This window comes from Mesorhizobium sp. M0217 (genome assembly GCF_040321955.1).
GTDB lineage: Bacteria > Pseudomonadota > Alphaproteobacteria > Rhizobiales > Rhizobiaceae > Mesorhizobium.
Window position 1 is genome coordinate 54901 of sequence record NZ_JAMYSN010000002.1, and the last position, 55899, is coordinate 110799.

Genomic DNA, 55899 nt, shown 5'->3' on the forward strand with positions numbered 1-55899 from the left:
GCCCTCCGACGGGGTGGACCTTATGTTGCCTCGCAACCCAAACATCCCCGAGGAAATCCCATGCGCTACCTCCACACAATGGTCCGTGTCGCCGACGTCGATGTCTCGCTCGATTTCTACTGCAACAAGCTCGGCCTGAAGGAAGTGCGCCGCTACGAAAACGAGCAGGGCCGCTTCACGCTGATCTTCCTCGCCGCCTCCGAGGATGTAGAAAGCGGCATCACTGAGAAGGCGCCGCTGATCGAACTGACCTACAATTGGGATCCGGAGGAGTACAAGGGCGGCCGCAATTTCGGCCATCTCGCCTATGAGGTCGACGACATCTACGCCACCTGCCAGCATCTGATGGACAATGGCGTCGTCATCAACCGGCCGCCGCGCGACGGCAACATGGCCTTCGTCAAGTCGCCGGACGGCATCTCCTTCGAACTGCTGCAGAAGGGCCCGGCCAAACCCAAGGCCGAGCCGTGGGCATCGATGCCGAACACCGGCACCTGGTAGCGATCACGCCATCTTGAGCGAGGCGGCCGCGCCGACAAGCCGGCCGCCTTTGCCATTTCGACCAACGGCACCTATTTACCTGCCTGTCGCGCCAGCCAAGCAAAGCCAGTGCCTCATCCAGGAGAATTCATTTATGCCGACCAGCCGTGCCGATGTCACCACCGCATATGCCAGCCGCTATTTGCAGCAGCTGTGCAAGCACTGGGCGCACAAATTTCCCGTCGTGTTCGATCCAAACCACGGCACCATCGATCTGTCGCTCGGCCGCACGGTTCTCGATGCCGATGCGGCAGCGCTGCATATCACGGTGTCGACGGAGGAAAGCGGATCGCTGGAGCGCATGGAGAGCGTTGTTGCCGATCACATCAAGCGCTTTGCCTTCCGCGAGGAACTGACTTTCGAGTGGAAGCAGGCTCCGGCGACCTGATCTGCTGTCAGCCGCAACGCCGAACGCCGGAAGCTGCCAGCCCCGGGCGACGTTATGGCGTCACTTGGTTGCGACGCCATCTGAACCGTCGGAACGACGGATCGATCAGAACTTGTAGTTCAGGCCGATCTTGATCGTATGGGCGTCGATCTTCACCTTTGCGTCGTTGCCCTCGATATCTGTCAAACGGACCTTACCGAAGTCGAAGTACTGGTATTCCAGCTTCGTGGTCCATTTGTCGGCGAAGGCCCATTCGACACCGCCACCGATCGTATAGCCGAAGCGGCCTCCGCTCTTCGATGCGCTGCTGTCCGGGTCGGGCACCCCGTCAAAATCGAAAGTATCGCCATAACTCAATTTGTAGTGAGTCGCCGCCGCGCCGCCCTTGGCGTAGATCACCAGCCTGTCGGTGGCGTAGCCCAGACGTGCCGTCAGATCGCCATAGACGCCCAGTTTCGCCGATCCGAAATTGTCGGGCTCTTCGACGATAGTCCTGTCGCCATCGAGGCCGAGATAGCCCAGATCGGCTTCGACGCCATAGACGAATGCTCCAGACTGCCAGTTGTAACCGGCCTGAACGCCGCCGAGGAAGCCGTCGGTATCGACGTCATGGGTCTGACCAAGCTCCTCGTCGAAGAAGGAATCCGTCTGGTCGACCGCGTCACCGCGTCCCCAGCCATAGCCGGCGTTGATGCCGACATAGCCACCCGACCAGACAAACCCTGCCGGTACGGTCTCAATCACGTCGGCGGCGAACGCCGCGCCGCAAGCCGAAATCAGGAAAGTAGATGCGAGAAGCAGACGTTTCATGAAACTCCCCAATGCGTCGGAAAGAGCATAGCACAGACATGCAGTATTCATTAAGCTGCCCAGGCCGGAAAATCGAAAATTGTTGCAGAAAAACAACTGTTTAGCCGAGGCTTAATTAGCATCGCGACCGCAACGTAGAAGCGGTTCAAAGCGAACGCGCTATCTGCAGCAGCGCCAGCACCGAGCGCCAGTTGCGCGCGGTGCCGGGCACTTTCAGCACGCGCGGGATGAGATTGGCGAACACCGATTTGCCGAGCCCGTCCGGCGCCTTGAGGTAGAGCACGTCGTCCCTGACCTCGAAGCTTTCCGGGCCGGTGCATTTTTCGGCAAGCCTGGCGATCTCGTCCGCCGTCGGCTGGCGCTCCAGCGTGTAGGCGTGAAGCTTGGTCGGATCGCCGGCGACTTCCGGATAAGGATTCTCCTTCACCAACCGTTCGAACCAGGAGAGATCGCGCACCATGATGCGCGAGTGAAAGCCCCATTTTTTCTCGAACGCCATTTCGATCTGTTTCGCCAGCGTGGCGGCGTCGCCCTTCTTGGTCCGGAACACGACATTGCCGCTCTGCACATAACTGGCGACATCGGTGAAGCCTAGCGCCTCGAATAACGCCCGCAACTCCGCCATCTGGACGATGCGGTTGCCGCCGACATTGATGCCGGAAAACAGCGCGACGAAGACCACCCTTCGCTCTTCGAGCTTCGGGTGGCAGGCTGTACCGCTCATATGATGAACCCGGCCAGGGTCTCGTTGTCGCTGATGTCCTGATAGTGGACGCCCTCGGCCTCGAAATTCGCCTTCAGCAGGTCGAAATTGCGCCGGTCCCTGGTTTCGATGCCGATTAGCACAGAGCCGAAATTGCGTGCCGATTTCTTCATATATTCGAAGCGGGCGATATCATCGTCGGGACCGAGCAGTTCGAGGAAGTCGCGTAGCGCGCCCGGCCGCTGCGGAAAGCGGATGATGAAGTATTTCTTCAGCCCCTCGAAGCGCAGCGCCCGCTCCTTCACGTCGGGCAGCCGCTCGAAATCGAAATTGCCGCCCGACACCACCGCGACGATGGTCTTGCCGCGGATTTCCTTGCGCGAAAAATCCTTCAACGCGTCGATCGCCAAGGCACCGGCCGGCTCCAGCACCACACCTTCGATGTTGAGCATCTCGATCATGGTGGCGCAGAGCCGGTTCTCAGGGATCAGCCGCACCGCCTGAGCGGCGAACTCCTTGAGGTGGCGCAACGGCTCGCGGCCGATCTCGGCCACCGCCGCGCCGTCGACGAAATTGTCGACATTGGCGAGCCGGACGCGCTTGCCGCTGGCGAGGCTCTGATGCAGGCTCGGCGCACCGGCCGGTTCGCAAAAGACGTAGCGCGCGTCACGTTGCTGATCGGCGAAATAGTGCGTCACCCCCGCGGCCAGGCCACCGCCGCCGACCGGCAGCATGATGATGTCGGGCATGCGCGCGCCCGGCATCTGGCCGGCGATCTCATAGGCGACCGTCGCCTGCCCCTCGATAATGTCCTTGTGGTCGAAGGGCGGCACCATATGCGCGCCGGAACTTTCGGTGAATTCGAAGGCGGCGCGGTAGCAGTCGTCGAAGAAGTCGCCGACCAGCCTGATCTCGACGAAATCGCCGCCGAACAGCCGCGTCTTGTCGATCTTTTGCTGCGGCGTCGTCACCGGCATGAAGACCACGCCCTTCTTGCCGAAATGGCGGCAGACGAAGGCAAAGCCCTGCGCATGGTTGCCGGCCGAGGCGCAGACGAACAGCTCGGCCTCGTTGCCGGCGGCAAGCGCCTTGCGGAAAAAGTTGAAGGCGCCGCGGATCTTGTAGGAGCGCACCGGTGAAAGGTCCTCGCGCTTCAACAGCACCCGAGCCCCCGTCTTCTTCGACAGATAGTCGTTTTCCTGCAGCGGCGTTTCGGGAAAGATCTCGCGGATCGCGGTTGCGGCGGTGGCGACACGGGAGGAGAAACTGTTCATGGCGCCGTCACCTCTGGATCGAATGGTTCGAAGGCGAAGCCTATTGCACAATTCGCCGTTTGCAGCCACCGATGCGGCCGGCCGCTTTGACGCGCCAGCAGGAAATCCATTGGAGCCATCTTCATGCCTGTTTCGGCTGTCGCCCTGAAGACCGTAGACCTTCCTGAATTCGGCGAACCAACAGTGATGCCGCTAGTTCAGCGGCGGACCTACGAAGCGCGCATCGAGGCTCTGCTGGCGCGCGGCGCCGAGGCCGGGCTCGACGCCTTTGCCGTCTATGGCGACCGCGAGCACGCGGCCAATGTCGCCTATCTCAGTGGTTACGATCCGCGTTTCGAGGAGACGTTGCTGGTCATCGTCCCCGGCAGCCAGCCAAAGCTTCTCGTCGGCAATGAGGGCTGGGGCTATGCCGAAATCTGCGACGGGCCTTACGAGCGCGTCCTCTACCAGACCTTCTCGCTGCCGGCGCAGCCACGCGACCGCTCGGCCTCTCTATCCGACACGCTTGCCGCCTGCGGCCTGAAGGCCGGCCAGAAAATCGGCGCCATCGGCTGGAAGCCGTTCGGCGCCGGCGATGGCGGCTTTGGCGAGACGACGCTCGACCTGCCGTCCTTCATCGCCGATACGCTGCGCACACTGGCCGGCGACAGAGGCGCGGTGGTCAACGCCGCCAACCTGTTGATGAACCCATCCGACGGCCTACGCGCCATCAACGAGGCAGACCAATTGGCGTCCTTCGAATTCGCCGCGACCTTTTCCTCGCAGGGCCTGCGCAACGTGCTTGGGAATATTGAGCCCGGCATGAGCGAATTGCAGGCCGCGCGGCTGATGGGGATCAACGGCCTGCCCCTGTGCTGCCACCCGATGCTGTCCGCCGGCAGGCGTGCGCCCTACGGCTTGCCTAGCCCGCGCCTCGACATCATCAAGCGCGGCGATCCCGTCACCATGGCCTATGGCATCCAGGGCTCGCTCAACGCCCGCGCCGGCTTCCTGGTCGAGAGCGCCGCGGAACTGCCGCGCGAGATCGACGACTATATCGACAAGCTGGTAGCGCCCTATTTCGCCGCCGTCGTCGACTGGTACGAGACCATCGGCATAGGCGTTGCCGGCGGAGCGCTTTGGAAAGCCGTGCATGACCGCATAGGCGACCCGTTCTTCGGCGTCTCGCTCAATCCCGGCCATCTCGTCCATATGGACGAATGGATGCATTCGCCGGTGTTTTCCGGCTCGGACATCAAGCTGCAATCGGGCATGGCGCTGCAGGTCGACATCATTCCGGCGACCGGAACCAGCTATTTCACCACCAACATCGAAGACGGTATCGCGCTTGCCGATGAGTCCCTGCGCGAGGAGATCGCGGCCCGCTATCCCGAGGCATGGCGCCGCATCGAGGCGCGCCGCGCCTTCATGCGCGACGTGCTGGGCATCAGGCTCAAACCCGAGGTATTGCCCTTCTCCAACATTCCGGCGTTCCTGCCGCCATTCTGGCTTTCGCGCAACAGTGCGATGGCTGTGACCCGACGCTGACCACATTTCGGCTGGACACGACTTACTTCTGCCGCACTCTCACTGTCCGGGAGGTGTCGCGGAGGGTAGACGGGCCGAGGGTAGACAGGCCTTTGGGCCTCAAAGTGAATTCTATGTGAATTCATCTTTCGATTGGAATTTTTGACGTGCGTTTGAAGACGATTTGCATTCTTGCACTTGCCCTGTTGATCGCCGGCTGCGGCGGCCGCAAAACCGAGGAACTGCTCGGCAGCGCCGTCATGTCCACGCCGGTGACCGAAATCTCGGGCAATCACTCGATCTTCATTGCCACCACACGCAAGAAATCCGACGATCCCAACAAAGTTTTCGACGGCGAACGCTCGGCGACGCTGAACTACGCCCGCGTCACCGTCACCGTTCCCGGCACCCACCAGACCGGCCAGATCGAGCGCCGCTCGCGCGGCAAGTCGAACGACCCGGCGAAATACTTCATGGCTTCCGAGGTCGTCGGCTACGATGCGCAGCCTCAATTCTCAAGCGCGCTCAATGCCGACATTGCCGCGCGCGGCGGCCGCGTCATGGTCTTCGTGCATGGCTACAACACCGGCTTCGACGACGCGGTCTACCGCCTGACCCAGATCGTCCACGATTCCGGCTATCCCGGCACGCCGGTGCTGTTTTCCTGGGCATCCGGCGCCAGAACCACCGACTATGTCTATGACAAGGAAAGCGCCAGCGCCGCCCGCGATCAGCTGGAGGTGACATTGCGCATGCTGCAGCAGTCCGGCGCGCGGCGCATCGACATCGTCGCCCACTCGCTCGGAACCTGGGTGACCATGGAAACGCTGCGCCAGATGGCCATCACCGGCGACCGCGATCTCGGCGGCAAGCTCGGCGATGTCGTGCTGGCCTCTCCCGACATCGACGTCGACGTCTTCAAGAGCCAGATGCGCCGCTACGGCAAGCCGGACAAGCCGTTCATCCTGCTGCTCTCCGACGACGACCGGGCGCTGCGGCTCTCAGGCCTGATCGCCGGCTCGCGGCCACGCGTCGGCGACTACAAGGATGCCGCCGACCTCGCCGCTTATGGCGTCACCGTGGTCGACCTCTCCAAGGTCAAGGGAGGCGACAGCTTCAACCACACCAAATTCGCCGACAATCCCGAACTGGTGAAGATGATCGGCCAGCGGCTGCGCGAGGATGACGGCTTTGCCAGCGACCAGACGGTGACCGACCGTATCAGCGCGCTCGGACAATAAGGCTGTCGCCTTGCGGCGACCGTCGCCGCGTGAGGTCGCGAATGCCGCTCGGCCCGATCACTTTCAACTGGACCGGGCCGGTCTCTGCCTCTACGACATTGAAATCGGCGCCAATGCGCCAGCGGGAGCCCGCGTGAACGAGCGTTGGAAGACTGTCCTGGTCCTTGCGTTCGCGCTCGCTGCCGCCGGCTGCGCCGGCCCGAACACCCATGACCTGTTGAACGAGACGACGGTTTCGGTGCCTGCCTCCGACATCGCGGCCACCCACGAAATCTTCGTCGCCACCACCCGCAAGCAGGCGACCAAGGACCCACGCCAGGTGTTCGATGGCGATCGCTCGCTGACCACCAGCTACGCCCGCGTCGACGTCACCGTGCCGAAGGTCCACCAGGTCGGCGCCATCGAGCGCGCCAAGGGCTCGGCAAATTCGAACCCGGCCAAGCAATTCACCGCCACCGACGTCGTCCACTATGGCGACGCCTCGCAATTCGCCAAGGCCGTCGGCGCCAACATCACCATGAATGGCGACCGCGCGCTGGTCTTCGTCCACGGCTTCAACAACGGCTTCGACGACGGGGTCTACCGGCTGGCGCAGATCGCCCACGACACCGAATATCCCGGCACGCCGATCCTGTTTTCGTGGGCTTCGAGCGGCAAGACCACGGGCTATATCTACGACAAGGACAGCGCCAACGCCGCGCGCGACGACCTCGAGGCGACGCTCAGGATGCTCGCCAAGACAAAGGTCAAGAGCATCGACATCATCGCGCATTCGATGGGAACCTGGGTGACGATGGAAGCGCTGCGCCAGCTCGCCATCACCGGCGACCGCGATCTCGACGGCAAGCTCGGCCGTGTCGTCCTGGCATCGCCCGATATCGATGTCGACGTCTTCAAGAAGCAGATGATCCGCTACGGCAAGCCCGACAGGCCGTTCGTCATCCTGCTTTCCGCCGACGACCGTGCTCTGAGACTGTCCAGCCTGCTATCCGGCGACAAGCCGCGCGTCGGCGACTACGGCAACGCCGCCGACATTGCCAGTTACGGCGTCGTTGTGGCCGACCTCAGCCAGATCAAGGGCGGCGACCGCCTGAACCACGCCAAATTCGCCGACAACCCGTTCCTGGTGCAATTGCTCGGCGACCGTCTGCGCGCTCCAGCCGGCCTGGCATCGGACGAACCCACGCAGGGCCAGATCGACAATCTCGGCCGAGGCCTCGGCAAGGCAGTCGGATCCGTCGCCGAGATCATCATCACCACGCCATTCAAGGTGCTGACCATCGCCACCGGCGGATGAGAGCCAAGCAGCGGGCTGATCTCAGATAAAAAGATCGACCTTCTGGAACGTCGTCACGTCGATCAGGCCGACATCGGAAATCCTGAGCTCCGGAATGACGACCAGCGCCAGCAGCGAGTGCTGCATGTAGGCGTTGTTGAGCGAGCAGCCCATCTTGCGCATTGCTTCGGTGAGTTTCTCGGCCTTGGCCGCCACGATTTCGGCGCGCTCGTCCGACATCAGCCCGGCGATCGGCATTTCGACAAGCGCCAGTTCCTTGCCCTTTGAAAACAGCACCACGCCGCCACCGACCTCGCCCAGGCGGTTGACGGCCAGCGCCATGTCTTCCTTGTTGGTGCCGACGCAGATGATGTGGTGGGCATCATGTGCGACGCTCGACGCAATGGCGCAGTCGCCCATATAGCCGAAGCCTGAGACGAAGGCATTGGTGACGCCGCCGGTGCCGCGGTGGCGCTCGACCAGCGCGATCTGGCAGATGTCGTTGCGGCGGTCCATGGCGACCAGCCCGTCCTCGACCGGCAGGTCGGCCTCCAGCGCCCGCGTCGGCGCCTGGTTTTCGATCACGCCGATGACCCGCACCCGCACCTCGTTGGCGCCCTTGGGCGCCGCAATGTCGAAGTCGCCTGGCTTCAGCTTCTTGCCGAGCTTGACGGTGTTCTTCGCCGATTTGGGGTAATCATAGGCCGGGATGTCGATCTCGAGCTTGCCGCCCTTGGCCAGCCTGATACCGCGGCCATAGACCTCGTCGATGGTCATGGCGGCGAGATCGGCGACGATCAGCAGATCGGCCAGCCGTCCCGGCGCGATCGAGCCGATCTCGCGCTCCAGCTTGAAATGCTGGGCGGTATTCAGCGTCGCCATCTGGATCGCCGTCACCGGCTTCAATCCCTGTTGGATGGCGTGGCGCACCACCCGGTCCATATGGCCTTCATGCACCAGCGTGCCGGAATGGCTGTCGTCGGTGCACAGGATGAAGTTGCGCGGGTCGAGCCCGCTCTCGGTCACCGCCTTGATCTGCGAGGCAACATCGTACCAGGCCGAGCCCAGCCGCAGCATTGCCTTCATGCCCTGGCGCACGCGGGCGATCGCGTCCTCGGCGCGCGTGCCTTCATGGTCGTCCTCCGGCCCGCCGGCGACATAGCCATGGAACGGCAGGCCGAGATCGCGCGACGCATAGTGGCCGCCGACCGTCTTGCCCGCTCGCACCGTGGCGGCTATCTCGCCCGACATCACCGGATCGTTGGCCACGACACCGGGAAAATTCATCACTTCGCCGAGCCCGATGATGTTTTCCCAGGTCATCGCTTCCGCGACATCGGCGACCGTCAGTTCGGCCCCGGCATGCTCCAGCCCCGGCGCGGACGGCACGCAGGACGGCATCTGGACATGGACGTTGATCGGCATGGCGACGGCCTCGTCATGCATCAGCCGCACGCCGGGCAGACCCAGCACATTGGCGATCTCGTGCGGATCGATGAACATCGAGGTGGTGCCGTGCGGGATGACGGCGCGGCAGAACTCGGTCACCGTCACCATGCCGCTCTCGACATGCATGTGCGCGTCGCACAGGCCGGGCACGAGATAGCGACCGCCGGCGTCGACCACCTTGGTGCCCTGGCCGATGGCATGGCTGGCATTCGGCCCGCAATAGGCGAAGCGGCCGCCTGATATGGCGATGTCGGTGCCGGCTATGATTTCGCCGGAGTGCACGTTCACCCAGCGGCCGTTGCGAATGACGAGATCGGCAGGCTTGCGCCCCGTCGCGACGTCGACCAGATGCGTCGCCATCTCGGTCCAGGGCTTGGGTTTCGTCGCCGACGGCTGCTTGGCCATGAAAGACTCCTGTTTGCCAGACTGTGCCAAGCCGGCAAGGTTTTGGCCAGCGATCACGGACGAAATCCGCTCGATGATCGGCGGATGCGCTGCACCCGTTCACACCGGCGAGCGTCACGGCGGTCATTCAGTTTGGCTTGTGCCGGCACTTATGCTACTATTCTGCCGACGGTGCTGATTTGCGCCGACGACCCGCCGCGAGGCGGGTTTTTGTTGTGATGAGGCCGAAACCTCCTGAGGTGAAGTCATGACCCGGTTCCTGAAAGCACTCGCCTTCGTCACCCTGTTCCTGATCTCGGCCGGCTTTGCATCCGCCGAGGAACGTTGGCAGACCTTGCCCGAACCGGCGGCCATGCCCAAGCCTGAACAGAGCGGATATGCGCCGGTCAACGGCATTCAGATGTACTACGCCGTTTTCGGCGCCGGTGATCCGATTCTCCTGATCCATGGCGGCCTTGGCCATGGCGACATCTGGGCAAGCCAGGTGGCGACCATGTCCAAGACGCATAAGGTTATTATCGCCGACAGCCGCGGCCATGGCCGCTCTACCCGCACCGAGCAGCCTTACGGCTATGACCTCATGGCGTCGGACTATCTTGCGCTGCTCGACTATCTCAAGATCGACAAGACCGCTCTTGTCGGCTGGAGCGACGGCGGCATTATCGGCATCGACATCGCGCTGCATCATCCGGAGCGGCTGACAAGGCTCTTTGCGCAGGCCGCCAACGTCACCACCGATGGCGTCGATCCGGGTGTGCTGACCAACAAGACCTTTGCCGCCTATATCGACCGCTCGGGACGCGACTACAAGAAACTGTCGAAGACTCCCGACCAGTACGATGCCTTCGTGGCGCAGATCAGCCACATGTGGGAGTCGGAGCCGGCCTGGACCAAGGAACAGCTCGGCAAGATAACCACGCCGACTGCGATCGTTGCCGGCGACCATGACGAGGCGATCAAGCGCGAACACACCGAATACATGGCCTCCGTCATTCCGGGCGCCAAGCTCATCATCCTGCCCAACGCCAGCCATTTCGCCATGCTGCAGGCGCCGGACGAATATAGCCAGGCGGCGCTGGACTTCATCGACGCCAAATAGCGCCCCCAGCTGAGCACCCAGCGCAGCAACGGGTACATTCCGATTGTTGAACAATGGGTTCCGTTTTGCGGCGAATAGGATTACCTTCCGGCAAGGCGCCTTCTGAACCGCCTTTTCGGAGAACTCGATGCGCTGTCTGACCATTGCCAGTGCCGGATTTCTGATTGCTCTGGCCGGGCCGGCATTCGCCGCCGACCCGATGGCGGTGCCGATGACCGAACCAGGCTTCGACTGGACCGGCTACTATGCCGGCCTGCAGGCCGGCTACGGCTGGGGCCAGTCCGACATATCAGTGACGGAAGGCGCGCCGTTTTCCATCGCGCCCGACATTGACGGCGGTTTCGTCGGGGGCCATGTCGCCGGCCTGTGGCAGTTCGACCAGGCAGTGCTCGGCGCCGAGGCGGAGCTCAATTATTCCGCCGTCGACGGTACGGCCGTATCAGGCCTTGGAAGCACATTCCGCACGGACGTCAAGTGGTTCGGATCTGTCGACGCCAAAGCGGGCTTCGCCATGGACCGCGTGCTGGTCTACGGCGTCGGCGGCGTCGCCTTTGCCGGCATCGAAACTTCGCAAGTCGCGGGCGCGTCGTTCGCCGGCACACGCACGAATGTCGGCTGGACCTTGGGCGCCGGCGTCGACTATGCGCTGACCGACAAATTCATCGTCGGCGCGCAATATCGCTATTATGATTTCGGCTCCGAGCACTATGACGTAGCGGAACCCTTCAACGATCGCGATCAGGATGTGAAGCTGAACGCGGTTAGTATTAATCTCAGCTACAAATTCTGAGCCTTCTCGGCGACTGAGATTTTCGCCACAAACAATTGTTTTGAAATCGCGAACCACCTTTCATGAGTCCGACACTCGGCAAAAGATGGCTTGACGGGTTTTCGCTGGCGTCTGAAAAGGGCAGGCCTGCGGACGGAATTGGTAGACGCAAGGGACTTAAAATTTGCCGTCAACTGGAGCAAGGGATGGCGTGGGTTAGGGTTGTTGAACGTATCGGTTACGGAGTTTGCCCAAAGTGCGGAAATCCCGGCTTCGACCTTGAAGCGGGCGAAGATATCCATGACGAGAGAGCCAAGATAAGGTGCGGCAAATGCGAATACATTTGCTCTGCCAACGAGTGGCCGACGGTGTCCGAAATCAAACCGGAAACACCATAATTTAGATTTCCTACGGCTGGTCAGTACTGCTGCTTTTCGGCCATTTCATTTTCGATGGCCACGCGCTGAACCACCTCGGGGGACACATGCATGATGGTGATATCGAAAGCCCGATAAGCCTCATCTGGCGTAATGCCGCGTTCGATTTCCGCCTCCGTCATACCATCCTTCAGTTGCTCGTTGCGCAGTTTGGTCAGGATTGATCCAAGCCCATGGTGATGGCCGAAACTCGGCGCGATATATTCGCCTGAGGGCGTCCAGCCGCCGAAGTGCATCGCAAGATGCACATCGTGGAGTTCCTCCGGATCGGACGCGCTAATCCTGACTAGCTCTTTGATGAGGTCCTCAATTGCAGCTTTGGTCATGTATGCGGTTACGCCCATGGCATCCAATCGCAGCGCCAAGCTGAGCGGTCCGGCTGACATCTTTTTCGCTGGTTTTTTAGATGGTCGCCTAACCATGTTTAAAATTGCCTCCGTACCGTGATGCGATCCTATGGGAAGCATGGTGCCGGCGGCGGGACTTGAACCCGCATGGCCGAGGCCTCCGGATTTTAAGTCCGGTGTATACCAATTTCACCACGCCCGTAGTGCCTGCACATGTACCCGTGGTGTGGGATTTTGCAAAGAGCGAGGGAGCATGCTCGAAGCATGGTGCGGGCGGCGGGACTTGAACCCGCATGGCCGAAGCCTCCGGATTTTAAGTCCGGTGTGTATACCAATTTCACCACGCCCGCAGTGCCCGCACATGTACCCGTGGTGTGGGATTTTGCAAAGAGCGAGGGAGCATGCTCGCACACTTGATTGCGTGGGAAATATCGTGGGATTTCCCTCAAATGTGGGAGAAAACCAGACTCACCATCAGCTCGACGTCCTGGTTTTCAGGCTATTGAGCGAGAAACACGCAGAAAAAGAGACTTTAAATCCCTCGATCTCTGATCGTACGGGTTCGATTCCCGTCGTCCGCACCAGTTGAAATGCTTAGGATCGTTCCGTACGAACTCACTGGCTACCATAGAACAGGCTGACGCGGGTAGCCGCAGGGGCAGCCGGGATACAAAGCCGGGAACTGCCTTGCTGGATTTTCAAGACTTGGTCGCTCATAGGGAAGCTCTGCTAAATGAGCAGTTGAGGCCGAGATGCAGGAAAAGCCTAGCTAGACTTCAAGACACCTGCGGTCGGGGAAACAGGGGCCCGCTTTCACACCTCACGAACAACCAACTAAGGATGGTCGGGCGGCGTTGGCAAAAGCACTGTCAGCCTTCATCAATTCGGCCGGTCGTGTTTTGGTGTTCGGTATTGGCTGCCGTAAGAACAGTGACGGGGCTGACTGCGCAACTGCGCTGAGCCAATCCCGAACTGGAAAGTAGCCCCTTCGGTCGTAAGCTCGGCAGTTGGGGATCTACTGCATCCGAAAAACGACGGTATCCGTGTCGCTGGATTTGCATCGAATGCCGACCAAAACGCCGAGTTCATAGTCATCGACGTGCCACGGTCGGAACGTCGACCACATCGCAGCGATCAAAAGCAATATTACAAGCGTGCTGGTAGCTCTTCATACGCTATGGAGCATGTCGACATCGAGGATGCCTTCCGAAGTACCGGAACTTACAATGAAGGCCGACATGAGAAATACCCGTCGTCCGGCCTTGACGGTCATTATGAGATCAGGATGTGGCCGCAGAACGGGAGCCGGCTGGGGCCGCAGCGGCCTCAACCCGGTGGGCATGCTCCGTCGCGATTTTAAGAAGAGTTGCAGCCGTTTCCTGTGGCGTCCGACCTTGCGCTTCTGACGCAGTCACCAAGCCGCAAACGCGGCTTCTAATGCGACTTCACAGTTCACCTCACGGTCTGGGCTATCCTCTGGCAATCGGGGGTTCGACCGATTGGGACATGGTGACTTCTTTCAAAGGGGAAAAACCGCCGCCCCAGCCTTTTGCCACTCAAACATTTCAGCAAAGGATCACTCCAGCTATCAGCAGCGTGATTAGAACTGACAACGGCACGGCCAGAAGACCGACCAACTCAACATTTCTTGTGTTTTGTCGCTTGTCCATCTTCGTCGCCCGCATGTCGTTGGCTTTGGCATCTTGCCGTCAACGTGCAGCTGTTGGAACCAACCACAAGTGCCGCTGATCGGAGATTCAGTCGGTGCTGCATATTAGCAACACATTGTGGAACGATCGGGCGGCATCAGCCAATTGCTTTTGAATGCCCTTGCACTTGCTTCGTACGATTCCGTACAGTTTCCCCCATTGGGGGAGGCGGCCGATGGACCATGACGAGGAAGGCTACAGCATTAACGCCTTCGATTTCGATGTGGTGTGCGAGACCTTCAGGAGATCCGTTCGGGAGCTGGACCTGGCTGAAGAGCATTGGGTAGACCACGCGAAGGCGCTCCTACGGGAATTCACCGACAGCGCACCTGACGACGACATGATTAGCCGGATCGTCGGGCGCTAGTGGCCTATACAGCTGTAGTTTGTTAGAATCGTACCCCGGTCCTGCCACGGAAACCTTTTCCAAGGTTTGCCGCGTCATAGAGGCATCACAGAAGCTCTTGGAACAGATTGCCCAGCGCGGAGGCCCATTAACGAAAAAGCTCGCCACCTTGAGGCAACGGGCATCGCCAATGCCCTCAGAGAGCCCTGCCTGGACGTGTGGCGTCCTGTCCGGCCCTCGCCATTGATTTCGTCGGCAAGCTTGTCTTTGGCCTCGTGATAGGAGTTGGCATCGGGATGGCAATCGCCGGCTGCCAAGGATGCCGGGCCGCTGGCCGACCTATCAGTCAGGCGTCCGTAGCCAGAGCGTTATAAAGCAGCAAACACGCCAGGATAGAAACGGCGCTGCCTAGCAGCTGGTCTGCCGTCAGGCCGGAAAAATAGACAAGATGAAACGTCACCATCGCTCTACCAATCACGGTTCGGAACACTGCCGAATTAACCGTTAGCCCACGCTAATGTTCCGCTCTGGACTCACTACCGCTTTGGAAGAATCCTGCCGCAGCGATCAGCGCCCCGCCGACCTTGATCTCAACGTCGGTGCCACAAGGCTTTCCTTCGTTCGCATGGTTCGTAGAGATTAGCACGATCGCATACTCTCATCTCATCCGGCGTCGTCTCCCTCACAAAGCAGCGCCGGTAAGGCTCGGCGACCTTCTTGTTGTCCCGTGTGCCAAAGGAGGTCGCCGGGCCTGCCGTTGCTCATCTTTGCTGGTGGCTGCTCCTGATGGCTGCGCTTGACGCCGTCGCCCTACTGCTACCTGCGGGGTAAGGCTGGCGAGCCCTCTTGTCAGGCAGTCCGGCATGCAGGATTATAGTCCTCGTTGCGGCGACCCTCAATGGAGAGCGCCAATGGCCAGAACCAAACCTTCGGAACAACTTTCCCGGGCTGAAATCGAGCGCTTCCTGGCGGCAGCCGAAGCGCTGCACAAGAGCATCGTCGGGCCGCTCCTGGCGTACCACGGCGAGCACTACCAAGCTCTACGCAAGGTCCATGGACCCCTGTTGAAGTCGATCGAGACCATCACCGGCCAGAGGGCGAAGTTCATCCAGTGGAACGGGACAGGACCGGCACAGCCCCGGGACAAGCCTCCGGGCTAAGTCTCCTCCCGGAAATCCAGCAGCTTGGCATGGCGAAGCTTCTCCTCGCCCTTCAGGAACCGCACGCGGCCGACCAGGCCCGGCTTTAGCCATTCGGCCTTGTCACTCTTGAGCCCTTTCGGCGCCGGCCCGCCAATCTTGCCTTGCACGCGGTCCCATAGGCGCTGGCGCTTGTCCGCCTTGAAGGTGACGAAGGCGCCGCCGGCATAGTGGCCTTTGTCGGCCATCAGCACCATGGCAGGCTTGCCGGCCTCGCGCTGCACGCCGATGATGTCCATCTCCTTTTCGGCATAGCACTTGATCTTGCGCCAGTTCGTCGTCGGACCCGACCGATACTTGCTGCCCTTCCGCTTTGAAACGATACCTTCAAGCCCAGCCTGGTCAACCAGATGAAAGACGGCGTCGCCAGTGCCCGGCATCGCTTCGCTGAACTGGATTCGGCCACCGTCCGGGATCAACGCCCGGAGGATCTCGCGACGGTCTTCCACCGGCGTGTTCCGCAAGTCATGCCCGTTCAGATGCAAGAGGTCGAATGCTGGCAGATACAGATCGCGCGACGGCTTGCGGCTGGTCGCGGCTGATTGATGCGCATGGAAGTCGGATAGGCCAGCCTCATTGATCGTAATGGTCTCGCCGTCGATGATGAAGTCTTTCGCCTCCATCGCTTCCGCCTCACCGGCAAGTTGGATGTAGCGGCCCGTCCAATCATAACCGTTCTTGGTGATCAGCCGAATCCCGTCATCATCCTTGATGACCTGGGTGCGGTACCCATCGAATTTGATCTCATGAATCCAATCATCGCCCATCGGCGGCGTGTCGACCAGTTCGGGTTCCATGGGCTTGATGAATTTCAGACGCATGCACTGACTCGCAGAACTGCGACTTCAATTAGCTAGCGCTAAATTAGTTCCGGAACATTTTAGACGAATTGGATGTTTGAAGGGCTATGAAGATCGAAGCCGACCAATGCCGGGCAGCGCTGACGCTCATCCGGCGCACAATGGAAGAGCACTGTCCTCCTGGCGTGCTGCCGAGCGAAGAGATGGTCAATGGGCTCTATGGTCCGGAACTGATCCATGAGGCGGAAGCCATTGCCGCCGGCATCGTCGCAACCATTGACCAGCTGCAATTGCCCGTGATGAAACCGCCGTCCCCTAGTATCAAATAGAGACCGATACAGGGAAGGTCGCTTGGCCGCGCGATCGTGGGCTCGCAACGACCGGCGAGGCGATGCCGGCCTCACCAAGGGTTACAGCCCCTCGACCAGCAGCGAAGGCGGCTCGCGGCAGTGCAACGCCCGAAGTGTTTCGAGACGACGATGTCCACCGAGCGTAGCCAGCGCGCGTCGTGCTGCACAAGGACCGAGGCAGCGGCACGGCCGCCCGGGTTACTCCAAAGGCGGCTCTTCGCTCTGTGGAGCCAAAACGGTGATATCCATCCTGGCGATTGTCGATGCGGCGCGCCCCTGGGCGCCAGAATCCGTGTCGCCACTTTCTGCCGCCATTGCCTTGGCGCGATGTCCTACGCTGTCTGCGCTTTTGCCTGGCGCAAATCCTTCGCCCGGTTCTGTCTTTGCGGGTTTCGGTCGAGTTTCAGCTGCCTGCCGATGTTGGTTTCCAATCGCCGAGACCATTGATACCTCCCCTTGATGAGGCCGCGACTGTACCTGTCAAGGCTGTAGCGAGGCTGATCACTTAAGTGGTCGGGTTGCGCCCGCTCGTAGTGGCCCTCCGATCACTGGGCTCTCGATGCCTTGGCGCTCGCGGACGTCTGGTCGGGTCGGAAGTTCAAACTCAGCCGCCCTTTGCGGCACCGGCTTCGCCCGACAACTAGGAACGATTTCGGCCGCCATGTGTTACGCAATCATGAATCTCGCGGATCCCGGATCAACAATGGCAACCGATCTTTTCACGATGCAACTCGCTGATGCTCAGCAGCGCATCAAACAGACCGAGTTCGCGCTGGTACTCAGCGAGAAAATGGTGGCTGAGAACCTCGCTTTATCCAGCAGGATACGATCGGCGAGGCGGCGTGTCCTGAAGGCCGGAAGGCCTCTGGCGACAGTCGACTCAACAAGCTGAAAGAGTTCTTCAAATGATCTCGACCCAGTCCGGACGTGGGAGAGCTTGCCGGTAACCTTAGCGGTAATCGGCCGAGTCGCAGCAGGAAGGGCGCTGAAAACTTGCTCGATGAAGACTGCGGCGTCGCTATGAATCTCGCCTTGTGTTGCCGAATCCGATCTGCGCAAAGGCGCGTGGTCGAGACCAGGCAGCGGCTCACGAAGATTGATCCCAGCAGGGCAAATTGACCGCTACGGCTCAGTTGAGGCAGCACTTCGAAATCACGGCTATTGACCTGCTGAGCTATCAGTTTCCCTCGATCTCTAATCGTATGGGTTCTCCGCACCACCCTTCGCTCTTCGAGCTTCGGGTGGCACGCCACCCAAGGCAGCCATCTCAAACGTCGAGATAGCCGGCGGCGACGAGCATCGCCTTGTATCGTTGGGCAAATCGGCTGGGCAAACGACTGAGGTAACCTGACGCGCCAATATCCCAATGCGCGCCCAGTTCGCGGTCGAACGCAGCCGGGTCGAATTGCAGCAAGCCGCTGCGTGGGTAGACCGTGAATTCTCCGAAGATCGGCTCCCCCTCCTCCTCGTAGAAATCGACACGCACCATGTCGAACTCGCTGCCGAGCGCCTCGGCTGCCTCGATCATCCGCGCCAGGCTCTTGGGAGGGGGAATTTCCAGGCTCGAGTCGATCGCGCCCTGGACGATGTTCAGCGGGCGCCAATCGCGATCCAGGTGGGCGGTATTCTTGACCGTGGAACGGAAGGCGACGACGACAATGTAGGCGACGTGGCCAGCCAGCACACAGAATTTGTAGTCGACCGGGTCATAATCCTGGTCCTTGCCGACAAGCGCTTCGACGAAAACCCGCCGCTCTATGTGCGCATAGCTGCGCTCCAGCTTGCGGGCGCCATAGGTTTGGCCAAGGTATTCCGTCATCTCGGCAATGATCGCCTCCCGGTCGGCGTTGGCCGGATCACGAACGATGACATTCATGGCGCAACCGTGGTTGCATTTGACGGCGTAGGGGATTTTCAGGTCATCGAAAGGGATCTGGCGCGGATCGTCGCCCTGCCACAGCACCTCCGGGATGGCGAGCCCGGGAAGCCGCTCCCTGACGATTTCCTTGGACTTGAGCTTGTCGAGAAGGCCGGTAAAGCGAGGATCGTCATCGAAAATCTTGCGCCAGTGGATCTTTTCCGTGAACGTCACCGGGGCTGCAAAATTCGGCAGATGCCGCATCCGCTCAAGGAAACGCTGGGTCAACCGGCGGTAGCGGACAAGCAGCGCGGCGTTCAGCAACAGGAGAGATGCCCGCGCGCTGTTTCGCTTCAGCCATGCCTTTGCGCCACGCGCCATTCCGGTGTCCTTGCAACCTGCGCAACTTCATCCGCGAAGTGGACGTGCCACCCTGCCCGCAGCAGTGAGGCACGTCGAGCTTCGCCGAGCTAGCCCTTCATCGGGTACAGTTTCAAATGCTGGATCAGGATGATCGTCTTGGCGTCGATGATGCGGCCGTCTGAAATGCCGGCCAGCGCTTCATCAAGAGGCATTTCCAGAACCTCGATGTCCTCGCCCTCGTCGGCCGCGCCGCCGCCGGCCGAGATGCGGTCGGCGGGTGAATAGCGCGCCACAAAGAACCACAGCCGTTCGGTGACGCTGCCTGGGCTCATATAGGGGGAAAACAGCCGCTCGATGTTCTGTAAGCGATAGCCGAGCTCTTCCTCGGCCTCCTTGAGGATGGCGGTTTCGGGATCGTTTTTGTCGAGCAGGCCGGCGCAGGCCTCGATCAGCGGTTCGCGGTGGCCGGTGACGTAGGCGGGGTAGCGGAACTGCCGCACCAGAAGCACCGTCTGACGCTCGGGATCGAAAGGCAGGATCACCGCGCCGTCGCCACGGTCGTAGGTCTGGCGAATCTGCGTCTCCCACTGCCCGTCGCGCCGGCGGTAATCGAGGACGGTCTTCTTCAGAACCGCCCAGTCGTCGGACAGGACTTCCTCCGAGCGGATGCGGATACGATCTTCCATGATGAGCTCCAAGCTGTCGGCGCCATGGCGTAACCGCGAACGGTTTTGCGCGCAACCAAAACGGCGAAGCTTTCACCGCCTCGTGTCTGGTGCCGGCAACTGCCATCGCCTAAATAGCTGCAGTCCCTCTCCGGAGTTTTTTTGATGACCGCAGCGCTTTTCCAGCCGATCGCCCTCGATGGCCTGACCTTTCCGAATCGTATCGCGGTGGCGCCGATGTGCCAGTATTCCGCCGAAGACGGCTCGGCCAGCGACTGGCATCTCTATCACTGGATGAACCTGGCGATGTCGGGCGCCGGCATGGTCACCGTCGAGATGACCGACGTCGAACGGCGCGGCCGCATCACCCATGGCTGCCTCGGCCTCTATTCCGACGACAACGAGGCGGCCGCCCGGCGCACGCTAGATGCAGCAAAGCGCGTCGCCGCGCCGGAAACGAAATTCGGCATTCAGCTTGCTCATGCGGGCCGCAAGGCCTCCAACCGAAAGCCCTGGGAAGGTGGCGGCCCATTGCAGCCGGGCGAGGATCCCTGGCAGACCGTCTCGGCCTCGGCCATCGCCTATGACACCGGCTGGAATGTGCCGCATGCGGTGGAGGAGGATGAAATCCTGCAGCTTATCGAGCGCTTCACTCAAGCCGCGAGGCGGGCCGAGCGCGCCGGCTTCGACTTCCTCGAACTGCACGCCGCGCACGGCTATCTGATCTTTCAGTTCCTGTCGCCGCTTTCCAACCAGCGCACCGACCGCTGGGGCGGCTCGCTGGAAAACCGCATGCGTTTCCTCATCGAGATCGCCAAATCGGTGAGGAAGGCGGTTCCAAACCTGATGCTTGGCGCCCGCCTGTCGGTAAAGGACTGGGTCGATGGCGGTTTCGAGGTCGCGGACGCGATCGAGGTGGCCAAAGCCTTGAAGGCGCTTGATGTTGCCTATCTCTGCTGTTCGAGCGGCGGCAATTCGCCGTTGCAGAAGCTGCCGACCGGCCCCGGCTATCAGGTGCATCTGGCCGAAGCGGTGCGCAAGGGCGCCGGCATCCCGACACGGGCTGTCGGCCTGATCGACGATCCCGCGCAGGCAGAGGCGATCGTCGCCGACGGCCGCGCCGACATGGTCGCGCTGGCCCGCGCCTTCCTCGCCGATCCGCGCTGGGGCTGGCGCGCCGCCGCCACCTTCAGCGAAAAAATCCATCCCGCGCCACAGCTCGCCCGCTCGGTGACCACGATGCAGCACTGGACGAAGGGCTGAACAGGCAGTGCCGACGGATGCGCCAAAAGCATCTGCTGGACAGATTGCCGCAGCTTCGCTTTAATCCGCCCGCTATAGTCCCTGGGGGCAGGCCGCCTTGGCGGCCGGATTGGGAGCAAAGTCCATGGCATCAAGGGCAATCTATCCGGCGGCAGCCGCTCTGGTGGTTGCGCTGTCGTTCGCCGCGTCGTCTCCGGTCGGCGCGCAATATTGCGAAGGCACGGTGCACGGCCTGTCCAGGCACTACGATCTGGATACCGGCAGCGGGTTTCTCGCCGTGCGCGCACGGCCGAACTCGTCGTCGCGCATGATCGGGCAATTGTTCAACGGCGACCACACGGAGATTTTCGACCGCCGCGGCAACTGGTACCAGGTCGAAATCGGCGGACGGACCGGCTGGGCCAACGCCCACTGGCTGCGCAACGACTGCGGTTACTGAGACCAACGATTGCGGTTGGTGAGACGTTTGGGCGCAGGCTGACGGCCACTTTTGCAACCATATTGGCTGCTTTGCGTTGCGGCCATCATGGATAACAAACCTTTTGAAACCCCGGTCGTGGTCGAACTCGGCCATGTCGGCAAATATCGCCAGATCCGCAGCACCCAGGAAGCGGCGGAGTGTCTGATGACGGTGTGGCCGCTCAATCGCGGCCCGCGCCATCGTGATGCTCTCGACACTTGCCTCAAAGTGCTGGAAGGTTATCGTTCGACGGCCGATGCACGCAGGGCTTTGATCGAAGCGGCCAAGGAATCGGAAGTGCTGGTTCCCGAAGACCGGCTGCCAGACGCCAAGTTGCATTGAAGCCCAGATAGCATTGAATAACGGGCCGCATTGAGCGGACGGACGAACCGGAGGATTTCATGGCGAAGCTGACTTACAAGATCGTCGAGCATGACGGGGGCTGGGCCTACAAGGTCGGTTCGACATTCTCGGAGACATTCCCGACCCACCAGGATGCGCTGCGCGCCGCCGAGATCGCCTCGGCCGAACAGCAGATCGCCGGCGCCACGGACGGCATTCAGTATGAGGATGCCGAAGGCAAGTGGCACGACGAACTGGCCGACGGCCGCGACCGGCCGCAGACCGAAGTTTCCGACTGATCCTTGCCCCTCAGCTTTCGCTGCCGGCCATGGATGCTCGCCTAAGCAATTCCCTTGGGAATTGCGTGTCAAAACAAACAGGCGGGACATCCTGCCGGTCAGTCGAAGCCGCGGCTTGATCACTTGCCGCAATATTGATCGTTCACGTTGGGCCTCACATTTCCATAGGGTCCTGACGGGTCGGAGGCGCACGGCCCCGTAGCGCCGCCATAGCCTTGGCTGCCGTCGGCATTGATGCTGCCGGTGGTGCTCTGGTCGACGGTCGATGACTGCTCGTTCCCGAACGGCCACCAGCTGTGATGGTTGGAATACGTGCTGTCCGATGACTGCGCCATCGCCGATGTGGCAAGACCGATCGTCAGCACGGATGCTGCAAAAACTTTCCTGTACATTGAATTACTCCGTATCCGCCGCCTTGGGTGCGACACGGGGTAAAACCGGATATCAGCCGAATGGTTCAGTGAAATTGTTGTGAGGCTGTGGTGAGGTCTTGGCCGGCGAATGTCCGCTCGGCAATGCGCTTGATGAAGGCGATGACGCGGTCCGGCTCGACGAATTGCGGCATGTGGCCGAGGCCTTCGACCGTCTCGAAATCGAGCCCTTCGATCCTGTCCTTCATCGGCTCCCCATGTATGCGCATGGCGATGACGCGATCGGCTGTCCCGAAGAAAATGCCGGCCGGCATGGCGATCTCTTCATAGCGCTCTTCGATGCGGCCAAGATCCTGTTCGACCGCTACGAAATCGGTGGAGGTTGCATGGAAATGGCTTGGCCTCAGCCCGAGCCATCCGCCGCCATCGATCATGTAGTCGGCGGGAACGGCCTGCGGCGCGAAGATGAACTCCAGTGTCTGCCGCGCATATCTGAGGCTTGTCGGTATCGCGACGGTGTAGGCCATGATCCAGCGCCAAAGCCGCGAACGGATATAGAGCAGGCCCGCTTTCTCGCGGGCGCCGGCTTCCAGATGCGTCAGCGGCGCCAGCAAAGCGATGCCGGAAATCGCGCCGGGATGCTCCAAGGCCAGGGTCAGCGCGACGGCGCCCGCCAGCGAGTGCCCGACCACGAGCGGCCTTTCCAGCCCGAGTGTTTCGATGAAGCGCCTGATGATCTCGACCTGTTCAGGCAGACGGCCGGTGGCTCCTCGCGCGCGAACAGAATAGCCCGATCCCGGCCGGTCGAGTGCAATGAGGCGGTAGCCAGGGCCAAAGCGCTCAAACAGCGTGTGGCGAAACTGGTGGAGCTGCGCGCCAAGTCCGTGCACGAACAGGATCGGCCGTCCCTCGCCCGTTTCGACATAATGGATGCGGCTGCCGTCGATCTCGACGAAGTTTCCGCTGGCCGGCACCAGCCTTTCGGCCTTGGCGGCAATCCAGAGCGTAGCGGCCACCAGACAGGCCACGATGACGAGAGCCAGCACGGACAGGCCGGCGACAAGCCAAAGCAGAATCGATACCAGCATGTTTTCACCCGGGAAGCGGACCGGCGCGCACCATCACCCACTGACGAACGCTCGGCAAGGCAGATGGCGGCTTGTGTCGGCATTGCCGCCAGTTCGATGGCGCGCTATCTCAGGCGACCTTCTTTCTGCCTCAGGCGACCTTGTCTGCCAACGGGCCTGTTTGCCGGAGCCTTCCATGCCTGAAATCGTCACTGCCGCCATGCTTGTCATCGGCGACGAGATTCTGTCCGGCCGCACCAAGGATAAAAATATCGGCCACCTCGCCGACATCATGACGGCCATCGGCATCGACCTGAAGGAAGTGCGCATCGTTCCCGACGAGGAGGACGAGATTGTCGCTGCGGTGAATGCCGTACGCGCCCGCTACACCTATGTCTTTACCACCGGTGGCATCGGCCCGACGCATGACGACATCACCGCCGATTCCGTTTCCAAGGCTTTTGGGGTGCCGTGCGAATACGACGCCAAGGCCTATGCCATGCTGGGCGAGAGCTATGCCGCGCGCGGCATCGAATACACCGAGGCCCGCAAGCGCATGGCGCGCATGCCGCGCGGCGCCGACCATATCGACAATCCGGTCTCCGTCGCGCCCGGCTTTCGCATCGGCAACGTCCATGTCATGGCCGGCGTGCCGGCGATTTTCCAGGCCATGCTCGACAATGTCGTGCCGACGCTGAAGGCCGGCACCAAGATGCTGTCGGCCACCGTCCATTGCCCGTTCGGCGAAGGCCTGATCGGCGGTCCCCTGGGCGACATCCAGAAGGCGCATCCCGACACCATCATCGGCTCCTATCCGAAATATGGCGACGGCAAATTCTGGACGGAGCTGGTGGTCCGCGCCCGCAGCCAGGAGGCGCTGGATTCGGCACGCAAGGACGTCGAGGCGATGGTGGCCGGCTTCACCGCCGCCAATTGACCCTGGGTTCGCGGACCATCGCCGGGCCGGAACCAAGCACCGCACTCCCACGTTTTCCCTCGGGCGCAGCACGCGCTGGCAGATTTGAGGGATTTCGCATGCGCTTCAAGACCATCGTCGCCATATTGCAGAACGAACAGGACGCCGAACGCGTGCTCGACTGCGCCATCCCGCTTGCCGACCGGTTCGAGAGCCATCTCATCGGCATCCATGCCGAAGCGCTGCCCGTTCCCTACACCTCGGCAACCGGCTTCCCCGACACCGAGTTCCTGCAGGTCTCCGCCGACATGAACCGCGAGCGCGCCGAGAAATTGCAGGCGCTTTTCGTTCGGCAGATCGAGAATTCCGGCCTGTCCTTCGAATGGCGCAGCCTCGAGAGCTTTTCCGGCGACAGCGCGCTGACGGGTATTTCCAGCGTGCGCGCCGCCGATCTGATCATTGCCGCGCAGCGCGAGACCGGGGGCGACACGAGCGCCGATGTCGACACGCTGGTTTACGATGCCGGCCGGCCAGTGCTGGTCGTGCCGCATGAGGGGCCATTGGTCACCACATTCAAACATGTGCTGCTGGCCTGGAACGGCAGCAAGGAGGCGGCGCGTGCCGCCTTCGACGCGCTGCCCTTCATCATCGAGGCCGAAAAGACCGACATTCTGGTCATCGATCCGCCGGATACGCTGGATGACAACCCGGAAGCCGCCGGCGCCGAGATCGCCGCAGCACTCTCCAGGCATGGCGCAACGGTCAGCGTGTCGGTGCAGAAATCGGGCAACGCCTCGGTCGATGACGTCATCCAGACCCGGATCGCCGAGACCGGAGCCGACCTTCTGGTGCTCGGCGCCTACAGCCATTCCTGGCTGCGTCAGCTTTTGTTCGGCGGCGTCACGCGCACCGTGTTGCGCAGCGTGCCGGTGGCGGCCTTTTTGTCGCGTTAACTCCACAGACTGGCCCCGCCCTTGCCAATGCCCTGACTTTCCAGTTAATTCCGCGCGCATTCCACAATGTTGCGCGCGGAGTGCAGAATGTCCCTTCCCGAAAAAGCCTTTCCGGTCTCCTGGGACCAGTTCCACCGCGATGCCCGGGCGCTCGCCTGGCGGCTTGCCGGCGCCAACAAGGGTCAGTGGAAGGCCATCGTCTGCATCACCCGTGGCGGCCTGGTTCCCGCTGCCATCATCTCGCGCGAACTCGGCATACGCGTCATCGAGACGGTCTGCGTCGCCTCCTATCACGACTACACCAGCCAGGGGCAGTTGCAGGTGCTGAAGGAGATCACGCCGGCGCTGCTCGCCGATGATGGCGCGGGCGTGCTGATCATCGACGACCTCACCGACACCGGCAAGACCGCAGGCATCGTGCGCGCCATGATGCCCAAGGCGCATTTCGCCACTGTCTACGCCAAGCCGAAAGGCAGGCCGCTGGTCGACACCTTTATCACCGAAGTCAGCCAGGACACCTGGATCTACTTTCCCTGGGACATGGGTTTCACCTACCAGAAGCCGATCGCCGACGATCACGCCGGCTGATTCGCGCCAGCCCCATTTCTGCCCAGACGGCCAAACCCGCCCCGTTTGCTATGAAAACAGGCAATGGAAGGCACATTATTCTGTCGAATCGACGCCTGTTGGCGGATTGGACGGTTGGTGTGATGTTTTTTACTTTTAAGACTTACACTTGTCGGTAAGATTCATACGGCGGCTAACGATTCTGAGGGCTGGGGTAGCTTTCACTGATGCTGACGACACCGGCGACACACGACCATCTGGCTGAAAGGGTCCGCAAGCTCTTCGGCACTTCGCCTTGTCGCCTGCAGGTTGCCGCTTTGCCATGGCGCAATAACGAAGACGGCGTCGAGATCATGCTGATCACCAGCCGAGACACCGGGCGTTGGGTGCTGCCGAAGGGCTGGCCCGAGGCCAGGGAGCCGCTCTGCGAGGCAGCGGCGCGCGAGGCGGGCGAGGAAGCCGGATTGCGTGGCAAGATTTCGCTTTTCGAGGCCGGTCGTTACTTCTACGCCAAGGCCCTCGCGTCCGGCGAGGAAGTCCCTTGCGAAGTGCTGGTGTTTCCGCTGCAGGTCGAGCACGTTGCCGACCGCTGGAAGGAAAAGCGCGCGCGCACCCGCAAATGGGTCAATGGGGCCGAGGCCGTACGCATGGTCAACGAGCCGGACCTCTGCCAGATCATCGCCCATTTCTGCGCCGATCCCGACAAGTTCGTCGTTAGAGCCTAGCTCACAGCCACCGCTGCATAGTCCTGCGCGCCCGCACCGGTTCTTGCCCCGATTCCGGGCTCGGTGCTTCGCTCCGCGCGCCAGCAATCCGACACTATAAATCCCTCCCCTTCAGGCCAAGCTTAGCCACAGCTTGACATGCAGGCATTTACCTGCATATTGTGTCTTCAAGATGAGTGAGACCGATGGACGCCGACAAGGTTTTCAAAGCGCTGGGCGACCCGACCCGCAGAATGCTGCTCGATCTTCTGTGTGAGAAGAACGGCCAGACGCTCGGCGAGCTTTGCGAAAATCTCGACATGGCGAGGCAATCCGCCACGCAGCACATCGATCTGCTGGAAGCGGCCAATCTGATCAGCACGGTCAAGCGTGGCCGCGAGAAGCTGCATTTCATCAACCCCGTGCCGCTGCACGAAGTCTACGAGCGGTGGGTGCGAAAATTCGAACGGCAGCGGCTGAGCCTGCTGCACGACCTGAAACAAGAACTCGAAGGAGACGACCAATGACCCGGGAAACCACCAGTTTTGTCTACGTGACCTACATCAGATCGACGCCACAAAAGGTGTTCGAAGCCATCACCAGGCCCGATATCGCCAAGCGCTACTGGGGCCACGAAAACGTCTCCGACTGGAAGCCCGGCTCGAAATGGGAACACATCCGCGCCAATGACGAACGGACCGTCGAACTCGTTGGCAAGGTCGTCGAAATCTCGCCGCCGACCCGCCTGGTCATGAGCTGGGCCAACGCCTCGCAGGCCGACGATCCCACCAAGCACAGCCGGGTGACGTTCGCCATCGAGGAATACGACACCATGGTCAAGCTGACCGTCAGCCATGACGAGCTCGAAGCCGGCAGCGGCATGGCCAAGGGCATCAGCCAGGGCTGGCCGGCCGTGCTGTCCAGCATGAAATCCTTCCTCGAAACCGGCACAGGCATCGACCTGTTCGCCAAGCCGAAATCGGCCTGAAGCAATCTGACAGCGGGAGAACGACAATGACCAGGCACTATACCGGCGGCTGCGCCTGCGGCGCGATCCGCTATGAGGCCAGCGGCGAGCCGATCTTTCAGAACCACTGCCAATGCCTCGATTGCCAGAAGCGCAGCGGTACTGGCCATTGTTCCTATGTGACCTTCGGCCGGCGCGCTGACGTAAAGATCACCGGCGAGCCGAGCACATGGCGGATGATCGCCGACAGCGGCAATGAAAAAGCCCAGGCCTTTTGCCCGACCTGCGGCACGCCGGTCTACGTAACGTTCGTCGCCATGCCGGAGGTGACGGCGATCCAGGCCACGAGCCTCGATGATCCCGGCCAGTTCGACCCGCAGGCGGTCACCTACACCGTGCGCGGCCACGTCTGGGACACGATCGACCCAGCGCTTCAGCCATTCGAGCGAATGCCTGGATGAACCAAGCAGAGCCCTATCCCTCGGATAGGGCTCTGCGTTCAGCTCAGATCACCAGGCCCTTGGTCAGTTCCAGCGCCTGCCGCTCGAACAGGCGGCGGTAGATGCCGCCCTTCAGCCGGATCAGCTCGTCATGCGAGCCTTCCTCGACGATCTTGCCACGGTCGAACACGAGCAGCCTGTCCAGCGCCCGCACCGTCGACAGACGGTGCGCGATGACCAGCGTCGTGCGGCCAACCATCAGCCGCTCCATCGCCTGCTGGATCAGCACTTCCGATTCCGAATCGAGGCTCGATGTCGCCTCGTCCAGGATCAGGATGCGCGCATCCGCCAGGAAGGCGCGCGCGATCGCCACCCGCTGGCGCTCGCCGCCCGACAGTTTCACGCCCCGTTCACCGACCAGCGTGCCGTAGCCCTTCGGCAGGCCGGTGATGAAGTCGTGCGCGCTGGCGAGCTTGGCGGCATGCTCGATCTCGGCCTGCGTGGCGTCCGGTCGGGCATAGGCGATGTTTTCCGCCAGCGAGCGGTGGAACAGGATGGGCTCCTGCTGGACGATGGCAATCTGCGCGCGCAGCGACGCCTGTGCAACCTGCGAGATGTCTTGGCCATCGATAAGGATCCTGCCGCCGCTGACATCATAGAGACGCTGGATCAGCTTCACGAAGGTCGTCTTGCCCGAGCCGGAATGACCGACCAGTCCGACCCGCTCGCCCGCCGCTATCTCCACCGAAAAGTCGCGGTAGAGCGGCAGGCGATGGCTGCCATAGTGGAAGGTGACGTTATCGAAGGCGATGTGGCCATGCGTGATCCGGATCGGCTTGGCGCCGGGCCGGTCCTCGATGCCGAGCGGTTGCGACTGGAAATCGACCAGTTCCTCCATGTCGTTGACCGAACGCTGCAAATTGCGGATATGCGTGCCGATGTCCCTGAGGTAGCCCTGCAGCACGAAGAACGAGGTCAGCACGAAGGCGACATCGCCCGCACTTGCCTGGCCCCAGGCCCACAGCATCAGCGACAGGCCGATTACTGCCGTCCGCAGCACCAGCAACATGGCGCCTTGCGTCGTGCCGTTGATGGTGCCGCGCACCCAGGTGCGGCTGGTCCGCGCGCGCCATTTGGCGACGACCTTGGCAAGACGCGTCTCCTCGCGCGTCTCGGCACCGAAACCCTTGACCACGGCATTGCAGCTCACCGCATCGGCAAGCGAGCCGCCAAGCCGCGTATCCCAGCTGTTGGCGAGCCGTGCCGCGGGCGCGACATAGCCGAGCGACAGCAGCGCCGTCACCGTGATGAACAGCAGCGAGCCGACTGCCACGACCAGCCCCATCAGTGGCCAGAACCAGCCGAGCAGCAACGTCGAGCCGACCAGCATGGCGACCGACGGCAACAACGCAATCAGGATGGTGTCATTGAGCAGGTCGAGAGCCCACATGCCGCGCGTGACCTTGCGCACCGTCGATCCGGCAAAGCTATTGGCGTGCCAGTCGGTTGAGAAGCGTTGCACGCGATGGAACGCGTCGGCGGCGATGTCGGCCATCATCTTCAGCGTCAGCTCGACAATGCCCATGAAAGCCAGGTTGCGCAGCACCACGCCGGTCATCGCCAAAGCGATGAGCGCGAAGAACGCCGCCATTGCCGCATTCCACGCGACATCGTCAGCCAACGCACTGCTGGCGACGGCGTCGACCAGCCGGCCGGAATAGAGCGGCGTCAACACGTCCGCTATGGTCGACAGCAGGAAGCTGCCCATGATCAGCGAAAGCCGCCACGGCTGGCGCCGCCAGTGGCTGAGCGTGAAGCCAAGAACGCTGCGAAAGGCGCTTGCACGCAGATCGATTCGAAAACGAGCCATGATGTCATCCGGGCGCAAATCTGCCCGGTCCCGGGGCTGCGGAGGTTCGGCATGGGTGGCGGCGCGCCCCGGGTTGTCGGGTGGCGACCGGCATCGGCAGAAGCCTGTACTCGACCCGGCATCGGTGCGAAGGGCAAACCTTCGCCGGACGCCAGGTGAGACCTAGGCTTCGCGGCCTCGCATTACCATGTGAAATACTGCCATTCAGACCTCCCGCAAGACACTTGCGGAGCGGTCCTTATAGAGACGCCATGAAGGATCGCCAAGGCCGGGCACGTGGCAAAGCGTAACTGGTCCAACCAGTGAGGTTATTTTGCAACAACAGCGGGTCAACCCCTCGCTATGCCTCATTCCGGGTTGCGATCGAGGCGCATGTAGCGGCCGTCGGTCGATGCCTTGAAGCCCAGCTTCTCATAAAGGCCATGCGCGTCACTGGTCGACAGGCTCCAGTGCGAGACCGTGCTGAGTTCAGGGTGGTTGATGAGCGCCCGCACCAGTTGCGTGCCAATGCCTTGGCCGCGATGCTGCGGCCAGATGATGATGTCGGCGAGATAGGCAAACACCGTACGGTCGGTGATGGCCCGGCCAAAACCGACTTGGTTCCTATCGATATAGGCCGCGGTGCAGAACGAGTTGCCAAAGGCGCGGCGATGAAACTCATCGCTGCGGCCGGCGCCCCAATAACTCGCCATCAACAGGTCGGAGGTCGCCCGGAAATCGATCCGTGACATGTCGAAGCTGATTTCACAGTCGGGCATGGTGCCTCGCAAAGAATGGAGGGCGGCCGAATTCAGTCCGGCCGGTGATTTGGCTGCCCACGTGGCGCGCTTATGGCACCACGAGATAGGCCTTCTGGTCGGCGATCGCGATGGTCACGTCGGTGCCGGAATTGAACTCGACGAAATCGAGCTCCATCCCGTCGCTGAAGATGACGCCGCCCCTGCTCTGCCGCGAAGAAACCACCAGCGGCCGGTCGCGGGTGATGACGCCATGCACAAGCGACACGCCGGTCGTGTTGCTCGGAAACGGTTCGCGCACCGAAAAGAACAGCTGTTCGCCTTCGCGGTCATAGCCTTGCGGCGGCACGGTCGGCACGGAGTTGTCACCATAGGCCGCGGCCAGTCCCGCGGCGCCCGCCATAACCGAGCGCAGCCAGCCGGTAGAGCCGGCGCCCGTGGAGATGATAATGCCGCTCGACGACTGGCGCTCGGTCCTGCCGCCATAGGTCAACTCGTAACGCGCCGAGACATGCGTCGAGGCGCCAACGAACAGATCGTTGAAGGCGATCAGCCGGCGTCCGTCATTGGAGCGCGCTTCGGCCATCACCACCGCCTGGCGCTTCGCCTTGCCGGCGATCGTCAGGCCGAGGACCTTTTCGGTATCGTCGGCATTCCACGGCAGCAACACGCCGTCGAAAAGCGCCGGGTTCGGGTTGATGCCGATCAGCGGCTGGTACGGGAGGTACTTCGCGGTGTTGGACACCAGCCCGTCCTGACCGAGCGCGATCACCGCGTCGGAGCCGAATTCGAACTGCGGGACCAGTTCGCGGTCGAGCCGCAACTGTTTGAGGCCTTGGGGAAGCGAACCCATCACCCGGTCGAGCGCCTGGTGATAGACGTCATGCGCCGCCTTGACCGGGTCGAAATTCATGCCGGCCTGCCGGAGATAAAAGCGCGCCTGTCCCTGCGTGTTGAAGCGCGTCGTCAGCTCCTCCAGCTCGGTCTTGCGGGTGACGACGATCACCCGGTCGATCGGCCTGCCGCTCTGGTCGCTTGCCACCCGAGCTTGCCTTTCAGGACCCGGCTTTCGGAGTGGAAAGCTGGCTGAGCGCGCTGGTGAGCATATCAGGCGTGATCGACAGATTGCCGACCGAACCGCCCTTTTCCGCCCAGGCCTTGAAGGCCATCGCCGTGAGCACGTGCGCCGGCGCCGACGAATAGACGGTGAGTTCGAGCTGTTGGGCCTTGGCTTCCGCCTCGGCAAGCGTCAGCTTGTTGCGCGCCTCGGTATCGACCAGCAGCTTGTTGCGTTCGGCAAGCTCGATTTCGGTCGCCAGCTCGCTCTGCTTGATCTCGCGCTCCTTCTCCACGCCCCAGGCACGGCGCCCATAGATCGCGGCATCGGCCTGGCGCTGCAGCGCCTCGCGATATTCGGTCTGGAGCGCCTTGCGGATCTCCGGCGTCGGCTGGACCGAGGTGATGTGAACCTCCTCGATCGACAGGCCGGCGGTCGCGGCAATCGGATCGTTGCGCAGGAGTTCGGCGAGATTGCCACCGAGCTTGGTCACCTCGGCCAGCGCCTGTTCCAGCGTCATGCTCGAAACCACCGCGCGGGCGCGGCTCTGTATCGCAAGCACCAGGCGCTCGGCGATCTTCTCCCGGCCGTCGCCGACGACGTCGGCACGGCTGAGCTTGGCGCTGAAATCAAAACCTTCGGCTGCCTTGAGTGGATCGATGATGCGGTAGCTGACCGACCCCTGGATTGCCAGATCCTGGAAATTCGCCGTCGTCTCGGTGAAGATGAAGGGGTTATCGAGCGACGTCACCGGCACCATCGCTATCGTGGTGCCGAACGTGCCGTACCAGAAGGAGATGCCGCGCCCCTGCTCCCTGATCTTGCCGTTCTTGAAGCGCAGGATGTGATACTCAGGTGTTCCCTTGAAATAGCTGATAAACATGCGTCCCCCAAGGTTCATCAATTTAATCAGATGTTTAGCCGCGATCCCTGAAACGGTTGGTGATGGGATAGCGGCGGTCGCGGCCAAAATTCTTCCGGGTGATCTTCACACCCGGCGCCGCTTGCCGGCGTTTGTACTCGGCAATGTAGAGCAAATGTTCGACGCGCGTCACCGTCGCCCGGTCGTGGCCGCGCGCGACGATGTCGTCGACGCCCATTTCGTTCTCGACCAGGCATTCCAGAATGTCGTCCAGCACCGGATAGGGCGGCAGCGAATCCTGGTCGGTCTGGTTCTCGCGCAATTCCGCCGACGGCGCCTTGTCGATGATATTCCTGGGGATCACCTCGCCTGAGGGACCGAGCGCGCCCGGCGGCACATGGCTGTTGCGCCAGCGCGACAGCGCATAGACCTGCATCTTGTAGAGGTCTTTTATCGGGTTGAAGCCGCCATTCATGTCGCCATAAAGCGTGGCGTAGCCCACCGACATCTCGCTCTTGTTGCCCGTGGTGACGACCATCGAGCCGAACTTGTTGGAAATCGCCATCAGGATCGTGCCGCGCGCGCGGCTCTGCAAATTTTCCTCGGTAATGCCTTCCTTGGTGCCCTCGAAAAGCTGCGTCAGCGTATGCAGAAAACCCTCGACCGGTTCGAAGATCGGCACGATGTCATAGCGGCAGCCAAGCGCACGGGCGCAATCCTCGGCATCCTTCAGCGAATCCTCCGAGGTATAGCGGTAGGGCATCATCACCGCCCGCAGCCGCTCCTCGCCAAGTGCGTCGACGGCAAGGGCCGCGCAGATCGCCGAATCGATGCCGCCGGAGAGACCCAGCACCACGTTCTTGAAGCCGTTCTTGTTGACGTAGTCGCGCAGGCCGAGCATGCAGGCGCGGTAGTCCGCCTCTTCGCGCTCGGGGATTTTCGACATCGGCCCTTCCGAGCAGACCCAGCCGTCGAACTCTTCTGCGTTTTGCGCGCCTGCGGCGACGCGGTTGCGCTTCCAGGTGGTGACGTCGACAGTTTCCTCGAACTGGCTCATCTGGAAGGCAAGCGTCTTGTCGGCGCCTATGGCAAAAGAGGCGCCGTCGAAGATCAGCTCATCCTGGCCGCCGATCTGATTGGCATAGATCATCGGCAAACCGGTCTCGATGACCTGGCGGATAACGACCTGATGGCGCACGTCCATCTTGGCGCGGTAGTAGGGCGAGCCGTTCGGCACCAGCAGGATTTCCGCGCCGCTTTCGGCCAGGGTTTCACAGATGCCGACGTCGCCCCAGATGTCCTCGCAGATCGGAATTCCGATGCGCACACCGCGGAAATTGACGGGTCCCTGAGCCTCGGGGCCGGCCTGAAAGACGCGCTTCTCGTCGAACTCGCCATAGTTTGGCAAATCGAGCTTGTAGCGCTCGGCGAGGATCTTGCCGCCATCGGCGATGATGATCGAATTGTGGGTGCCGCTCTTGCGCTTCAGCGGCGTGCCGATGATGACGCCCGGCCCGCCATCGGCGGTATCTCCGGCGAAGTCTTGCGCGGCCTTCTCGCAAACCTTGAGGAAGGCCGGCTTCAGCACCAGGTCCTCCGGCGGGTAACCGGCAAGGAAAAGCTCGGTGTAGAGCACGATGTCGGCGCCCTGGCGGGCGGCATCGGCCCTCGCCTCGCGCGCCTTGGCAAGGTTGCCGGCGACATCGCCGACCGTCGGGTTGAGCTGGGCAACGGCGATGCGCAGAATATCGGGTGCGGTCTTCTGGGTCATGCCTGCGGTTTAGCGCGGCAAATTTGCCCGGGCAATGGCGTTCGTTTGGACCAATTCGGTGATCAGTCATCGCCCATATATTCCCGCAGCGATTGCGGCGAATGGTTCTCTCCGATCGACATCGCCAGAATGCGCGAGATGTGCCGGCGCGGCAGGCCGGTTTCCTGCGCCCATTTGTTGATCTGCGCCTGAATCCTGTCGAGATCCCTCTTCGACGTCGGACTTTCGGCGATGTCGAGGCCGGCGTCACGCAAAGCCGCGACCATATCGGCCGAGATGACGAAGGCGTCCCATTGCAGCCAACGCAGGAAATACTGGCCGGTGTTGCCGCCAAGCCGGCTGCCATGCTTGCCGAGATACGCCATCAGCCCGACCTGGTCGTCGTCAGGCCACTCCGCGAGGAATTTGCCGAAACCGCCATGTTCCTTCGACACACGCTCAACGAAGGCGGCGTTGTCGCGGACGGATTTGATCTTCTGCGGGTTGCGCACAATGCGTTGATCAGCCGTCAGGTCATGCCAGAAGTCATCAGGTTGAAACAACAGCCGTTTCGGCTCGAAATGGAGAAAGGCTTCCTCGAAGCCCGGCCATTTCTGTTCGATGACGCGCCAGACGAAGCCGGCGGCAAACACCCGCTCGGCCATCGTCGACAGGATGCGATCGTCCGTAATGTCGGCAACAGCAGCATTGTCAGGCGCCGGCCCGAGCAGCGAGGTCAGCACGGCGTCGCCGCCTTTGCGTTTTGCAGCACGGGCGCGAATCTTCGCGAAATCGGGCATCCTGCATCCTCGCGCCGCGCTTTTGACGAAACGCCATCTTCCTATATGCAAACGAGGCTGCCAAGCCGATGCTTTTCCTATGGAGACATCCATGCACAAGACCGTGCCAGAACTGGCCAACCGCTGGCTGAGGCGAACGCCGGAGGGCCTCAGCGAGCTCGAGCGGCGGGTGTTGCAGAGCACTGTCGACCGCAAGCCCATCTCGCAGGATATCAACGACAGCCTCACCGGCCTTCAGGGCGCCGGCGACCGGATCGCCGATGCCATTGCCCGCATCGGCGGCTCGTGGACGTTCATCCTGTCCTTCATTGCTTTCCTGGTGCTGTGGATCGGCGCCAATTGGTGGCTGCTCGGGCGAGACTCATTCGACCCCTACCCCTTCATCTTCCTCAATCTCGTGCTGTCGATGATCGCCGCCCTGCAGGCGCCGGTGATCATGATGTCGCAGAACCGCCAGGCCGCACGCGACCGCATCGACGCCGCGCATGACTATGAGGTCAACCTCAAGGCCGAGATCGAGATCATGGCTCTGCATGAAAAGCTGGACGAACTGCGCCACAGCCAGATCATCGGCGTGCGCGAGGACATCGCGCGCCTGGCCGAACAGGTGAACCGCATAGACGAAAAAGTGTCGGGCCGGCAAACCTCTCAATGACCGGGATCGTCCATCACCTCATCGAGCAATATGGGTTGATCGCGGTTTTCCTGGGCTGTGTCGCCGAAGGCGAAAGTGCGGCCATCCTCGGCGGCTTCTTCGCCCATCAGCATGTCTTCATCCTCTGGAAGGCTTTCCTCGCGGCCGCCATTGGCGCCTTCGTCGGCGACACGTTTTTCTTCATTCTCGGCCGCAGCTTTGCCGACCATCCCAGGGTGCTGAAACTGAAGGCGAGGCCCGGCTTCAACCACGCCTACCGTCTCGTCTCGTCCCATCCCAACATATTCGTCCTGTCCAACCGCTACATCTATGGCCTGCGCCTGGTCGGCGGCATCGCGGCCGGTTTCGCCAGCATTTCGGTAGCGCGCTTCGTTATCCTCAACGCGGTGTCGTCGCTGGTCTGGGCGGCTTTGTTCTGCGGCATCGGCTACGTCTTCGGCCTCGGCGCCGAGCAGATGATAGGCAAGGCACTGCTCCATCACGAACGGCTGCTGATCGCGCTTGCCATAGGTCTGGGTGTCGCCATCCTTGCCTGGCTCATCGCCCGCACCATCGCCGGTAAGGAGCGCGCCAAGGACGCCCGCGACAGCGAAACCACATCGTAAGGTTCAGTCGTCGTCCTCGACCAGAGCCCGGTCGCCGCGATCGAGGATCAGCGGGATGATGAGATCTTCCTCGTCGGCCAGATGCCGCTTCAGCATGGCGATCAGCCGGCTGTTCTCGTCCGCATAGGCGTCGGCGGCGAAGCGCTGCCTGTCCTCGCTCTCCTCGAGCGTGCGGATGAAGGCGTTCGCCGTCTCGGCGTTGCGCTCCAGCCCCTCATGAATGGTGTGATGGTCGGCATCGAGGATTTCGAAGCCGCGCTTCAGGCGCGGCTCCGCCTTGGCGAAAGCCGGGAAATATTGGTAGTCCTCGACATTGTGGTGGCCGTCGAGATTGCCGAGAAAGTGGTTCAGCCGCGGCGCGAACCAGCGCGCGAAATCCGGCGCCGTCAGCCTGCCTTCGCGATAGTCGCCAATGCCGTTGGTGAGCATGCCGCCCAGCTCTCGGAACATGTCGTGCCGCTGCAGCCACATGTTTGCCATGCCGTGGATGTTGGCGTGGCCCTGCCATGTCTCGCGCGGATATTTTTCCGCCAGCCAGCGCAGGTCTTCCGGCAGGCCGGCTCTTTCAAGCAGCAGAAAATTGGCTTCCACGACGTCAGTCTCCTTTGGTGACTAACATATGGGAGCGTTCAGATCAGATCGGTAGTCCCGTGATGCGCTCGATGAGGGCGATTCCCCAGACGCCGGCGACGATAACAACCGAAATCAGCACCGCCAGCGAGCCGCAGTCCTTGGCGAGCTGGATGTCGACGTTGAACTCGCGACTGAAGGCATCGCAGGCTGCCTCGATGCCGGTGTTCAGCACTTCGACCATGATGAGCAGCAGCACCGCGCCGATCAACAGCGCGTAGCCGCGCCACGAGACCGAGACGAACCAGCCGAGCGGCAGCGCCAGCACCAGCAGCATCAGTTCCTGCTGAAATGCCCTTTCGCTGGCGGCGAGCTTGCGAAAGGCTCGCACAGAATTGAAGTAAGCACCGATCAGCCGCTGCATGCCGCATCCCCTTCGAATCACCGGCAGGGGATATCGCAATGGCTGGATCAAGGGAATAAGGCAGCCGCCGCAAAATCACTCCTCCGCAACCTTGATCGTCGGCGTCGACTTCTCGAACTGCGGCAGTCCATCGTCGATCGTATAGTAATCGCCCTTGTCGCCGACAAAGATGTGGCATTGGCCTTCGAGCCCGGTCGGGTTGTCGAACGATCCGGCCAGAACTGAGACATAGGCATCCTGACCCGGCTTCCAGAACAGCACCGAGCCGCAGATCTTGCAAAAGCCGCGCTTGGCAAAGGAAGACGATTCGTACCAGCTGATGTTGTCGGCGCCGGTTATCGTGATGTCGCCGTCGGCGACGTTGGTCGCGGCGTAAAAATGCCCGCTCTGCTTGCGGCACTGCGAACAGTGGCAATAAATGACGCCGCGCAACGGCCCTCGCGTCTGGAAACGCACGGCTCCACACAGGCAAGATCCGCTGTGGTTGTTGCTCATCCCTACCTCCACCAGCCATCGTCCAGGGCTTCGCCGCTGGCCGAGAGGATTTCAGTTTTGCCGCAGCCGGGCACCGGCAAATGCGACATGGGGTGGCCGCGTTCGGACCTGACCTCAGGATCTTTGCAAACCATTTCTGCAGCCTGCGGTAGAACGGACGCGTTACCTGGCGGCACATTAAGGAAACTTTAGCGCCGGCGCATCTATGGTCGTTGCCAAGCGAATGTCGCGATTGGGGACGTGTCTTTCGCAGGATGATCCGAAATACGGCTGGCACTCTCCGGTCGGCGGCATCTCGCACGGTCTGCGATGGTTCCCAGAGGCAGAGTGAACAGAACATGCAGCCGGCAGCCGTCCAGACCGACCGAAACAGCGACATTGCAACAGCCGTTGTGGCGACCATGCGTCAGCTCGGCGTGCTTTCTCTGCCGCGCAATTACGAAATCTTCTACGAAGCACTGAAAGGCGCCAATCGCGAACTCGGCCTGGCCGTCGTCGCGCTGGGCAACCAGCCGACGCAGGACGATCTCGACCGCATCGGCCGCGCTTTCTTTGCCCAGCATCACGGTCCCGGCATTGTCGAGCAGGCGCGCGACGTGCTGGCCAGGGAACTCGAGGACATCGCCTTGCTGCTGCGCAGCGAACGTAGCCATATCGAGAAATACGGCAAGATCCTCGATGAGACGTCGAGTGGCCTCGCCAACCGCAGCCTGCTTTCGCAGGATCTGCTGCAGAAGGTCGCCAGCGCCATGGCGGCAGCCACCAACTCGACCCTCGACCACGGCAAGCAGGTTGCAACCACGCTGAGCGACAAGACGGCGGAACTGGAGAGCGTCAAGTCGAAGCTTGAGGAGTACAAGCGGCTCGCCGACACCGACCCCTTGACCCATATCTGGAACCGCCGCGCCTTCGACAAGCAAATCACGGCGATTTACACCTCCAACAAGGGGATCCTGTTCAACGCCCTGATCCTTGCCGACATCGACCATTTCAAGGGTGTCAACGATCGCTACGGCCACCCGGTCGGCGACAAGATCATCCAGATCGTCGCTGAAATCTTCCAGACCAGCATCCGTGAAGACATGTTCGTTGCCCGCACCGGCGGCGAGGAATTCGCGCTGATCGTCGAGGGCGCCAGCGAGGATACCACTTACGAGATCGCCGAACGCATCCGCGTGCTGATCGAACAGACGCCGTTCACCAGCAGCCAGACCGGCGCCAATTACGGCACGGTGACCGTTTCCATGGGCATCTGCATGGCTTCCGAAGCGGAAAGCCCGGAGGATCTTTACACCAAGGCGGACCGGGCGCTCTACCGCTCCAAGGTTGGCGGGCGCAACCGCGTCACCCGGCACTCGACAATGGCCGGCCGCACCGGCAAGAACTGGCTGCTATACAAGAAAGACTGACGCTTCGGCGTGCAGCTAATTCCCGGGCACAGGCAAATTTATCGGATCCCGCCTCTTTCCATATGAATTTCAGTGGACTATATTTTCCATGGAAAGAGAGAGGCCATGTCTGTTACACAACCCAATGCCGCCCCTGATCTCACCGCGACGGCGGCCGAAAACGCGGTTCTGACCAAGGCCACGCTGCGTGCCGCCGAACTCCTGGATATAACCGCCAGGGTGCTTGCGTCGATCATCGGCGTCTCGGAAGCCACGGTTTCACGCATGCGCAGGCAGGAATTCCTGCTGGAGCGCGGCACCAAGCCGTTCGAACTCGCGGTGCTGTTCGTGCGGCTGTTCCGTTCGCTCGATGCCATTGTCGGCGGTGACGAGACGATAGCCCGGGCATGGCTGAAGAACGCCAACACGGCTTTCGATGGCAGCCCGCTTGAAAAGATCCTCACCATTACCGGGCTTGTCGATGTCATTGCCTATCTGGACTCCCGACGCGCTCTCGTCTGAAGCCGTCCGGCTCGACGGCAAATACTGGCGCATGGTCGAGGCGCAGCACCGCGTCTCGACGCTGAAGATCGTCGACACGCTGGACGAACAGGCGCTGCTCGAGGATCTGATCGAGGAGACCAAGCCGCAGATCCCCATGGAATGCCGGCATCTCCACTATCTCTTGGCGACGCCCTTCCGCTACGGCTCGATCTATCCCTACGGCTCGCGCTTCCGCCGCGCCGGCCGCACCCTGGGCGTCTACTATGCGGCGGAGACGATCATGACGGCGGTCGCCGAAATGGCCTTCTACCGCCTGCTGTTCTTCGCCGATTCGCCCGACACGCCATGGCCGCGCGACGCCGCCGAATACACCGCCTTCGCCGCCGCGATCCGTACCGACAATGCCATCGACCTGACGCGGCCGCCCCTCGACCGCGATCGGGCCCATTGGACGCATCCGACCGACTATGCCGCCAGCCAGGCGATTGCCGATGTCGCGCGTGAGGCTGGGCTGGAGGCGATCCGTTACCGTTCGGCGCGCGACCCGAAGGGCGTCAATGTGGCGCTGCTGACATGCCGCGGCTTTACCAAGGCCAAGCCGCTGGAGCCGCACACATGGCGCATCCGGCTAGGCTCCCTCGGCGTCCAGGGGATCTGCGAATTTCCGGAAAGGCGCATCGAGTTTTCCAGAACCGCCTTCGCCAATGATCCCCGGCTCAACGGATTGCGCTGGGAACGCGGGCGTTGATCAAACGAAAAAGCGCCGGATTTCTCTGGCGCTTATCATTTCAATTCTGAAAACGGGTTCAGCCGTTAGCCACCTGCTTGTGCTGCACCGGATGGCTCTTCTTCAAGAGATCCGACACCAGGAACGCCAGCTCGATCGCCTGGTCGGCGTTGAGGCGCGGGTCGCAATGGGTGTGATAGCGGTCCTGCAGCTCCTCGGCGGTGATGGCGCGGGCGCCGCCGGTGCATTCGGTGACGTTCTTGCCGGTCATCTCGACATGGATGCCGCCGGGGTGCGTGCCTTCGGCGCGATGCACCTCGAAGAAGGTCTGCACTTCCTTGAGGATGCGGTCGAACGGCCGCGTCTTGTAGCCGGCAGCCTCGATCGTATTGCCGTGCATCGGGTCGGACGACCACACGACGCTGCGACCTTCCTTCTGCACCGCGCGCACCAACTTCGGCAGATGGTCGGCGACCTTGTCGGAGCCGAAGCGGGCGATCAGCGTCAGCCGGCCCGGCTCGTTCTCCGGATTGAGCAGGTCGATGAGCTCCAGCAGGCCGTCAGTCGTCAGCGACGGGCCGCATTTGAGGCCGAGCGGGTTCTTGATGCCGCGGCAATATTCGACATGCGCATGGTCGGGCTGTCGGGTGCGGTCGCCGATCCAGATCATGTGGCCCGACGTTGCGTACCAGTCGCCGGAGGTCGAATCGACGCGGGTCAGCGCCTCTTCATAGCCGAGCAGCAGCGCCTCGTGACTGGTGTAAAAGTCGGTCTCGCGCAGCGCGTAGTTGGTCTCCGAGGTGATGCCGACGGCCTTCATGAAGTCCATCGTCTCGGTGATGCGGTTGGCGAGCATGCCATACTTCTCGCCTTGCGGGCTGTCGGAGACGAAGCCCAGCATCCAGCGATGCACATTCTCCAGGCTGGCGTAGCCGCCTTGGGCGAAGGCACGCAGCAGGTTAAGCGTCGCCGCCGACTGGCGGTAGGCCATTTCCTGGCGGGCCGGGTCGGGAATACGCGACTTGGGGTCGAACTCGATGCCGTTGATGATGTCGCCACGGTAGCTTGGCAGCGTCACCTCGCCCTTGGTCTCATTGTCGGACGAGCGCGGCTTGGCGAACTGGCCGGCGACACGGCCGACCTTCACCACCGGCTGCGCGCCGGCAAAGGTCAGCACCACCGACATCTGCAGGAAGACGCGGAAGAAGTCGCGGATGTTGTCGGCGCCATGTTCGGCGAAACTCTCGGCGCAATCGCCGCCCTGCAGAAGGAATGCGTCGCCGGCAGCGACAGCCGCAAGCTGCTTCTTCAGCTTGCGCGCCTCACCGGCAAAAACCAGCGGCGGAAAGGTGGCGAGCTGGGCTTCCGTGTTCTTCAGCGCGGCGAGGTCCGGATAGGCAGGAACCTGCTTGATCGGCTTTGCTCTCCAAGAATTCGGCGACCATTTCGTCATCGCTGCACCCAAACGCTCTTTCCAGCAGGCTTTTGCCCGCCATTCCCGCCCCATATGGGGATGGCGGCTCCATACACGAAGCCGATTTTCTATTCTAGACCGGAATTCAAGCGCTGGCGAATGATGGGGAGCTCCATGCCGCGACCCACTTTGGCTTCTTATCTTCGCGACGGCTGTGCAATATCCCTTGGTGCCAGAATCGATCCTCACAGATGTAGTCGCGCCGGTCATCGTCCGCTGCGCAACAATTCTCCATGGAGTCCCTATGTCCGTGTCCGCCTACCTTGACCGCGTGCGCCGCGAGCAAGGCCTGTTTACGATCGAAGAGGTTGTTGGCCTGTCCGAGCGCGGCAACGTGATCTACGACCCCTACTCCACGCTGATTTCCGCAGGCGCCGTCATCGGGCGAGGCAACGTCTTCTTCCCCGGCGTCTACCTGTTCTGCACCGACGGTGGCGCGCTGGAGATCGGCGACGCCAACATTTTCCACGCCAACACACTGTTCGAAGCATCCGCCGGCGCAATCCGCGTCGGCTCACGCAACCAGTTTGGCGAAGGCGGTTTTACTGCAAAGGCCAACAGGCCGGGAGCCTCGATCGTGATCGGCGATCAAGGCCGCTATCTCAACGGCGCGGCGGTGTTCGGTGAGACGGTGCTCGGTTCGGGCAGCCAGCTTCTCGGCGCGATCACCGTCGACAGTTGCCGGCTGGAACCGGGCGGCAGTTTTCGTGAGTCCGACCCCGACCGCCGGGCCGGATTGCTGAAAGGCGCCGGCGCCGCGCGCGGCTTCACCGTGCCTGCCGGGCACGTCATCGTCGGCGCCGGCACGTTCTCGGCATCCGACCTGCAGTTGCAGTCGAATTTCCATCCGAAAGTCTAGGTGGCCACCAGCCGCGCCAACTGCGTCATGACGACAGCCGAGCCCGCCAGGCGCTTTTCCGCCGTCGGCCAGTCGCGGATGAAGACCACGCTGTGGTCGGCCCTGATCTTGGCCAGCGAGCCCTGTTCGCCGATGTACTTGACCAGCCCGACCGGGTTCGAAAACTCGCGCTTGCGGAAGTGGATGACGACGCCCTTGGGGCCGGCATCGAGCTTTTCGACATTGGCCCTCCGGCAGAGTGCCTTGATGAAGACGATCTTGAGCAGATGCTTCACTTCCTCCGGCAGCGGGCCGAAGCGGTCGATCAGCTCGGCGCCGAAAGCATCGATCTCCTCGGTGCTTTCGAGATCGCCAAGGCGGCGGTAGAGCGCCAGCCTGAGCTGCAGGTCCGGCACATAGCTTTCCGGGATCATGACCGCCGTGCCCACCGCGATCTGCGGCGACCAGCCGCCATCCTGCACCTCACCGGAATCCTTCACCTCGGCCACCGCCTCCTCCAGCATCTGCTGGTAGAGCTCAAAGCCGACCTCCTTGATGTGTCCGGATTGTTCTTCGCCGAGTAGATTGCCGGCGCCCCTGATGTCGAGGTCGTGGCTGGCGAGCTGGAAGCCGGCGCCAAGCGTGTCCAGCGATTGCAGCACCTTCAGCCGGCGCTCGGCGGTGTCGGTGAGCTTGCGATTGGCCGGCAGCGTGAACAACGCATATGCCCGCACCTTGGAACGGCCGACGCGGCCGCGCAGCTGGTAGAGCTGCGACAGGCCGAACATATCGGCGCGATGGATGATCAGCGTGTTGGCGGTCGGAATGTCGAGCCCGGATTCGACGATGGTGGTCGACAACAGCACGTCGTACTGGCCGTCATAGAAGGCGTTCATGATGTCGTCGAGTTCGCCCGGCGGCATCTGGCCATGGGCCACCGCCACCTTCAGCTCGGGGACGGATTCGCGCAGGAAATCATGGATTTCGGCGAGATCGCTGATGCGCGGAACGACATAGAAGGAATGGCCGCCGCGGTAGCGTTCGCGCAGCAGCGTCTCGCGGATGACCAGCGGGTCGAAAGGCGAGATGAAGGTGCGCACCGCCATGCGGTCGACCGGCGGCGTGGCGATCAGCGACAGTTCGCGCACGCCGGTCAAGGCAAGCTGCAGCGTGCGCGGGATCGGCGTCGCCGACAGCGTCAGCACGTGGACGTCGGTCTTGAGGTCCTTCAGCCGTTCCTTGTGCTTGACGCCAAAATGCTGCTCCTCGTCGATGATCAGCAGGCCGAGATTCTTGAACGAGATCGCCGACCCGAGCAGTGCATGGGTGCCGATGACGATGTCGACCTGCCCCTCGGCGATGGCTTTCTTGGTTTCCGCCAGTTCCTTGGCGCCGACCAGCCGCGAGGCCTGGCCGACGCGGATCGGCAGGCCGGAGAAGCGCTGCGAAAAAGTCTTGAAATGCTGGCGCGACAACAGCGTCGTCGGCACCACGACCGCGACCTGGAACCCTTCCATCGCCGCGATGAAGGCGGCGCGCAACGCCACTTCGGTCTTGCCGAAGCCGACATCGCCGCAGATCAGCCGGTCCATCGGCTTGCCGGCGCCGAGATCGTCCACGACGGCATCGATCGCGCCCTGCTGGTCGTCGGTCTCCTCATAGGGAAAGCGCGCCGAGAATTCGCCGTAAAGCCCTTCCGCCGGCACCATGGGCGGCGCGGTACGCATCTGGCGCTCGGCGGCAATGCGGATCAACTGTCCGGCCATGTCGAGCAGGCGCTTCTTCAGCCGCGCCTTGCGCGACTGCCAGGCGCCGCCGCCGAGCTTGTCCAGCGTCGCCTCGGCTGTGTCAGAGCCGTAGCGCGACAGAAGCTCGATGTTTTCCACCGGCAGGAACAGCCGGTCGTCGCCGGCATAGTGGATTTCCAGGCAGTCATGCGGCGCGCCGACCGCCTCGATGGTGCGCAGGCCGATGAAGCGGCCAATGCCGTGATCGGCGTGGACGACGATGTCGCCGGCCGACAGCGACGAGGCCTCGGCGATGAAATCCGACGCGCGCTTCTTGCGCTTCGAGCGGCGGATCAGCCGGTCGCCCAGAATGTCCTGCTCGGCGACGACGACCAGCTGTTCGGTCTCGAAGCCGGATTCCAGCGGCAGCACGGCGAGTACCGCCTGCCCCGGCTCGAGCTTTTCCGCCTCGGCCAGCGTCGCCACCGGCACGAGATTGCCGAGATGGTGCTCGGCCAGGATCTGGCCCAACCGGTCGAGCGAGCCTTCGGTCCAGCCGGCGACGATGACCCGGCGGCGCGCCGCGCGCTCGTCAGCGATGTGTTTTACGACGACATCGAAGACGTTGATGTTTGGGTCAGCCCGTTCCTCGGCAAAGCTGCGGCCATGGCGCGAGCCGCCATGGAAGACCTTCTTGGCCCCGACATCGGGCGCGTCGAAGGCGGTGAAGTCGATGGCTTCGCGCGGTCCGAGCGACGCCACGAGGTTTTCCGGTGAGAGATAGAGCAGGTCCGGCGCCACCGGCTTGTAGGGCACGGCGTCCTTCAACGCGGCGTCGGCCTGTTTGCGGCGCGCTTCGTAGTGGTCGAGGATTAGCGTGTGACGCTCAGCCAGCGCTTCGTGCGCCAGATGGTCGAAGATGACAGGCGCATCCGGCAGATAATCAAACACTGTCTCCAGCCGCTCGTAGAACAGCGGCAGCCAGTGCTCCATGCCGGCAAAGCGCCGCCCTTCGCTCACCGCCGCATAAAGGCCGTCGTCGCGCTGCGGCGCGCCAAAGGCTTCGATATAGGAGCGGCGGAAGCGGCTGATGGTTTCGGGGGTCAGCGCCACTTCACTCATCGCCTGCAGCGCCATCGACTTGCGCTGGCCGGTGGTGCGCTGCGTGGCGGCGTCGAAGACGCGGATCGATTCCAGCGTGTCGCCGAAGAAATCGAGCCGCAGTGCTTCCGTCCAGCCGGGTGCGTAGAGGTCGAGGATGCCGCCGCGCACGGCGAATTCGCCGATACCGCGCACCGTCGGCACTCGCTCGAAGCCGGAAATCTCCAGCCGGGACACCAGCGCGTTCATGTCGATTTGGTTGCCGGGCTTTGCGTGGAAAGTCTGCGCTTCGACCAGATCGGCCGGCGGAATGCGCTGCAGCAGCGCATTGGCAGTGGTCAGGATGACCGCGCGATGCGGCTTTTTTGCCAGCGCGATCATTGCCGTCAGGGCGTCGAGCCGCTTGGCGGCGGCATCGGAGCCTGGCGAAACGCGGTCATAGGGCAGGCAATCCCAGGCCGGCAACTCCAGCACCGGCAGGCCGGGGGCGGCAAAGGTCAGCGCCTCGATGATCGACGGCAGGCGCTGGCCGTCGCGCGCCACGAACAGCACCGGTTTGTCAGGCGCAATCTCATGGATCGCCTGCACCAGCGCAAAGGCTTCGTAGCCATCGGCAACGCCGTCGACGATGAACTGGCCGGCACGGCCTTTCGGCAGACCGATTTTGGGAATGAGGCTCATGGTTGCACGTTTAAAATGTCATGGTCCGGCGCGATGCCAGGATCTTTTGCAGGACGGCACAGTCGATATTCCTGGGAACCGGGCGTTCGCCGGTGACCATGGGCAGGAATTCGGTGTCGGGGATGTCGAGGAGCCTTTCATATTGGTCGATTTCATCGCCGGTCAAGGCGCCGATCTCGTTGTCGGCAAACGTACCGAGGATAAGGTCCATCTCGCGCATCCCGCGATGCCAGGAGCGGAACAACAGCTTGCGGCGCCTGATATCCAGCCCCTCGCTTGATCGTTTCGTCCCGGTCATCGTGCCGCATCCTTGCTTGGTGCGGCGCATATAGCGTGGATAGAGGGCGGTGTCAGCCTTGCAACGCACGGGTGGGCGGCTAAACATCCCTGGTGTGAAGAACACTCCTGACAACGCTGGTGCCGGACACCGCCCGCACTTCACCCTCCCCCTTGTGGGGAGGGTCGGCGAGCACGCTTCGCAAAGCGAAGCGAGTGAGACGGGGTGGGGGTGCGGCGCTGACCTACCGACTTCCTCGAAAGTTAGCCGCGCACCTACCCCCATCCCGCTCCGCTTCGAGGATCGACCCTCCCCACAGGGGGGAGAGTGAAGCCATGCGCCCCTCCCTCCTCGACCCTCTCTTCGTCCCGATCACTTCGCTTGCCGGCGTCGGCCCCAAGGTTGGCGCTCTGATCGAGAAGGTGGTGGCGGCCGATCTCGGCGAACGGCCGGCGCGCGCCGGCGACCTGTTGTTCGTTCTGCCGCACACCGTCATAGACCGCCGCAATCGTCCCGGCATCGCGCTTGCGCCGGCCGGCGCCATCGTCACGCTCGACGTGCGCATCGACCGCCACCAGCCGCCGCCGCGCGGCAACCGGTCGGTGCCTTACCGCGTCTATGCCCATGACGACACCGGCGAGATCGGCCTGATCTTCTTCCACGCCCATGCCGCCTATCTCGAAAAGGCGATGCCGGTGGGCGAGCATGTCGTCGTCTCCGGCCGCATGGAGTGGTTCAACGGCCGCCCGACCATGGTCCATCCCGACCATATCGCCCTGGTGAGCGAGGCGGAAACACTGCCGCTGGTCGAACCGGTCTATCCGCTGACCGCCGGCCTGTCGGGCAAGGTGCTGCGCCGCGCCATCGGCCAGGCGCTCGGCCGGCTGCCGGAATTGTCGGAATGGCAGGACGGCGCCTTCATGCGCAAGCAGACTTTCCCCGCCTTCGCCGACGCGCTCGCCCGCATCCACTATCCCGCGGACCCGATCGATGTCGCCATCGAGGGGGTGGCATGGCGCCGCCTTGCCTATGACGAGCTTCTCGCCGGCCAGGTCTCGCTGGCATTGGTGCGGGCAAAAGTGCGCCGCCTGTCGGGCCGGCCGCTCATCGGCGACGGTCGCATCGTTGAGAAACTGCGCGCAGCCCTGCCCTATTCATTGACCGGCAGCCAGGAATTCGCGCTTGCCGAAATCAATGCCGATCTGGCCGACCCCGAGCGCATGCTGCGCCTGCTGCAAGGCGATGTCGGCTCCGGCAAGACGGTGGTGGCGCTGCTGGCCATGGGGCGCGCAGTCGAGGCCGGTGGCCAGGCGGCATTGATGGCGCCGACCGAGATCCTGGCGCGCCAGCATCTGGCGACGATCACGCCTTTGGCCGAACAGGCCGGCCTGCGCGTCGCTATCCTGACCGGCCGCGAAAAGGGCCGCGAACGCACTGAAACGCTATCAGGTCTCGCCAGCGGCGAGATCGACATCGTCGTCGGCACCCATGCGCTGTTCCAGGAAACGGTGACCTATCACGACCTCGTCTTTGCCGTGGTCGACGAGCAACACCGCTTCGGCGTCCACCAGCGGCTTGCCATCACCGCCAAGGGCGACGCCCCCGACATGCTGGTGATGACGGCGACGCCGATCCCGCGCACTCTGGTGCTGACCGCCTTCGGCGACATGGACGTCTCCAAGCTGACGGAAAAACCGATCGGCCGCCAGCCGATCCGCACCGTCACGCTGCCACTGGAACGGCTGGACGAGTTGGTCGGTCGCATGCTGGACGCGGTTGCCGACGGCCAGAAGATCTACTGGATCTGCCCGCTGGTCGAGGAATCCGAAGAGATCAAGCTGATGTCGGCCGAGGACCGTTTTGCCTCGCTGCAGCCCTTGTTCGGCGATCGCATCGGCCTCGTCCACGGCCGCATGAAGGGTGCCGAAAAGGACGAGGCGATGCGCGCCTTCAAGGCCGGCGAAACCCGCATCCTGATCGCCACCACCGTTATCGAGGTCGGCGTCGACGTGCCGGACGCCACGATCATGGTCATCGAGCATGCCGAGCGTTTTGGCCTGGCGCAACTGCACCAGCTGCGCGGCCGCGTCGGGCGCGGCGACAAGCCTTCTTCCTGCGTGCTGCTTTACAAGGACCCGCTCGGCGAGACGGCAAAGCGCCGGCTGTCGGTGATGCGCGAGACCGAGGACGGTTTCCTGATCGCCGAAGAGGATCTGAAGCTGCGCGGCGAAGGCGAATTGCTCGGCACCCGCCAGTCCGGCACGCCGGGCTTCCAGGTGGCGCGCATCGAGGTGCACGCCGACTTGCTCGAAGCAGCCCGCGACGATGCAAGGCTGATCCTGTCGCGCGACCCGGAACTACAGTCTGAGCGCGGCGAGGCGCTGCGCCTGCTGCTCTATTTGTTCGGCCGCGACGAGGCCGTACGGCTCTTGCGCGCCGGCTGAGCGCCCTCGGCGATCAGCCCGCCAAGCGGCGGGTTGGCGAGTCGATCGGCTGGCCGTTCATCGTCACCATTTTCGGCTTGACTTCGGGCGCCACCAGCCCGGCCGAGACGATCAGCCTGGCGCCGTCCTCGATCGTCATGTCGAGCAGCACGATGTCGGATTTCGGCACGTACATCAGGAAACCGGTGGTAGGGTTCGGCGTGCACGGCATGAACACGGCGATCATCGGGTCGCCTGCATGGTCGAGCTTCTGGTTGATCTCGGTTTCCTTCTCGCTGGCGACGAAGACCAGCGACCAGACGCCTTTTCGCGGATATTCGACCAGCCCGACCTGGCGGAACATATCGCCCTTGTTCGACAGCACCGTCTGGAAAATCTGCTTCAGCGAACCGTAGATGCCGCGCACCAGCGGCATACGGCCAAGCAGCCGTTCGCCGAAATTGACGATGGCGCGACCGACGATGTTGGCGGTCATGAAGCCGATCAGCGTGATCAGCACGAGCGCCACGATCAGGCCGAAGCCGGGCACCGGAAACGGCAAATAGGTGTCGGGGCTGTAGCGCGCCGGAATGTACGGCTTCACCCAGGAATCGACCCAGCCGACGAACGACCAGGCGATATAGGCGGTGATCGCCAGCGGCGCGCAGACGATAAAGCCTGTGAGGAAATAGTTCCTCAGCCGGGTCATGCCGGAAGTTCTGGGAGCATCGGACATGGTTCACCGGGGATGCGGGTTGCAGCGCCACACTAGTGAAGCGGACGGCGCTTTGGAACTGCGAAGTTTTTTAGACCCCCGATGAGCGCCGACTACTCCACGGTCACCGATTTCGCCAGATTGCGCGGCTGGTCGACGTCCGTCCCCATGAACACGGCGGCGTAGTAGGCCAGCATCTGGATCGGCAGCGCATAGATGATCGGCGAGATGATTTCCGGCACGTCAGGCAGGATGATCGTCTCCATCGTCTTCAAGCTCACCTGAGCCGCGCCCTTGGCGTCGGTGATCAGGATGATCTTGCCGCCGCGCGCCGCCACCTCCTGCATGTTCGACACAGTCTTTTCGAAGATGCGGTCATGCGGCGCGATGACGATGACCGGCATGTTTTCGTCGATCAGTGCGATCGGGCCATGCTTCAGTTCGCCCGCGGCATAACCCTCGGCATGGATGTAGGAGATTTCCTTGAGTTTCAGCGCGCCTTCCATGGCGAGCGGGAAATTGGTGTCGCGGCCGAGATAGAGCACGTCCTTGTAGCGCGAGATTTCGCGCGCGATGCGCTCGATCTGCTCCTCGAGCTTGAGCACCTGGTTGGCGTAGCGAGGCGCCTCCGAAAGAGCGCGCACCAGCGTCTTTTCCTCGTCCTTCGAGATCGTGCCGCGGGCCACACCCGCACGCACCGCCAGCGAGGCCAGCACCGAAAGCTGGCAGGTGAAAGCCTTGGTCGAGGCGACGCCGATCTCCGGCCCGGCCAACGTCGGCAGCACGACGTCGGATTCGCGCGCCATGGTCGATTCGCGCACATTGACGATGGCGCCGATCTTCATGCCCGCCTTGCGGCAATAGCGCAGCGAGGCCAGCGTGTCGGCGGTTTCGCCGGACTGCGAGATGAAGAAGGCAGCATCATCAGCCGATAACGGCATTTCGCGATAGCGGAATTCCGAGGCGACATCGATGTCGACCGGCAGCCGCGCATAGCGCTCGAACCAGTATTTGCTGATCAACCCCGCGAGATAGGCGGTGCCGCAGGCCGAGATCGCCAGCCGGCCGATCTTAGCGAAGTCGAACGGCAGTTCCAGCGGCTTCGACACGCCAGAGACGAAATCGACATAGTGCGCCAGCGTATGCGAGATCACTTCGGGCTGTTCATGGATTTCCTTTTCCATGAAATGGCGGCGGTTGCCCTTGTCGACCATGAAGCTGGTCGACAGTGATTGCTGGCGCTTGCGGGCAACCTCTTTGCCGTCGATGTCGAAGATGGTGACGCCATCGCGGCGCACCACCGCCCAGTCGCCGTCTTCGAGATAGGTGATGGAATTGGTGAACGGCGCCAGCGCGATGGCGTCGGAGCCCAGAAACATCTCGCCATCGCCATGGCCGACGGCCAGCGGCGGGCCATTGCGGGCGCCGACGATGAGATCCTCGTCGCCGGTGAACATGATGGCCAGAGCAAAGGCGCCTTCCAGCCGCTTCAGCGCCTGGTGCGCCGCCTCGATCGGCTTCAGCCCTTTGGCAAGCTGCCGCGCCACCAGATGCGCTACGACCTCGGTATCGGTCTGCGACGAGAAGGAATAGCCGTCGCGGATCAGCTCATCGCGCAACTCGGCGAAATTCTCGATGATGCCGTTGTGAACGATGGCGACGCCGTCGGAGAAATGCGGATGGGCGTTGGTCTCGTTGGGCACGCCATGTGTGGCCCAGCGCGTGTGGCCGATGCCGATCGTGCCATCGAGCGGCTCGTCCTTCAGCCGGCGTTCGAGGTTGATCAGCTTGCCTTCGGCGCGGCGGCGGCCAAGCCGGCCATGCTCGATCGTGGCGACACCGGCCGAGTCATAGCCGCGATATTCCAGCCGCTTCAAAGCATCGACGATGAGCGGCGCGACTTGGCTCTGGCCGACAATTCCGACGATACCGCACATGCGCCTGCCCCCGATTCACCTGGAAAACCAGTCCCGATGGAAAACCAGCGCTATCTAGGGATTGCCGGCCCGCCGCGAAAGTCACTTTGCGTTTCGTCTGCTGTAACGGAACGCTTCTCAACCCGATGCACCATGACACACCGCTCTTGCAATCCGGTTACCGCAATTCCTCGGTTGTTCAATTGCTTCGGCGGTTAATGGCCGGTGCCGGCCTTTTTCTTCGCCGCTGCGGCAGACGCGAAGCGCTCGCGCAATTCCTTGCCCTTGCCGGGAATGGTCTTCTGGCGGGCGCGGCCGAAGGCCAGCGCATCGTCCGGCACGCTTTCGGTTATGACGCTACCCGAGGCGATGTAGCCGCCCTTGCCGATCGTAACCGGCGCCACCAGCGACGAGTTCGAACCGATGAAGGCGCCCTCGCCGATGTCGGTGAAAAACTTCGAGTAGCCGTCATAGTTGCAGGTAATGGTGCCGGCGCCGATATTGGCCCCCGCGCCCACACGGGCATCGCCGATATAAGTCAGATGATTGACCTTGGCGCCCTCCTCGATGACCGCCTGCTTGACCTCGCAGAAATTGCCGACCTTGGCTTTCTCGCGGAGATCGGCGCCTGGCCTGAGCCGTGCGAACGGACCGACGTCGCAATTGGCAGCGACGGTCGCGCCTTCGATGTGGCTGAAGGCGTGGATCTTGGCGCCGCCGGCGATTTTCACGCCCGGGCCGAACCAGACATTGGGCTCGACGATGGTGTCGGCGCCGATTTCGGTATCGTGCGAGAAATACACGGTGTCCGGCGCAATCAGCGTTACGCCCGACAGCATCGCCTCGTCCCGACGACGCTGTTGCCAGATGCCTTCCGCCTGCGCAAGCTCGGCCCTGTTGTTGATGCCGAGCGCGCTCTCGAAGCTCGTTTCGGTGGCGACGACATCGAGCCCTTTCGCACTGGCGATCTCGACGATGTCGGTGAGATAGTACTCGCCCTTGGCGTTCTTGTTGCCGACCTTGTCGAGCAGTTCGAGCGCATGAGCGCCGGCCACCGCCATCATGCCGGCATTGCAGAAGCCGATCTTCTTTTCCTCGGCGGAGCAGTCCTTCTCCTCGCGGATGGCGGTGAGCTTGCCACCTTTTTCGATCAGCCGGCCATAGCCGGCCGGGCTGGGCGGACGGAAACCGATCACCACGACGGCCGCGCCATCGGCAAGCTTTTGCCGCGCGGTCACCAGGGCTTCAGCATCGATCAGCGGCGTGTCGCCGAACATCACGAGAATGTCGTCATAACCCGTTGATATTGCACCGCGTGCGGCCAGCACCGCATGCGCGGTGCCGAGCCGCTTCTCCTGCACGAACGTCTCGGCCTTGGGCGCGAACTTCGCCGCTGCCTTGTGCATATCCTCGGCGCCATGGCCGATCACCAGCGCCTGGCTGCGGGCGCCGGCGGCCTCTGCCGCCCTCACCACATGGGCGACCATCGGCAGTCCGGCGATCTGGTGCAGCACCTTCGGCGTCGCGCTCTTCATGCGCGTGCCTTCACCGGCGGCGAGGATAACGGACAGGCAGGATCTGGTTTGCATGTTGGGAGTTTCCGAGGACCGAGATTCGTTGCAGTCTTAGCACCGGAGGCATCGCGGTCCAATGCGGCTGAATTTCGGTAGAAACCTAACAAAGACCCTTGGCGGTCCTCAGGTAAGTATGGTCATCCGCAGGAGACAGAAAGTGCTTTGGGGATGAATACCCAGATTTCGTTCCCGCGAGCTGTCAGTTGGGCCTTTCGGTCCGATTTCGACAAACGGCGGCGATTTGAGTTGGAGAATTCGCCTGCTTTTGACGAGATTGTAGAGCGAATATGCAAGGAAGCCGCTTCAAGAAAGATAGATGCGTCTGTAAGGCCCGGGAACCGAGCCGAATTATTCGGGTGTCATCGCGCTGGGTTTTGTTTGCGGTTTAAGCCAACGACCTTTGACATTTTCTTTAATAGCCCCACCGGTTTGCGAGCTCAGTATCTAGTTCATCCTGATCTTGGACAGGCGGCAAACTGCGTGTTGATCGCGGCTCTCAGATTGCAGTTGCTTGATGCCTATAAGAAGGAATCGCTACCGATTGCGCATAAAAATTGGTCAATCGACAACTCCATCGACGCAACATCGGCAAGGATATGGCGATACGAGTTGGTCTCTACCGCACCCAAACACGATCTTAACATCCCAGGGTGGGACGGACATGGATCGTCCGCCCCAATGGGAGAATGCTTAGTTGTAAATGGTGCGTGGATCGACTCGGATGGCCAGGAGGTAGTCATTCCGGAGAAGATCGGACGGCGATTTGAAGTGCACAGAAGCGGATATTCCTAGGTCAAGCCCAGCACCTACCCCAGCCGGCCCAGCACCGGAAAATTCTCCAGCAGCCAGTAGGACACCGTCTGCACGCCGCCGGTGAGAAAGAACACCCCGGCGACGACCAGCAGCGCGCCGATCGCCTTTTCGACGCGACCGAGATGGACGCGGAACCTGCCGAGGAAGCGCATGAAGGCGCCGGAGAACAGGGCAGCGATCAGGAACGGAATGCCGAGGCCAAGCGAATAGGCGGCGAGCAGCAGCGCCCCCTCGCCCACCGTCTCGCGGCCGCCGGCCAAGGTCAGGATCGGCCCCAGCACCGGGCCGATGCACGGCGTCCAGCCAAAGGCGAAGGCCAGCCCCATGACATAGGCGGCGACCATGCTGGCGGGCTTGCCCTGCGACTGGAAGCGCGCCTCGCGCGACAAAAGTGGTATGCGCAGGATGCCGAGGAAATTCAGCCCCATCAGGATGATCAGCACCCCGGCAGCCATCGCCAGCGGCTCCTGCCAGACGCGCAGCCAGTGGCCGATGGTCGAGGCGCCGGCGCCAAGCGCCACGAACACGGTGGAGAAACCGAGTACGAAGGCGAGCGAGGAATAGATGAGCGCGCCGCGGGCGCCGGCCTTGGCCGTGACGCCGGCATCGTCACCGCGAAAATCGTCGACCGACACGCCGGCCATGTAGCAGAGATAGGGAGGCACCAGCGGCAGCACGCAAGGCGACAGGAACGAGATCGCCCCCGCTCCGACCGCGCTGACATAGCCGACGTCCAATGGCATTCCAGAACTCCAGATTCCCTGGCGCCGATATAGCGGTGCAAACCCGTGTTCGCCAATCACCATCGTGTGGCATTTGGCTACAGATACGGTCCGGCGGACGAATTGTTGGCGGCCAATCCCAAGTTGACCAAGCCGGGGAAGAAATGTCCCTCGCCGAGCGTTCACAGAGCGAAGCCGCGATTTCTGCGCGCTTCGTCGGATCACCAGGGAGATTTCCATGAAAACGATCACCGTCGGCCTGGCCGCCCTTCTGCTCAGCACCGCCGCATCCTTCGCCGCCGAAGCGTGGAAGGAAGCCGAAGTCGGTGGCACCAAGATCTACACCGATGCCAATGGCATGACGCTCTATACCTATGACAAGGACGAGAAGGGCAAGACCAACTGCTACGACAAATGCGCCACCAACTGGCCGCCGCTGAAGGCCGAGGACGGCGCCAAGGCGGACGACGAATGGACCATCGTCGACCGCACCGACGGCACCAAGATGTGGGCCTATGACGGCAAGCCGGTCTACACCTTCATCAAGGACAAGAAGGCCGGTGACATCACGGGCGACGGCGTCGGCGAAGTCTGGCACATCGTCAAGGCCGACTGATCGTCCGAACCTCTATCCCGCACCCCATCGGCGGGACTCGGCTGGCCGCCGGCTCCAAGCGACCCGGCGACCAGTTCGGCATTTACGCGCAGCACGAACTGGTCGCGGCGCCTTTCCCGGTGGCTCGAAACACGAACCGTCCCAGACAAAAATTTTGTGATCTTCTCCATACACTCTAAGAGTGTATTGCGGCACACGCCTCCGCATTTTGGCCGCTTGCCCTTGACCGATCGCAAAAGCGCGGCCATGTGAGCGACCAATTGAATGCGTCACGCAGCGGAATTCTTCTGCCGCCCCACAGCTGATATGAGACCTCATGGACGTCGTCGTCGTCGAATCGCCGGCCAAGGCAAAGACAATCAACAAGTATCTCGGCAAGAACTTCAAGGTTCTGGCCTCGTTCGGCCATGTCCGCGATCTGCCGGCCAAGGATGGTTCGGTGCGTCCCGACGAGGATTTCGCCATGTCCTGGGCGGTCGACACCGCGTCCGGAAAGCGTCTCACCGACATAGCCAACGCGGTCAAGGATGCCGATGGCCTGATCCTCGCCACCGATCCGGATCGCGAGGGCGAAGCCATTTCCTGGCACGTGCTGGAGGTGCTCAAGCAGAAGCGCGTGTTGAAGGACAAGCCGGTCAGCCGCGTCGTCTTCAATGCCATCACCAAGTCGTCGGTGCTGGAAGCGATGGCCAATC

General features: G+C 62.2%; 56 protein-coding genes, 1 tRNA gene and 1 pseudogene (1 of these 58 only partly in view). 31 read left to right on the top strand and 27 right to left on the bottom strand.

Translation table 11 applies throughout. The features are described 5' to 3' along the window. Positions 1-60: 60 nt before the first annotated feature. Together NKJ18_RS04850 and NKJ18_RS04855 are read left to right on the top strand one after the other, a co-directional pair. Complete coding sequence (locus NKJ18_RS04850; RefSeq protein WP_023681520.1) at positions 61-501, top strand: VOC family protein; 441 nt, start codon at positions 61-63, stop codon at positions 499-501. A 133-nt stretch (positions 502-634) separates the two neighbouring features. Beyond that, on the top strand, positions 635-928 hold the full coding sequence (locus NKJ18_RS04855) for a DUF2218 domain-containing protein (protein ID WP_023744840.1): 294 nt from the start codon (positions 635-637) through the stop codon (positions 926-928). Positions 929-1033: 105 nt separating this feature from the next. Here the strand turns inward: NKJ18_RS04855 and NKJ18_RS04860 are convergent, their stop codons facing one another. The 3 genes from NKJ18_RS04860 to ilvA form a co-directional block, all read right to left on the bottom strand. Further along, a complete protein-coding gene (locus tag NKJ18_RS04860; protein ID WP_023815356.1) occupies positions 1034-1738 on the bottom strand; it encodes an outer membrane protein in 705 nt (234 codons plus the stop codon). A 145-nt stretch (positions 1739-1883) separates the two neighbouring features. After that, positions 1884-2462: a DUF1697 domain-containing protein gene (locus tag NKJ18_RS04865; protein WP_023828646.1), complete on the bottom strand. Its 579-nt coding sequence runs from the start codon at positions 2460-2462 to the stop codon at positions 1884-1886. Then, positions 2459-3715 carry a threonine ammonia-lyase IlvA gene (ilvA, locus tag NKJ18_RS04870; RefSeq protein ID WP_352757902.1) on the bottom strand — a complete coding sequence of 419 codons (1257 nt, stop codon included), beginning with the start codon at positions 3713-3715 and terminating at the stop codon, positions 2459-2461. Before ilvA ends, NKJ18_RS04865 begins: the two co-directional genes overlap by 4 nt. Positions 3716-3838: 123 nt before the next feature. On the opposite strand from ilvA, the gene NKJ18_RS04875 reads away from it, so the two are divergent. From NKJ18_RS04875 to NKJ18_RS04885, 3 genes are all read left to right on the top strand, one after another. Beyond that, complete coding sequence (locus NKJ18_RS04875) at positions 3839-5242, top strand: aminopeptidase P family N-terminal domain-containing protein (RefSeq protein WP_352757903.1); 1404 nt, start codon at positions 3839-3841, stop codon at positions 5240-5242. A 146-nt stretch (positions 5243-5388) separates the two neighbouring features. Beyond that, positions 5389-6462, top strand: coding sequence for an alpha/beta hydrolase (locus NKJ18_RS04880; RefSeq protein WP_023695396.1), 1074 nt, complete (start codon positions 5389-5391; stop codon positions 6460-6462). Positions 6463-6595: 133 nt separating this feature from the next. Further along, a complete protein-coding gene (locus tag NKJ18_RS04885; RefSeq protein WP_352653771.1) occupies positions 6596-7759 on the top strand; it encodes an alpha/beta hydrolase in 1164 nt (387 codons plus the stop codon). Between the two features lie 21 nt (positions 7760-7780). Here the strand turns inward: NKJ18_RS04885 and ade are convergent, their stop codons facing one another. Further along, a complete protein-coding gene (gene ade, locus NKJ18_RS04890; protein WP_023751503.1) occupies positions 7781-9592 on the bottom strand; it encodes an adenine deaminase in 1812 nt (603 codons plus the stop codon). 247 nt (positions 9593-9839) lie between these two features. Between ade and NKJ18_RS04895 the strand changes: the two genes are divergently transcribed. Together NKJ18_RS04895 and NKJ18_RS04900 are read left to right on the top strand one after the other, a co-directional pair. Then, on the top strand, positions 9840-10691 hold the full coding sequence (locus NKJ18_RS04895) for an alpha/beta fold hydrolase (protein ID WP_352757904.1): 852 nt from the start codon (positions 9840-9842) through the stop codon (positions 10689-10691). Between the two features lie 127 nt (positions 10692-10818). Then, positions 10819-11481: an outer membrane protein gene (locus NKJ18_RS04900; RefSeq protein WP_352757905.1), complete on the top strand. Its 663-nt coding sequence runs from the start codon at positions 10819-10821 to the stop codon at positions 11479-11481. A gap of 397 nt (positions 11482-11878) precedes the next feature. On the opposite strand, the gene NKJ18_RS04905 is transcribed toward NKJ18_RS04900, so the two are convergent. Both NKJ18_RS04905 and NKJ18_RS04910 read right to left on the bottom strand, forming a co-directional pair. Further along, positions 11879-12262 carry a hypothetical protein gene (locus NKJ18_RS04905; RefSeq protein WP_352444061.1) on the bottom strand — a complete coding sequence of 128 codons (384 nt, stop codon included), beginning with the start codon at positions 12260-12262 and terminating at the stop codon, positions 11879-11881. A 247-nt stretch (positions 12263-12509) separates the two neighbouring features. Next, positions 12510-12594 (bottom strand) — tRNA-Leu (locus NKJ18_RS04910). Between the two features lie 1534 nt (positions 12595-14128). Between NKJ18_RS04910 and NKJ18_RS04915 the strand changes: the two genes are divergently transcribed. Continuing rightward, on the top strand, positions 14129-14320 hold the full coding sequence (locus NKJ18_RS04915) for a hypothetical protein (RefSeq protein ID WP_352757906.1): 192 nt from the start codon (positions 14129-14131) through the stop codon (positions 14318-14320). Between the two features lie 890 nt (positions 14321-15210). Then, on the top strand, positions 15211-15459 hold the full coding sequence (locus tag NKJ18_RS04920) for a hypothetical protein (RefSeq protein WP_023695401.1): 249 nt from the start codon (positions 15211-15213) through the stop codon (positions 15457-15459). Here the strand turns inward: NKJ18_RS04920 and NKJ18_RS04925 are convergent. Further along, positions 15456-16319, bottom strand: coding sequence for an ATP-dependent DNA ligase (locus NKJ18_RS04925; protein WP_352757907.1), 864 nt, complete (start codon positions 16317-16319; stop codon positions 15456-15458). The two genes, NKJ18_RS04920 and NKJ18_RS04925, sit on opposite strands and share 4 nt — an antisense overlap. Before the next feature lie 86 nt (positions 16320-16405). Between NKJ18_RS04925 and NKJ18_RS04930 the strand changes: the two genes are divergently transcribed. Continuing rightward, positions 16406-16627 (top strand): hypothetical protein, encoded by a 222-nt coding sequence (locus NKJ18_RS04930; protein ID WP_023681532.1) that lies wholly within the window; start codon positions 16406-16408, stop codon positions 16625-16627. Between the two features lie 724 nt (positions 16628-17351). Next, entirely contained in the window at positions 17352-17540 is a 189-nt protein-coding gene (locus NKJ18_RS04935; protein ID WP_023688348.1) for a hypothetical protein, read from the top strand. A gap of 375 nt (positions 17541-17915) precedes the next feature. On the opposite strand, the gene NKJ18_RS04940 is transcribed toward NKJ18_RS04935, so the two are convergent. Next, complete coding sequence (locus tag NKJ18_RS04940; RefSeq protein ID WP_352757908.1) at positions 17916-18887, bottom strand: ATP-grasp fold amidoligase family protein; 972 nt, start codon at positions 18885-18887, stop codon at positions 17916-17918. Positions 18888-18976: 89 nt separating this feature from the next. Beyond that, positions 18977-19555 carry an NUDIX domain-containing protein gene (locus tag NKJ18_RS04945; protein ID WP_023667531.1) on the bottom strand — a complete coding sequence of 193 codons (579 nt, stop codon included), beginning with the start codon at positions 19553-19555 and terminating at the stop codon, positions 18977-18979. A 144-nt stretch (positions 19556-19699) separates the two neighbouring features. On the opposite strand from NKJ18_RS04945, the gene NKJ18_RS04950 reads away from it, so the two are divergent. The 4 genes from NKJ18_RS04950 (at position 19700) to NKJ18_RS04965 (ending at position 21898) form a co-directional block, all read left to right on the top strand. After that, positions 19700-20797 carry an NADH:flavin oxidoreductase/NADH oxidase gene (locus NKJ18_RS04950; protein ID WP_352757909.1) on the top strand — a complete coding sequence of 366 codons (1098 nt, stop codon included), beginning with the start codon at positions 19700-19702 and terminating at the stop codon, positions 20795-20797. Between the two features lie 124 nt (positions 20798-20921). Continuing rightward, on the top strand, positions 20922-21236 hold the full coding sequence (locus tag NKJ18_RS04955; protein ID WP_023691186.1) for an SH3 domain-containing protein: 315 nt from the start codon (positions 20922-20924) through the stop codon (positions 21234-21236). A gap of 84 nt (positions 21237-21320) precedes the next feature. Next, on the top strand, positions 21321-21599 hold the full coding sequence (locus tag NKJ18_RS04960; RefSeq protein WP_032891817.1) for a DUF982 domain-containing protein: 279 nt from the start codon (positions 21321-21323) through the stop codon (positions 21597-21599). A gap of 59 nt (positions 21600-21658) precedes the next feature. After that, the gene (locus tag NKJ18_RS04965; RefSeq protein ID WP_023667535.1) at positions 21659-21898 is read left to right on the top strand and encodes a DUF2188 domain-containing protein; all 240 of its coding nucleotides are present in this window, start codon (positions 21659-21661) and stop codon (positions 21896-21898) included. Positions 21899-22017: 119 nt separating this feature from the next. Here NKJ18_RS04965 and NKJ18_RS04970 read toward each other — a convergent pair whose 3' ends face one another. Both NKJ18_RS04970 and NKJ18_RS04975 read right to left on the bottom strand, forming a co-directional pair. After that, on the bottom strand, positions 22018-22290 hold the full coding sequence (locus tag NKJ18_RS04970; RefSeq protein ID WP_023688343.1) for a hypothetical protein: 273 nt from the start codon (positions 22288-22290) through the stop codon (positions 22018-22020). Positions 22291-22355: 65 nt separating this feature from the next. Beyond that, positions 22356-23357: an alpha/beta fold hydrolase gene (locus tag NKJ18_RS04975; RefSeq protein ID WP_352757910.1), complete on the bottom strand. Its 1002-nt coding sequence runs from the start codon at positions 23355-23357 to the stop codon at positions 22356-22358. 175 nt (positions 23358-23532) lie between these two features. Between NKJ18_RS04975 and NKJ18_RS04980 the strand changes: the two genes are divergently transcribed. The 7 genes from NKJ18_RS04980 to NKJ18_RS05010 all read left to right on the top strand — a co-directional run bounded on the left by NKJ18_RS04980 (position 23533) and on the right by NKJ18_RS05010 (position 27904). Next, the gene (locus NKJ18_RS04980; protein ID WP_023681539.1) at positions 23533-24273 is read left to right on the top strand and encodes a competence/damage-inducible protein A; all 741 of its coding nucleotides are present in this window, start codon (positions 23533-23535) and stop codon (positions 24271-24273) included. A 98-nt stretch (positions 24274-24371) separates the two neighbouring features. Then, the gene (locus tag NKJ18_RS04985) at positions 24372-25205 is read left to right on the top strand and encodes a universal stress protein (RefSeq protein WP_023729831.1); all 834 of its coding nucleotides are present in this window, start codon (positions 24372-24374) and stop codon (positions 25203-25205) included. A gap of 87 nt (positions 25206-25292) precedes the next feature. Next, the gene (gpt, locus tag NKJ18_RS04990; protein ID WP_023667540.1) at positions 25293-25793 is read left to right on the top strand and encodes a xanthine phosphoribosyltransferase; all 501 of its coding nucleotides are present in this window, start codon (positions 25293-25295) and stop codon (positions 25791-25793) included. A gap of 206 nt (positions 25794-25999) precedes the next feature. Then, on the top strand, positions 26000-26497 hold the full coding sequence (locus NKJ18_RS04995; protein WP_023667541.1) for an NUDIX hydrolase: 498 nt from the start codon (positions 26000-26002) through the stop codon (positions 26495-26497). 185 nt (positions 26498-26682) lie between these two features. Next, a complete protein-coding gene (locus NKJ18_RS05000; RefSeq protein WP_023681541.1) occupies positions 26683-27003 on the top strand; it encodes an ArsR/SmtB family transcription factor in 321 nt (106 codons plus the stop codon). Further along, the gene (locus tag NKJ18_RS05005; protein ID WP_023681542.1) at positions 27000-27464 is read left to right on the top strand and encodes an SRPBCC family protein; all 465 of its coding nucleotides are present in this window, start codon (positions 27000-27002) and stop codon (positions 27462-27464) included. Before NKJ18_RS05000 ends, NKJ18_RS05005 begins: the two co-directional genes overlap by 4 nt. Before the next feature lie 26 nt (positions 27465-27490). After that, positions 27491-27904 carry a GFA family protein gene (locus NKJ18_RS05010; RefSeq protein ID WP_023681543.1) on the top strand — a complete coding sequence of 138 codons (414 nt, stop codon included), beginning with the start codon at positions 27491-27493 and terminating at the stop codon, positions 27902-27904. Between the two features lie 43 nt (positions 27905-27947). On the opposite strand, the gene NKJ18_RS05015 is transcribed toward NKJ18_RS05010, so the two are convergent. From NKJ18_RS05015 to NKJ18_RS05040, 6 genes are all read right to left on the bottom strand, one after another. Then, a complete protein-coding gene (locus tag NKJ18_RS05015) occupies positions 27948-29753 on the bottom strand; it encodes an ABC transporter ATP-binding protein (protein ID WP_023681544.1) in 1806 nt (601 codons plus the stop codon). Between the two features lie 347 nt (positions 29754-30100). After that, positions 30101-30511 (bottom strand): GNAT family N-acetyltransferase, encoded by a 411-nt coding sequence (locus NKJ18_RS05020; protein ID WP_352757911.1) that lies wholly within the window; start codon positions 30509-30511, stop codon positions 30101-30103. A 70-nt stretch (positions 30512-30581) separates the two neighbouring features. Next, positions 30582-31532: a diacylglycerol kinase catalytic domain-containing protein gene (locus NKJ18_RS05025; RefSeq protein WP_027050400.1), complete on the bottom strand. Its 951-nt coding sequence runs from the start codon at positions 31530-31532 to the stop codon at positions 30582-30584. 13 nt (positions 31533-31545) lie between these two features. Beyond that, the gene (locus NKJ18_RS05030; protein WP_023695413.1) at positions 31546-32430 is read right to left on the bottom strand and encodes an SPFH domain-containing protein; all 885 of its coding nucleotides are present in this window, start codon (positions 32428-32430) and stop codon (positions 31546-31548) included. 34 nt (positions 32431-32464) lie between these two features. Beyond that, on the bottom strand, positions 32465-34180 hold the full coding sequence (locus NKJ18_RS05035) for an NAD+ synthase (protein ID WP_023725738.1): 1716 nt from the start codon (positions 34178-34180) through the stop codon (positions 32465-32467). A gap of 62 nt (positions 34181-34242) precedes the next feature. Beyond that, positions 34243-34959 carry a DNA-3-methyladenine glycosylase I gene (locus NKJ18_RS05040; protein ID WP_023695415.1) on the bottom strand — a complete coding sequence of 239 codons (717 nt, stop codon included), beginning with the start codon at positions 34957-34959 and terminating at the stop codon, positions 34243-34245. A gap of 91 nt (positions 34960-35050) precedes the next feature. Here NKJ18_RS05040 and NKJ18_RS05045 point away from each other — a divergent pair, with 91 nt between their 5' ends. Together NKJ18_RS05045 and NKJ18_RS05050 are read left to right on the top strand one after the other, a co-directional pair. Further along, a complete protein-coding gene (locus NKJ18_RS05045; protein ID WP_023688332.1) occupies positions 35051-35614 on the top strand; it encodes a DUF1003 domain-containing protein in 564 nt (187 codons plus the stop codon). Further along, on the top strand, positions 35611-36219 hold the full coding sequence (locus NKJ18_RS05050) for a DedA family protein (RefSeq protein ID WP_023753306.1): 609 nt from the start codon (positions 35611-35613) through the stop codon (positions 36217-36219). The genes NKJ18_RS05045 and NKJ18_RS05050 overlap by 4 nt, the downstream gene beginning before the upstream one ends. A gap of 3 nt (positions 36220-36222) precedes the next feature. Here the strand turns inward: NKJ18_RS05050 and NKJ18_RS05055 are convergent, their stop codons facing one another. The 3 genes from NKJ18_RS05055 to NKJ18_RS05065 all read right to left on the bottom strand — a co-directional run bounded on the left by NKJ18_RS05055 (position 36223) and on the right by NKJ18_RS05065 (position 37708). Further along, positions 36223-36810: a hemerythrin domain-containing protein gene (locus NKJ18_RS05055; RefSeq protein WP_023667553.1), complete on the bottom strand. Its 588-nt coding sequence runs from the start codon at positions 36808-36810 to the stop codon at positions 36223-36225. Positions 36811-36853: 43 nt separating this feature from the next. After that, positions 36854-37213 (bottom strand): diacylglycerol kinase, encoded by a 360-nt coding sequence (locus NKJ18_RS05060; protein WP_023667554.1) that lies wholly within the window; start codon positions 37211-37213, stop codon positions 36854-36856. Positions 37214-37288: 75 nt separating this feature from the next. Next, positions 37289-37708 carry a GFA family protein gene (locus NKJ18_RS05065; protein ID WP_023667555.1) on the bottom strand — a complete coding sequence of 140 codons (420 nt, stop codon included), beginning with the start codon at positions 37706-37708 and terminating at the stop codon, positions 37289-37291. A gap of 338 nt (positions 37709-38046) precedes the next feature. Here NKJ18_RS05065 and NKJ18_RS05070 point away from each other — a divergent pair, with 338 nt between their 5' ends. The 3 genes from NKJ18_RS05070 to NKJ18_RS05080 all read left to right on the top strand — a co-directional run bounded on the left by NKJ18_RS05070 (position 38047) and on the right by NKJ18_RS05080 (position 40348). Beyond that, positions 38047-39117 (top strand): GGDEF domain-containing protein, encoded by a 1071-nt coding sequence (locus NKJ18_RS05070; RefSeq protein WP_352757912.1) that lies wholly within the window; start codon positions 38047-38049, stop codon positions 39115-39117. Between the two features lie 105 nt (positions 39118-39222). After that, positions 39223-39618 carry an MbcA/ParS/Xre antitoxin family protein gene (locus tag NKJ18_RS05075; RefSeq protein ID WP_023667557.1) on the top strand — a complete coding sequence of 132 codons (396 nt, stop codon included), beginning with the start codon at positions 39223-39225 and terminating at the stop codon, positions 39616-39618. Continuing rightward, the gene (locus tag NKJ18_RS05080; protein WP_023688327.1) at positions 39578-40348 is read left to right on the top strand and encodes an RES family NAD+ phosphorylase; all 771 of its coding nucleotides are present in this window, start codon (positions 39578-39580) and stop codon (positions 40346-40348) included. Before NKJ18_RS05075 ends, NKJ18_RS05080 begins: the two co-directional genes overlap by 41 nt. A 58-nt stretch (positions 40349-40406) precedes the next feature. On the opposite strand, the gene NKJ18_RS05085 is transcribed toward NKJ18_RS05080, so the two are convergent. After that, positions 40407-41780, bottom strand: coding sequence for a class II 3-deoxy-7-phosphoheptulonate synthase (locus NKJ18_RS05085; RefSeq protein WP_023688326.1), 1374 nt, complete (start codon positions 41778-41780; stop codon positions 40407-40409). A 271-nt stretch (positions 41781-42051) separates the two neighbouring features. Here NKJ18_RS05085 and NKJ18_RS05090 point away from each other — a divergent pair, with 271 nt between their 5' ends. After that, entirely contained in the window at positions 42052-42660 is a 609-nt protein-coding gene (locus NKJ18_RS05090) for a hypothetical protein (protein ID WP_196814070.1), read from the top strand. Here NKJ18_RS05090 and mfd read toward each other — a convergent pair. Both mfd and NKJ18_RS05100 read right to left on the bottom strand, forming a co-directional pair. Beyond that, positions 42657-46148: a transcription-repair coupling factor gene (mfd, locus tag NKJ18_RS05095; RefSeq protein WP_023691172.1), complete on the bottom strand. Its 3492-nt coding sequence runs from the start codon at positions 46146-46148 to the stop codon at positions 42657-42659. The two genes, NKJ18_RS05090 and mfd, sit on opposite strands and share 4 nt — an antisense overlap. 10 nt (positions 46149-46158) lie before the next feature. Further along, positions 46159-46446: an FAD assembly factor SdhE gene (locus tag NKJ18_RS05100; RefSeq protein WP_023681561.1), complete on the bottom strand. Its 288-nt coding sequence runs from the start codon at positions 46444-46446 to the stop codon at positions 46159-46161. 314 nt (positions 46447-46760) lie between these two features. Here NKJ18_RS05100 and recG point away from each other — a divergent pair, with 314 nt between their 5' ends. Then, positions 46761-48869 (top strand): ATP-dependent DNA helicase RecG, encoded by a 2109-nt coding sequence (gene recG / locus NKJ18_RS05105; RefSeq protein WP_027050382.1) that lies wholly within the window; start codon positions 46761-46763, stop codon positions 48867-48869. Here the strand turns inward: recG and NKJ18_RS05110 are convergent. From NKJ18_RS05110 to NKJ18_RS05125, 4 genes and pseudogenes are all read right to left on the bottom strand, one after another. Beyond that, positions 48821-49584 (bottom strand): annotated as a pseudogene (locus NKJ18_RS05110) (DUF502 domain-containing protein). The gene recG and the pseudogene NKJ18_RS05110 overlap by 49 nt on opposite strands. 92 nt (positions 49585-49676) lie before the next feature. Then, positions 49677-51500 carry a glutamine--fructose-6-phosphate transaminase (isomerizing) gene (gene glmS, locus NKJ18_RS05115; protein WP_352444069.1) on the bottom strand — a complete coding sequence of 608 codons (1824 nt, stop codon included), beginning with the start codon at positions 51498-51500 and terminating at the stop codon, positions 49677-49679. 194 nt (positions 51501-51694) lie between these two features. Then, positions 51695-53068: a bifunctional UDP-N-acetylglucosamine diphosphorylase/glucosamine-1-phosphate N-acetyltransferase GlmU gene (gene glmU / locus NKJ18_RS05120; RefSeq protein ID WP_352757913.1), complete on the bottom strand. Its 1374-nt coding sequence runs from the start codon at positions 53066-53068 to the stop codon at positions 51695-51697. Between the two features lie 791 nt (positions 53069-53859). After that, positions 53860-54609, bottom strand: coding sequence for a cytochrome c biogenesis CcdA family protein (locus NKJ18_RS05125; RefSeq protein ID WP_352511626.1), 750 nt, complete (start codon positions 54607-54609; stop codon positions 53860-53862). 217 nt (positions 54610-54826) lie between these two features. Here NKJ18_RS05125 and NKJ18_RS05130 point away from each other — a divergent pair, with 217 nt between their 5' ends. Then, complete coding sequence (locus NKJ18_RS05130; protein WP_023725729.1) at positions 54827-55204, top strand: COG4315 family predicted lipoprotein; 378 nt, start codon at positions 54827-54829, stop codon at positions 55202-55204. A gap of 316 nt (positions 55205-55520) precedes the next feature. Beyond that, a protein-coding gene (topA, locus tag NKJ18_RS05135) for a type I DNA topoisomerase (protein ID WP_023725728.1) crosses the window boundary here: on the top strand, positions 55521-55899 show its 5' portion. Its footprint extends 2285 nt past the window's final position; only the first 379 of its 2664 coding nucleotides appear in the window; its start codon is at positions 55521-55523; its stop codon lies off the right edge, out of view.

Coding starts and splice junctions, on each gene's coding strand:
- NKJ18_RS04850 (WP_023681520.1), top strand. CDS start 61: ATGCGCTACCTCCACACAATGGTCCGTGTCGCCGACGTCGATGTCTCG.
- NKJ18_RS04855 (WP_023744840.1), top strand. CDS start 635: ATGCCGACCAGCCGTGCCGATGTCACCACCGCATATGCCAGCCGCTAT.
- NKJ18_RS04860 (WP_023815356.1), bottom strand. CDS start 1,738: ATGAAACGTCTGCTTCTCGCATCTACTTTCCTGATTTCGGCTTGCGGC.
- NKJ18_RS04865 (WP_023828646.1), bottom strand. CDS start 2,462: ATGAGCGGTACAGCCTGCCACCCGAAGCTCGAAGAGCGAAGGGTGGTC.
- ilvA (WP_352757902.1), bottom strand. CDS start 3,715: ATGAACAGTTTCTCCTCCCGTGTCGCCACCGCCGCAACCGCGATCCGC.
- NKJ18_RS04875 (WP_352757903.1), top strand. CDS start 3,839: ATGCCTGTTTCGGCTGTCGCCCTGAAGACCGTAGACCTTCCTGAATTC.
- ade (WP_023751503.1), bottom strand. CDS start 9,592: ATGGCCAAGCAGCCGTCGGCGACGAAACCCAAGCCCTGGACCGAGATG.
- NKJ18_RS04895 (WP_352757904.1), top strand. CDS start 9,840: ATGACCCGGTTCCTGAAAGCACTCGCCTTCGTCACCCTGTTCCTGATC.
- NKJ18_RS04900 (WP_352757905.1), top strand. CDS start 10,819: ATGCGCTGTCTGACCATTGCCAGTGCCGGATTTCTGATTGCTCTGGCC.
- NKJ18_RS04915 (WP_352757906.1), top strand. CDS start 14,129: ATGGACCATGACGAGGAAGGCTACAGCATTAACGCCTTCGATTTCGAT.
- NKJ18_RS04920 (WP_023695401.1), top strand. CDS start 15,211: ATGGCCAGAACCAAACCTTCGGAACAACTTTCCCGGGCTGAAATCGAG.
- NKJ18_RS04925 (WP_352757907.1), bottom strand. CDS start 16,319: ATGCGTCTGAAATTCATCAAGCCCATGGAACCCGAACTGGTCGACACG.
- NKJ18_RS04930 (WP_023681532.1), top strand. CDS start 16,406: ATGAAGATCGAAGCCGACCAATGCCGGGCAGCGCTGACGCTCATCCGG.
- NKJ18_RS04935 (WP_023688348.1), top strand. CDS start 17,352: ATGGCAACCGATCTTTTCACGATGCAACTCGCTGATGCTCAGCAGCGC.
- NKJ18_RS04940 (WP_352757908.1), bottom strand. CDS start 18,887: ATGGCGCGTGGCGCAAAGGCATGGCTGAAGCGAAACAGCGCGCGGGCA.
- NKJ18_RS04945 (WP_023667531.1), bottom strand. CDS start 19,555: ATGGAAGATCGTATCCGCATCCGCTCGGAGGAAGTCCTGTCCGACGAC.
- NKJ18_RS04950 (WP_352757909.1), top strand. CDS start 19,700: ATGACCGCAGCGCTTTTCCAGCCGATCGCCCTCGATGGCCTGACCTTT.
- NKJ18_RS04955 (WP_023691186.1), top strand. CDS start 20,922: ATGGCATCAAGGGCAATCTATCCGGCGGCAGCCGCTCTGGTGGTTGCG.
- NKJ18_RS04965 (WP_023667535.1), top strand. CDS start 21,659: ATGGCGAAGCTGACTTACAAGATCGTCGAGCATGACGGGGGCTGGGCC.
- NKJ18_RS04970 (WP_023688343.1), bottom strand. CDS start 22,290: ATGTACAGGAAAGTTTTTGCAGCATCCGTGCTGACGATCGGTCTTGCC.
- NKJ18_RS04975 (WP_352757910.1), bottom strand. CDS start 23,357: ATGCTGGTATCGATTCTGCTTTGGCTTGTCGCCGGCCTGTCCGTGCTG.
- NKJ18_RS04980 (WP_023681539.1), top strand. CDS start 23,533: ATGCCTGAAATCGTCACTGCCGCCATGCTTGTCATCGGCGACGAGATT.
- NKJ18_RS04985 (WP_023729831.1), top strand. CDS start 24,372: ATGCGCTTCAAGACCATCGTCGCCATATTGCAGAACGAACAGGACGCC.
- gpt (WP_023667540.1), top strand. CDS start 25,293: ATGTCCCTTCCCGAAAAAGCCTTTCCGGTCTCCTGGGACCAGTTCCAC.
- NKJ18_RS04995 (WP_023667541.1), top strand. CDS start 26,000: ATGCTGACGACACCGGCGACACACGACCATCTGGCTGAAAGGGTCCGC.
- NKJ18_RS05000 (WP_023681541.1), top strand. CDS start 26,683: ATGGACGCCGACAAGGTTTTCAAAGCGCTGGGCGACCCGACCCGCAGA.
- NKJ18_RS05005 (WP_023681542.1), top strand. CDS start 27,000: ATGACCCGGGAAACCACCAGTTTTGTCTACGTGACCTACATCAGATCG.
- NKJ18_RS05010 (WP_023681543.1), top strand. CDS start 27,491: ATGACCAGGCACTATACCGGCGGCTGCGCCTGCGGCGCGATCCGCTAT.
- NKJ18_RS05015 (WP_023681544.1), bottom strand. CDS start 29,753: ATGGCTCGTTTTCGAATCGATCTGCGTGCAAGCGCCTTTCGCAGCGTT.
- NKJ18_RS05020 (WP_352757911.1), bottom strand. CDS start 30,511: ATGCCCGACTGTGAAATCAGCTTCGACATGTCACGGATCGATTTCCGG.
- NKJ18_RS05030 (WP_023695413.1), bottom strand. CDS start 32,430: ATGTTTATCAGCTATTTCAAGGGAACACCTGAGTATCACATCCTGCGC.
- NKJ18_RS05035 (WP_023725738.1), bottom strand. CDS start 34,180: ATGACCCAGAAGACCGCACCCGATATTCTGCGCATCGCCGTTGCCCAG.
- NKJ18_RS05040 (WP_023695415.1), bottom strand. CDS start 34,959: ATGCCCGATTTCGCGAAGATTCGCGCCCGTGCTGCAAAACGCAAAGGC.
- NKJ18_RS05045 (WP_023688332.1), top strand. CDS start 35,051: ATGCACAAGACCGTGCCAGAACTGGCCAACCGCTGGCTGAGGCGAACG.
- NKJ18_RS05050 (WP_023753306.1), top strand. CDS start 35,611: ATGACCGGGATCGTCCATCACCTCATCGAGCAATATGGGTTGATCGCG.
- NKJ18_RS05060 (WP_023667554.1), bottom strand. CDS start 37,213: ATGCAGCGGCTGATCGGTGCTTACTTCAATTCTGTGCGAGCCTTTCGC.
- NKJ18_RS05065 (WP_023667555.1), bottom strand. CDS start 37,708: ATGAGCAACAACCACAGCGGATCTTGCCTGTGTGGAGCCGTGCGTTTC.
- NKJ18_RS05070 (WP_352757912.1), top strand. CDS start 38,047: ATGCAGCCGGCAGCCGTCCAGACCGACCGAAACAGCGACATTGCAACA.
- NKJ18_RS05075 (WP_023667557.1), top strand. CDS start 39,223: ATGTCTGTTACACAACCCAATGCCGCCCCTGATCTCACCGCGACGGCG.
- NKJ18_RS05080 (WP_023688327.1), top strand. CDS start 39,578: ATGTCATTGCCTATCTGGACTCCCGACGCGCTCTCGTCTGAAGCCGTC.
- NKJ18_RS05085 (WP_023688326.1), bottom strand. CDS start 41,780: ATGACGAAATGGTCGCCGAATTCTTGGAGAGCAAAGCCGATCAAGCAG.
- mfd (WP_023691172.1), bottom strand. CDS start 46,148: ATGAGCCTCATTCCCAAAATCGGTCTGCCGAAAGGCCGTGCCGGCCAG.
- NKJ18_RS05100 (WP_023681561.1), bottom strand. CDS start 46,446: ATGACCGGGACGAAACGATCAAGCGAGGGGCTGGATATCAGGCGCCGC.
- recG (WP_027050382.1), top strand. CDS start 46,761: ATGCGCCCCTCCCTCCTCGACCCTCTCTTCGTCCCGATCACTTCGCTT.
- glmS (WP_352444069.1), bottom strand. CDS start 51,500: ATGTGCGGTATCGTCGGAATTGTCGGCCAGAGCCAAGTCGCGCCGCTC.
- glmU (WP_352757913.1), bottom strand. CDS start 53,068: ATGCAAACCAGATCCTGCCTGTCCGTTATCCTCGCCGCCGGTGAAGGC.
- NKJ18_RS05125 (WP_352511626.1), bottom strand. CDS start 54,609: ATGCCATTGGACGTCGGCTATGTCAGCGCGGTCGGAGCGGGGGCGATC.
- NKJ18_RS05130 (WP_023725729.1), top strand. CDS start 54,827: ATGAAAACGATCACCGTCGGCCTGGCCGCCCTTCTGCTCAGCACCGCC.